The organism is Lysobacter yananisis (assembly GCF_031199375.1).
Lineage (GTDB): Bacteria > Pseudomonadota > Gammaproteobacteria > Xanthomonadales > Xanthomonadaceae > Lysobacter > Lysobacter yananisis.
Genome location: NZ_CP133568.1, coordinates 5,091,691 through 5,147,477, shown reverse-complemented (window position 1 = coordinate 5,147,477; position 55,787 = coordinate 5,091,691). Strand labels below are relative to the sequence as shown.

The 55,787-nt window shown below is 70.3% G+C and carries 51 protein-coding genes, 1 other RNA gene and 4 pseudogenes (2 of these 56 only partly in view); 32 read left to right on the top strand and 24 right to left on the bottom strand.

Features of this window, described 5'->3' with window-relative positions:
* The 4 genes and pseudogenes from RDV84_RS21185 to lexA form a co-directional block, all read right to left on the bottom strand.
* Positions 1-1,195, bottom strand: the 5' portion of a protein-coding gene (locus RDV84_RS21185; protein ID WP_309151496.1) for a Y-family DNA polymerase. 263 nt of this gene lie to the left of the window's left edge; only the first 1,195 of its 1,458 coding nucleotides appear in the window; it begins with the start codon at positions 1,193-1,195; its stop codon lies beyond the left edge, outside the window.
* A 7-nt stretch (positions 1,196-1,202) separates the two neighbouring features.
* A complete protein-coding gene (locus RDV84_RS21180) occupies positions 1,203-1,376 on the bottom strand; it encodes a DUF6053 domain-containing protein (RefSeq protein ID WP_250451038.1) in 174 nt (57 codons plus the stop codon).
* Positions 1,377-1,439: 63 nt separating this feature from the next.
* Positions 1,440-2,105 (bottom strand): annotated as a pseudogene (imuA, locus tag RDV84_RS21175) (translesion DNA synthesis-associated protein ImuA); the annotation flags it as partial.
* A 170-nt stretch (positions 2,106-2,275) separates the two neighbouring features.
* Positions 2,276-2,941 (bottom strand): transcriptional repressor LexA, encoded by a 666-nt coding sequence (gene lexA, locus RDV84_RS21170; RefSeq protein WP_057947363.1) that lies wholly within the window; start codon positions 2,939-2,941, stop codon positions 2,276-2,278.
* A 323-nt stretch (positions 2,942-3,264) separates the two neighbouring features.
* On the opposite strand from lexA, the gene RDV84_RS21165 reads away from it, so the two are divergent.
* The 4 genes from RDV84_RS21165 (at position 3,265) to RDV84_RS21150 (ending at position 6,753) form a co-directional block, all read left to right on the top strand.
* Positions 3,265-3,975, top strand: coding sequence for a GbsR/MarR family transcriptional regulator (locus RDV84_RS21165; RefSeq protein ID WP_309151495.1), 711 nt, complete (start codon positions 3,265-3,267; stop codon positions 3,973-3,975).
* 61 nt (positions 3,976-4,036) lie between these two features.
* Positions 4,037-4,483 carry a thiol-disulfide oxidoreductase DCC family protein gene (locus tag RDV84_RS21160; protein WP_309151494.1) on the top strand — a complete coding sequence of 149 codons (447 nt, stop codon included), beginning with the start codon at positions 4,037-4,039 and terminating at the stop codon, positions 4,481-4,483.
* 10 nt (positions 4,484-4,493) lie between these two features.
* Positions 4,494-6,029: a TIGR01777 family oxidoreductase gene (locus tag RDV84_RS21155; RefSeq protein ID WP_309151493.1), complete on the top strand. Its 1,536-nt coding sequence runs from the start codon at positions 4,494-4,496 to the stop codon at positions 6,027-6,029.
* Positions 6,007-6,753 carry a DUF4166 domain-containing protein gene (locus RDV84_RS21150; protein WP_078998544.1) on the top strand — a complete coding sequence of 249 codons (747 nt, stop codon included), beginning with the start codon at positions 6,007-6,009 and terminating at the stop codon, positions 6,751-6,753. The genes RDV84_RS21155 and RDV84_RS21150 overlap by 23 nt, the downstream gene beginning before the upstream one ends.
* A 265-nt stretch (positions 6,754-7,018) precedes the next feature.
* Here the strand turns inward: RDV84_RS21150 and RDV84_RS21145 are convergent, their stop codons facing one another.
* Together RDV84_RS21145 and RDV84_RS21140 are read right to left on the bottom strand one after the other, a co-directional pair.
* The gene (locus RDV84_RS21145) at positions 7,019-7,498 is read right to left on the bottom strand and encodes an RES family NAD+ phosphorylase (protein WP_057947367.1); all 480 of its coding nucleotides are present in this window, start codon (positions 7,496-7,498) and stop codon (positions 7,019-7,021) included.
* Positions 7,499-7,532: 34 nt separating this feature from the next.
* Entirely contained in the window at positions 7,533-8,174 is a 642-nt protein-coding gene (locus tag RDV84_RS21140; RefSeq protein WP_057947368.1) for an antitoxin Xre/MbcA/ParS toxin-binding domain-containing protein, read from the bottom strand.
* Positions 8,175-8,489: 315 nt separating this feature from the next.
* Here RDV84_RS21140 and RDV84_RS21135 point away from each other — a divergent pair, with 315 nt between their 5' ends.
* From RDV84_RS21135 to RDV84_RS21125, 3 genes are all read left to right on the top strand, one after another.
* Positions 8,490-8,951 (top strand): hypothetical protein, encoded by a 462-nt coding sequence (locus RDV84_RS21135; protein ID WP_309151492.1) that lies wholly within the window; start codon positions 8,490-8,492, stop codon positions 8,949-8,951.
* A 534-nt stretch (positions 8,952-9,485) separates the two neighbouring features.
* The gene (locus tag RDV84_RS21130; RefSeq protein ID WP_309151491.1) at positions 9,486-10,508 is read left to right on the top strand and encodes a hypothetical protein; all 1,023 of its coding nucleotides are present in this window, start codon (positions 9,486-9,488) and stop codon (positions 10,506-10,508) included.
* A gap of 394 nt (positions 10,509-10,902) precedes the next feature.
* A complete protein-coding gene (locus RDV84_RS21125; RefSeq protein ID WP_078998546.1) occupies positions 10,903-11,118 on the top strand; it encodes a hypothetical protein in 216 nt (71 codons plus the stop codon).
* A gap of 96 nt (positions 11,119-11,214) precedes the next feature.
* On the opposite strand, the gene RDV84_RS21120 is transcribed toward RDV84_RS21125, so the two are convergent.
* Complete coding sequence (locus RDV84_RS21120) at positions 11,215-11,490, bottom strand: hypothetical protein (RefSeq protein ID WP_309151490.1); 276 nt, start codon at positions 11,488-11,490, stop codon at positions 11,215-11,217.
* Positions 11,491-12,124: 634 nt separating this feature from the next.
* Here RDV84_RS21120 and RDV84_RS21115 point away from each other — a divergent pair.
* Positions 12,125-12,853: a hypothetical protein gene (locus tag RDV84_RS21115; protein WP_309151489.1), complete on the top strand. Its 729-nt coding sequence runs from the start codon at positions 12,125-12,127 to the stop codon at positions 12,851-12,853.
* A 606-nt stretch (positions 12,854-13,459) separates the two neighbouring features.
* Here RDV84_RS21115 and ssrA read toward each other — a convergent pair.
* Positions 13,460-13,813: a transfer-messenger RNA gene (ssrA, locus tag RDV84_RS21110) on the bottom strand.
* A 76-nt stretch (positions 13,814-13,889) separates the two neighbouring features.
* Here ssrA and RDV84_RS26965 point away from each other — a divergent pair.
* Positions 13,890-13,997, top strand: a pseudogene (locus RDV84_RS26965) (DUF6053 domain-containing protein); the annotation flags it as partial.
* A gap of 54 nt (positions 13,998-14,051) precedes the next feature.
* On the opposite strand, the gene RDV84_RS21105 reads toward RDV84_RS26965, so the two are convergent.
* On the bottom strand, positions 14,052-14,423 hold the full coding sequence (locus RDV84_RS21105; protein WP_031373591.1) for a helix-turn-helix domain-containing protein: 372 nt from the start codon (positions 14,421-14,423) through the stop codon (positions 14,052-14,054).
* Positions 14,424-14,614: 191 nt separating this feature from the next.
* Here RDV84_RS21105 and RDV84_RS21100 point away from each other — a divergent pair, with 191 nt between their 5' ends.
* The 3 genes from RDV84_RS21100 (at position 14,615) to RDV84_RS21090 (ending at position 17,832) form a co-directional block, all read left to right on the top strand.
* Positions 14,615-15,025 (top strand): hypothetical protein, encoded by a 411-nt coding sequence (locus RDV84_RS21100; RefSeq protein ID WP_057947373.1) that lies wholly within the window; start codon positions 14,615-14,617, stop codon positions 15,023-15,025.
* Positions 15,022-15,408, top strand: coding sequence for a hypothetical protein (locus RDV84_RS21095; protein ID WP_309151488.1), 387 nt, complete (start codon positions 15,022-15,024; stop codon positions 15,406-15,408). Before RDV84_RS21100 ends, RDV84_RS21095 begins: the two co-directional genes overlap by 4 nt.
* Positions 15,409-15,591: 183 nt before the next feature.
* Positions 15,592-17,832, top strand: a complete 2,241-nt coding sequence (locus RDV84_RS21090; protein WP_309151487.1) for a CHASE domain-containing protein — start codon at positions 15,592-15,594, stop codon at positions 17,830-17,832.
* Positions 17,833-17,896: 64 nt separating this feature from the next.
* Here the strand turns inward: RDV84_RS21090 and smpB are convergent, their stop codons facing one another.
* Positions 17,897-18,406, bottom strand: coding sequence for an SsrA-binding protein SmpB (gene smpB, locus RDV84_RS21085; protein WP_057947376.1), 510 nt, complete (start codon positions 18,404-18,406; stop codon positions 17,897-17,899).
* 234 nt (positions 18,407-18,640) lie between these two features.
* Between smpB and RDV84_RS21080 the strand changes: the two are divergent.
* From RDV84_RS21080 to RDV84_RS26960, 3 genes and pseudogenes are all read left to right on the top strand, one after another.
* Positions 18,641-19,063, top strand: a pseudogene (locus RDV84_RS21080) (type II toxin-antitoxin system RatA family toxin); the annotation flags it as partial.
* Positions 19,064-19,125: 62 nt separating this feature from the next.
* Entirely contained in the window at positions 19,126-19,395 is a 270-nt protein-coding gene (locus tag RDV84_RS21075) for an RnfH family protein (protein WP_309151486.1), read from the top strand.
* A 24-nt stretch (positions 19,396-19,419) separates the two neighbouring features.
* Positions 19,420-19,470: a DUF6053 domain-containing protein gene (locus RDV84_RS26960; RefSeq protein WP_425606361.1), complete on the top strand. Its 51-nt coding sequence runs from the start codon at positions 19,420-19,422 to the stop codon at positions 19,468-19,470.
* A 166-nt stretch (positions 19,471-19,636) separates the two neighbouring features.
* Here the strand turns inward: RDV84_RS26960 and RDV84_RS21070 are convergent, their stop codons facing one another.
* Complete coding sequence (locus RDV84_RS21070) at positions 19,637-20,032, bottom strand: outer membrane protein assembly factor BamE (RefSeq protein WP_057947379.1); 396 nt, start codon at positions 20,030-20,032, stop codon at positions 19,637-19,639.
* A 211-nt stretch (positions 20,033-20,243) separates the two neighbouring features.
* Here RDV84_RS21070 and fur point away from each other — a divergent pair, with 211 nt between their 5' ends.
* Entirely contained in the window at positions 20,244-20,645 is a 402-nt protein-coding gene (gene fur / locus RDV84_RS21065) for a ferric iron uptake transcriptional regulator (protein WP_057947380.1), read from the top strand.
* Between the two features lie 166 nt (positions 20,646-20,811).
* Here fur and recN read toward each other — a convergent pair whose 3' ends face one another.
* Positions 20,812-22,494, bottom strand: coding sequence for a DNA repair protein RecN (recN, locus tag RDV84_RS21060; protein WP_309151485.1), 1,683 nt, complete (start codon positions 22,492-22,494; stop codon positions 20,812-20,814).
* Here recN and hrcA point away from each other — a divergent pair.
* Positions 22,483-23,721 (top strand): annotated as a pseudogene (gene hrcA / locus RDV84_RS21055) (heat-inducible transcriptional repressor HrcA); the annotation flags it as partial. The gene recN and the pseudogene hrcA sit on opposite strands and share 12 nt — an antisense overlap.
* Here the strand turns inward: hrcA and RDV84_RS26955 are convergent.
* A complete protein-coding gene (locus RDV84_RS26955) occupies positions 23,673-23,948 on the bottom strand; it encodes a DUF6053 domain-containing protein (RefSeq protein WP_425606362.1) in 276 nt (91 codons plus the stop codon). The pseudogene hrcA and the gene RDV84_RS26955 overlap by 49 nt on opposite strands.
* On the opposite strand from RDV84_RS26955, the gene RDV84_RS26950 reads away from it, so the two are divergent.
* The 10 genes from RDV84_RS26950 to carB all read left to right on the top strand — a co-directional run bounded on the left by RDV84_RS26950 (position 23,866) and on the right by carB (position 37,226).
* Positions 23,866-24,162, top strand: coding sequence for a DUF6053 domain-containing protein (locus tag RDV84_RS26950; protein WP_425606209.1), 297 nt, complete (start codon positions 23,866-23,868; stop codon positions 24,160-24,162). The two genes, RDV84_RS26955 and RDV84_RS26950, sit on opposite strands and share 83 nt — an antisense overlap.
* Positions 24,159-24,680 (top strand): nucleotide exchange factor GrpE, encoded by a 522-nt coding sequence (gene grpE / locus RDV84_RS21050; protein ID WP_057947383.1) that lies wholly within the window; start codon positions 24,159-24,161, stop codon positions 24,678-24,680. The genes RDV84_RS26950 and grpE overlap by 4 nt, the downstream gene beginning before the upstream one ends.
* 197 nt (positions 24,681-24,877) lie before the next feature.
* Entirely contained in the window at positions 24,878-26,797 is a 1,920-nt protein-coding gene (gene dnaK, locus RDV84_RS21045) for a molecular chaperone DnaK (protein ID WP_309151482.1), read from the top strand.
* A 169-nt stretch (positions 26,798-26,966) separates the two neighbouring features.
* A complete protein-coding gene (gene dnaJ, locus RDV84_RS21040; protein WP_057947385.1) occupies positions 26,967-28,100 on the top strand; it encodes a molecular chaperone DnaJ in 1,134 nt (377 codons plus the stop codon).
* Positions 28,101-28,335: 235 nt separating this feature from the next.
* Complete coding sequence (locus RDV84_RS21035; RefSeq protein WP_309151481.1) at positions 28,336-28,851, top strand: TonB family protein; 516 nt, start codon at positions 28,336-28,338, stop codon at positions 28,849-28,851.
* A 334-nt stretch (positions 28,852-29,185) separates the two neighbouring features.
* On the top strand, positions 29,186-31,150 hold the full coding sequence (locus RDV84_RS21030; RefSeq protein ID WP_309151480.1) for a DUF3857 domain-containing transglutaminase family protein: 1,965 nt from the start codon (positions 29,186-29,188) through the stop codon (positions 31,148-31,150).
* Between the two features lie 125 nt (positions 31,151-31,275).
* On the top strand, positions 31,276-32,013 hold the full coding sequence (gene dapB / locus RDV84_RS21025; protein WP_057947388.1) for a 4-hydroxy-tetrahydrodipicolinate reductase: 738 nt from the start codon (positions 31,276-31,278) through the stop codon (positions 32,011-32,013).
* A gap of 410 nt (positions 32,014-32,423) precedes the next feature.
* Positions 32,424-33,578, top strand: coding sequence for a glutamine-hydrolyzing carbamoyl-phosphate synthase small subunit (gene carA / locus RDV84_RS21020; protein ID WP_309151479.1), 1,155 nt, complete (start codon positions 32,424-32,426; stop codon positions 33,576-33,578).
* A complete protein-coding gene (locus RDV84_RS21015) occupies positions 33,575-33,979 on the top strand; it encodes a four helix bundle protein (RefSeq protein ID WP_078999454.1) in 405 nt (134 codons plus the stop codon). The genes carA and RDV84_RS21015 overlap by 4 nt, the downstream gene beginning before the upstream one ends.
* 1 nt (position 33,980) lies before the next feature.
* Positions 33,981-37,226, top strand: coding sequence for a carbamoyl-phosphate synthase large subunit (gene carB, locus RDV84_RS21010; protein WP_250442760.1), 3,246 nt, complete (start codon positions 33,981-33,983; stop codon positions 37,224-37,226).
* Here carB and RDV84_RS26945 read toward each other — a convergent pair.
* Positions 37,163-37,420 (bottom strand): DUF6053 domain-containing protein, encoded by a 258-nt coding sequence (locus RDV84_RS26945; RefSeq protein WP_425606210.1) that lies wholly within the window; start codon positions 37,418-37,420, stop codon positions 37,163-37,165. The genes carB and RDV84_RS26945 overlap by 64 nt on opposite strands.
* On the opposite strand from RDV84_RS26945, the gene greA reads away from it, so the two are divergent.
* The 5 genes from greA (at position 37,338) to glmS (ending at position 43,623) form a co-directional block, all read left to right on the top strand.
* The gene (greA, locus tag RDV84_RS21005; protein ID WP_425606211.1) at positions 37,338-38,030 is read left to right on the top strand and encodes a transcription elongation factor GreA; all 693 of its coding nucleotides are present in this window, start codon (positions 37,338-37,340) and stop codon (positions 38,028-38,030) included. The two genes, RDV84_RS26945 and greA, sit on opposite strands and share 83 nt — an antisense overlap.
* 44 nt (positions 38,031-38,074) lie before the next feature.
* On the top strand, positions 38,075-39,031 hold the full coding sequence (locus RDV84_RS21000; protein ID WP_309151478.1) for a phosphoglycerate mutase: 957 nt from the start codon (positions 38,075-38,077) through the stop codon (positions 39,029-39,031).
* Positions 39,032-39,044: 13 nt separating this feature from the next.
* The gene (gene recJ, locus RDV84_RS20995) at positions 39,045-40,799 is read left to right on the top strand and encodes a single-stranded-DNA-specific exonuclease RecJ (RefSeq protein WP_425606363.1); all 1,755 of its coding nucleotides are present in this window, start codon (positions 39,045-39,047) and stop codon (positions 40,797-40,799) included.
* Positions 40,800-40,878: 79 nt separating this feature from the next.
* The gene (locus RDV84_RS20990; RefSeq protein ID WP_250442754.1) at positions 40,879-41,556 is read left to right on the top strand and encodes a hypothetical protein; all 678 of its coding nucleotides are present in this window, start codon (positions 40,879-40,881) and stop codon (positions 41,554-41,556) included.
* Between the two features lie 234 nt (positions 41,557-41,790).
* Positions 41,791-43,623 carry a glutamine--fructose-6-phosphate transaminase (isomerizing) gene (gene glmS, locus RDV84_RS20985; RefSeq protein WP_309151476.1) on the top strand — a complete coding sequence of 611 codons (1,833 nt, stop codon included), beginning with the start codon at positions 41,791-41,793 and terminating at the stop codon, positions 43,621-43,623.
* Between the two features lie 283 nt (positions 43,624-43,906).
* Here the strand turns inward: glmS and RDV84_RS20980 are convergent, their stop codons facing one another.
* The 10 genes in view from RDV84_RS20980 to wecC are tightly spaced (at most 53 nt apart) and all read right to left on the bottom strand, a layout consistent with a single transcriptional unit that may run on beyond the window.
* The gene (locus RDV84_RS20980; RefSeq protein WP_309151475.1) at positions 43,907-44,653 is read right to left on the bottom strand and encodes a YdcF family protein; all 747 of its coding nucleotides are present in this window, start codon (positions 44,651-44,653) and stop codon (positions 43,907-43,909) included.
* Positions 44,654-44,660: 7 nt separating this feature from the next.
* Entirely contained in the window at positions 44,661-45,917 is a 1,257-nt protein-coding gene (locus tag RDV84_RS20975) for a glycosyltransferase family 4 protein (RefSeq protein WP_309151474.1), read from the bottom strand.
* 4 nt (positions 45,918-45,921) lie between these two features.
* Complete coding sequence (locus RDV84_RS20970; RefSeq protein ID WP_309151473.1) at positions 45,922-47,580, bottom strand: heparinase II/III family protein; 1,659 nt, start codon at positions 47,578-47,580, stop codon at positions 45,922-45,924.
* 28 nt (positions 47,581-47,608) lie between these two features.
* Positions 47,609-49,765 carry a bi-domain-containing oxidoreductase gene (locus RDV84_RS20965; RefSeq protein WP_309151472.1) on the bottom strand — a complete coding sequence of 719 codons (2,157 nt, stop codon included), beginning with the start codon at positions 49,763-49,765 and terminating at the stop codon, positions 47,609-47,611.
* Positions 49,766-49,818: 53 nt separating this feature from the next.
* Positions 49,819-50,616: a hypothetical protein gene (locus RDV84_RS20960; RefSeq protein ID WP_309151471.1), complete on the bottom strand. Its 798-nt coding sequence runs from the start codon at positions 50,614-50,616 to the stop codon at positions 49,819-49,821.
* Positions 50,613-51,710 carry a glycosyltransferase family protein gene (locus RDV84_RS20955; protein WP_309151470.1) on the bottom strand — a complete coding sequence of 366 codons (1,098 nt, stop codon included), beginning with the start codon at positions 51,708-51,710 and terminating at the stop codon, positions 50,613-50,615. Before RDV84_RS20955 ends, RDV84_RS20960 begins: the two co-directional genes overlap by 4 nt.
* 53 nt (positions 51,711-51,763) lie before the next feature.
* Positions 51,764-52,957, bottom strand: a complete 1,194-nt coding sequence (locus RDV84_RS20950) for an O-antigen ligase family protein (RefSeq protein WP_309151469.1) — start codon at positions 52,955-52,957, stop codon at positions 51,764-51,766.
* 16 nt (positions 52,958-52,973) lie between these two features.
* Positions 52,974-53,564: an acyltransferase gene (locus RDV84_RS20945; RefSeq protein WP_309151468.1), complete on the bottom strand. Its 591-nt coding sequence runs from the start codon at positions 53,562-53,564 to the stop codon at positions 52,974-52,976.
* A 10-nt stretch (positions 53,565-53,574) separates the two neighbouring features.
* A complete protein-coding gene (locus tag RDV84_RS20940; RefSeq protein ID WP_250442737.1) occupies positions 53,575-54,870 on the bottom strand; it encodes an oligosaccharide flippase family protein in 1,296 nt (431 codons plus the stop codon).
* 40 nt (positions 54,871-54,910) lie between these two features.
* Positions 54,911-55,787 carry the 3' portion of a UDP-N-acetyl-D-mannosamine dehydrogenase gene (gene wecC / locus RDV84_RS20935; protein WP_309151467.1) on the bottom strand. The gene runs 380 nt beyond the window's last position, so 877 of the gene's 1,257 nt are visible here — the last part of the coding sequence; the start codon falls outside the window, past its right edge; the stop codon is at positions 54,911-54,913.

The following is a 55,787-nucleotide window of genomic DNA, read 5'->3' as shown; positions in this document are numbered from 1 at the left end:
CCGGCGCATCGCCCAGCACCGGTTGCCAGGCGCGTTCGGGCCGGTGGTCGGGGTGCGCGGCGAGCCCGTGCACGCGTTCGTCGCCGAGCCGCGCGCGCAGGCGCTCGCGCAACTGCGCCCACGGCAGCGCCTGCTGCGGGCGCGGGTCGAACAGGTCGCGCGCGGCCGGCACGAACGGCGGCAGTTCCTCGGCGAGCAGGCGCAGCGCCACCACCGGCGCCGGCAGCTGCGCGTGCTGCAGGCGGCCGCGGGCGAGTTCGAACAGCATCGCCGCCTCGCGCTCCGGCGCGAGCAGGCCGACCGCGATTTCGCTCGGCGGGTGCTGCAACCGATGGCTGTGGCGCTCGTGTTCGAGCAGCAGCTTGAACCGGGCCACGCCGCCGTCGCGGCCGGACAGGTACGCGGCCAGGTCGGCGGTGAGGCGGCGCAGCGGGAACAGCAGGGCCTGGCTGGATTCGGCTTCGTGGCCGAGTTCGATGCGCGCGTCGAAGGCGTCGGGCGGCTGGTAGAACGTCAGCGGCGGCTCGGCCGCGCCGCGCAGCGCGTCCAGGCGCTGCAGCAGATCCGGGCCGAAACGCCGCGCCAGCGGCGCGCGCGGCAGCGCGAACACCGCGCCGAGCTTGCGCAGGCCCATGCGTTGCAGCGCCTGCACCGTGGCCGGGTCGAGCCCGCTGCGTTCGATCGGCATCTTCGCCAGCGCCGGCAGCAGCAGGTCGTCGTCGAAGAACAAGCCTTCGCCGATGTTGGTCAGCGCGCGCGCGGCGAAAGGATTGGGCGCGGCGGCCATGCGGTGGCGGAAGCCGAGTTCGCGCAGTTCCGCGTCCAGGCGCTGGCGCAGTTGCGGCCAGGCCCCGAACAGGCGGCGGCTGCCGGCGATCTCCAGCACCAGGGCGTGGGCGAAGTCGGTGCTGACCTGCGAGCTGTAGCGATAGGCCCAGGCGGCCAGCAACTGGCGCGCGCGTTCGGCCGCTTGCGGGTCGTATTCGGCGGTGCGCACGCCATCGGCGATGGCGTGCGCGGCGACCAGCGACAGCCCCGGCCGCAATCCCAGCGCGCGCGCGGCGGCATTGACCGAGTGCAGGCGGCGGCGCGCGTGCGGACCTTCGACCAGGGCCAGCGGCTGGTCCGGGTTCGGGTGTTGGCGCAGGACCACGTCCATCGCCAGTTGCGGCAGCAGCAGGCAGGCCCAGCGCATGGCGGCGTCAGCGTTGCGGCGTTGGCAGGGTTCGCGGCGGCTGAGCGGACAGCGTCGGGACTGAAGTCCCTCCCACAGCCGCCGGTGCCGCTCTTGTGGGAGGGACTTCAGTCCCGACGCTGTCCGCTCCGATCGCGGCAATAAACCGGACCGGTCGCAACTGCGGCGGCAAGCGGATCACCTCCGCGCCGCGTTCGAGGTCATGGGCCAAGACCGGCGTCGCCTCGACATCGCGCGCATCGCCGTGGCCGAACGCGATCGGCCGCGTCGGCGCATTGCCGCCGCGGCACTTGAGCACGCGCAGCTGCCGCGGCGCGGCGTCGATGGCGATGCGCAATGCGGCGGGCGAGGGGTTGAGCGCGGCGCGCGCTTCGCGCACGGCGAAGCCCAGGCACTGGCCGCTCTCGGCCGCCACCTGCAGGCGCCGCAGGGCGCGGTCGTCGGCGCGCTGCGGCCAGCACAGCACCGCCGCGCACGCGCCCGAACGCAGGCATTGTTCGGCCGCCCACAGCGCATCGCGTCCGCTCGCGCGCACCACCTGCAGGCGCGACAGCGCCACGCCGGCGTCGCGCCAGGCCGGCGCGTACGGCAGCAGCGGCGGATCGACCAGCACGATCATGCCGGCCTCGTGGCCGGGCGCCTCGCGCGACAGCCGCGCCAGCGCCGGCCACAGCAGTTCCAGCTCGCCGACGCCGGCGTGCGGCAGCAGCAGTTCGCTCAGCGCGGCCTCGGGCCAGCCGCCGGTCGGCAGGGCGGCGTCGAGCGCGGCGTGGCCGGTCGGTTGCGCCGACGGCGCGGCCTGCGCGCCCTGGCCGCGCCACAGCCGGCGCGAACCGATCAGGCCGTCCAGCGAGACGGCGCGCGGCGCGGCCGCTCCGCCTGCGGCGGCTTGCTGCGGCGCTTGCTCCAGCGACGCCGCCGATGAAGCGCGCTCCAGCGCAACGGACTGCGATGGAACGGGCTCCGATGATGCGAACTCTGGAGCGAACTCCAATGAAGCGGAGTCCATGGCAGCGGACCCCATGGCAGCGTGCCCCATGGAAACGGATCGCAGCGAAACGGGCGCGCTCATGGCCGGCCTCAGGCGCTGCGGACCAGGCCGCAGTACAGGCCTTCGATGGCGAAGTCGGCATCGGCCGGCACCCGGATCGGCGCGTAGTCGGGATTGCGCGGCAGCAGGACGATGCCGTCGGCGTCGATGCGCAGGCGCTTGATCGTGATCTCCTCGCCCAGCCGCGCCACCACCACCTGGCCGCTGCGCGCCTCGCGGGTGCGGTGCACCGCGACCAGGTCGCCGTCGAAGATGCCGTCCTCGCGCATCGAATCGCCCTGCACGCGCAGCAGGTAGTCCGGCCGCGGCGAGAACAGCGCGCGGTCGACCAGCACGTGCGCCTGCGCTTCGGCATCGGCGCCGATCGGCGCGCCGGCGGCGACCCGGCCCAGGATCGGCAGCGGTTCGTCGTTGCCGCCCGCCCGCGCCGCGGGCGCATCGAGCCCTTCGCGTTCGGCGCGCCAGGCGAGCGCCTCGCGCAGCCCGGCCGGGCGCAGGCGGATGCCGCGCGCACGGCCCGGCAGCAGTTCGATCAGCCCGTCCTCGTGCAGCGCCTGCAGGTGGTAGCCGGCGGAGCGGTTCTGGCGGAAGCCGAAGCGCGCGCAGATCTCCTGCTGCGACGGCGGCAGGCCGTCGGCGGCGAGGCGCTCGTGCAGGAAGGCGAGCAGGGCACGGCGGAGGTCGGTCAGGCTCATGTACTAATTTTAGTAATAGTCGGGGCACGCGGATAGTGCAGGGCGGGCGTGGCCGACGGATGGGAGGTGGCGGATTTGCGCAGAGTGGATCCGCCCGGTCGCAGCCGCTGCGACGCGATCTCCCTGTAGGAGCGGCGCGAGCCGCGACCGCGAACCCGCACGTTCGCAGCGCAAACCTAGGCCTGAAACGCAGTTTTCGCCGCGAATCCGCCGCCCCGCAGTCGCGGCTCGCGCCGCTCTTACAGGGAGCGAACCGACCAACGGTCGTTGACGGCATCCGGTCTCTTCATTAATTTCTGTCTAAACAGAAATTAGAGAAAGCCATGTCCCTCAGCCCGCTGCAAGAACGCTTCATCCTCCACTGGGGCGAGATGGGCAGCCGCTGGGGCGTCAACCGCACCGTCGCCCAGATCCACGCCCTGTTGTTCCTGTCCGAGCGCGCGATCACCGCCGACGAAATCTGCGAGACCCTCAACCTGGCCCGTTCCAACGTCAGCACCAGCCTGCGCGAGCTGCAGGCCTGGAATCTGGCGCGGGTGAGCCATGTGCTCGGCGATCGCCGCGACCATTTCGAGACCTACAAGGACGTCTGGGACATCTTCCGCGCCGTGGTCCAGGAGCGGCGCCGGCGCGAGATCGAGCCGACCCTGAGCATGCTGCGCACCGCCGTGCTCGACGGCGACAACGCCGCGGTGGCGCCCGACCCGGCCGATCCGCGCGACCGCCTGACCCTGGCGCGCATGCGCGAGGTGTTGGAGTTCATGGAGACCGGCACCAGCTGGATCGACGAGATGAACCGGCTCGACCCCAAGACCCTGATCAAGCTGCTGAAGATGGGCGCGCGCATCCAGCAGTTCGTGCGCGGCCCGGTCAAGCCATTGCCGGAACCGCAGGCGCAGGCCGCGGGCGTGCTGTTCGCCGACGAAGCGGGTGAGGGCGATGCGCCCAAGCGCGATGCTCCCGAGCACGATCCCGGCAAGACCGACGCAGGCGAAGGCAATGCCGCCGCGCCGCCCGGCGCGCGCTCGTCCTGAGCCGCGCCCCTTTTTTGCCTCGAAGTTTCTGTAATTACCGAAATAACCGTAGGAGTCGATCATGAACAAGGATCTCGCCCCACGCCCGCCCTTGCCGCAGGCTGTCGCCCTGTACGACCGCGCCTGCCCGCTGTGCCGCACCGAGATGCACCGGCTCAAGGCCCGCGACCGCCATGGCCGCCTGCGCCTGGTCGACATCGCCGCGGCGGACTTCGACCCCGCGCAGTGGGGCTTCGAACTCGACGCGCTGCGCAACGCCCTGCACGTGCGCGGCCGCGACGGCCAGTGGCGGATCGGCGTGCCCGGCATCGCCGAGGCCTACCGCGCGGTCGGCCTGGGCTGGCTGACCTGGCCGCTGCGCGTGCCCGGCGCCGGCCGCGCCGCCGCGCGCGCCTACCGCTGGATCGCGCCGAACCGCCACCGCGTCTCGCGCTGGCTGGGGTATCGCGAAGCCGGCGCAGAACCCGCGCCGCGCTGCGACGACGGCCATTGCCCCACCCACTTCTGAGGAGCCGGCCATGGACCTGCACACGCTGTTCCTGAGCCTGTTGCTGCTGCAGATCGCGATGGGCGCGCTGGACACGATCGCCCATCACGAGGTGATGGAAAAACTCGCCAACCGCCGCAGCGCCGCGCTGGAGCTGAAGCTGCATTCGGCGCGCGGCTTCGTCTACGGCGCGCTGTTCCTGGTGTTCGCCTGGCTGCGGCCGCAAGGGCTGTGGCTGGCGGCGGTGTGGTTGCTGGTGCTGGTCGAGGTCGGCATCACCCTGTGGGACTTCGTGGTCGAGGACGCGACCCGGCTGCTGCCGAACACCGAGCGCGTGCTGCACACCGTCCTCGCGGTCAACGGCGGTGCGATGTTCGCGGTCTACGCGCTGGCCACGCGCGGCGACTGGGCGCTGCCGAGCGCATTGGCACCGGCCGCGCACGGCACGCTCCTGCAAAGCGCGATGTCGTGGGCGCTGACCGCGGCCGCGCTCGGCATCGCCGCCAGCGCGGTGCGCGACGGCCTGGCCGCGCGCGCCAACGCCGCCGAACCGGCGCCGCGGCCGTTGCTGGCGCAGCACCCGCAGCAGCATTTCCTGGTCAGCGGCGGCACCGGCTTCATCGGCACCGCGCTGGTCGAGGGCCTGCTCGCCGGCGGCCACCGCATCACCGTGCTCAGCCGCGATCCGCGCCGCGCCGCCTTGCGCTTCGGCGGCCGCGCGCGCTGCATCGCCGACACCGCCGAACTGCGCGACGACGAACGCATCGACGTGGTGGTGAACCTGGCCGGCGCGCCGGTGGTGGGCCCGCGCTGGAGGCCGCAGCGCAAGCGCGCGCTGCTGGCCAGCCGGATCGGCACCACCGACGCGCTGCGCGCCTGGTGCGACCGCGCCAGCGTCAAGCCGGCGCTGTGGCTGCAGGCCAGCGCGGTCGGCCTGTACGGCGCGCACGCGCGCAGCGCGCCGGAACAGCGCGAGTTCGCGCCGGTCCCCGGCGACTTCCCCAGCGCACTGTGCGCGGCCTGGGAGCGCGCGGCCGCGCCGGTCGGCGAACGCGGCGTGCGCCTGGCGACGATGCGCCTGGGCCTGGTCCTGCACCGCAGCGGCGGCCTGCTGCCGATGCTGTCGCTGGCCGCCGCGCTCGGCGGCGCCGCGCGCCTGGGCGACGGCCGGCAGTGGTTCGCCTGGGTCCACCTCGACGACGTGCTGCGCTTCGTCGAATACGCGGTCGAACACGCCGGCGTGCGCGGCCCCTACAACCTGGTCGCGCCCGGCGGCTGCACCCAGGCCGAGTTCACCCGCGAACTGGCGCGTTCGCTGCATCGCCCGGCGTGGCTGGCGATGCCGGCCGCGCCGCTGCGGCTGGCGCTCGGCGAGATGGCCACGATGCTGCTCGACGGCCCCGTCGCCGCCCCGCAGCGGCTGACCGACCAGCGCTTCGTCTTCGCCCATCCCGTGCTCGCCAGCGCCCTGCGCGGCGCGCACGCCGGTTTGGCGCGCGATCCCCGTTCTGACTATGTGGGTGTAGGACACCCGGGTGAGGGACATGGAACTGTTGCAACGCATTGACCTGCCGGCGCAGACCGGCGCAAACGCCGCCGCGCCCGCGACGGCGGACCGGCCCGCGACGGGCCGGCGCGAACACAAGCGGCCCGAAACGCAGGCGCCGGCCGCGGCCGGCCTCGAGCCCGCGCACGACCTGGCCGCGCTGCTCAAGGCCGCGCTGGGCCCGCGCTGGGCGCTGCTGCATCCGCATATCCGGGCGCGCTTCGAACTGGCCGAAGGCCAGGCCCAGGCCGAGTACGTCGGCGACATGCACCAGGTGCGCTGCACCCGCCTGGGCGCGCTGTTCGCCCGGCTGATCCGCTACGCGCGGGTGCTGCCGCACCACAACGCCGACGACGTGCCGTTCCGCTTCGACGTCGAACCGCTGCGGCGCGAACTGGGCTGGATCAAGACCCGCACCTACCACTTCGCCCAGGAGATCTTCAGCTTCCGCTCGCGCATGACCCTGGGCGCCGGCGGCGAACTGCTGGAGCACTTCGGCGGCGGCCTGGGCATGCGGGTGCGGCTGGAAGTGCTGCCGAACCGGCTGGTGTTCGTCGACGACGGCTATTTCCTGCACTGGCGCGGCCTGCGCCTGCCGTTGCCGCGGCCGCTGTGGCCGGGCCGGTTCGTGCTGGTGCACCGCGACCTCGACGCCGAGCAGTTCGAAGTCTGCATCGACGTCGCCCACCCCTGGTTCGGCCCGCTGTTCCACCAGGAAGGCCGGTTCCAGCGCTTGCGCGGGTGAGCCGCGAGCGGCCGCGCATCGCGCGGCCGCTGCCTGCATCGCGCGGCCGTTGCCTGTAGGAGCGGCGAAAGCCGCGACCGTGGGGAGCAATATCGCGCCGCGAGCATGATGCGGCGCGGTCGCGGCTCGCGCCGCTCCTACCAAAGCGTCATGCGGTTCGAATCGGCATCGACCGCGCGATCCGCACCGGCTCCCTGTAGGAGCGGCGCAAGCCGCGACCGCGGGGCCGCAAGCTCGCGCCGCTGCTACAGCGGCTGCGGCCGCTTCAAGGCGCGCGGAACACCACGTTGTACTGGAACTTACGCCCGGTCGTGGCGCGCAGCTTCTTGGCGTCGCGATGCTCGGGATTGATCAGCGCGTTGTACTCCTCCGGCACGATCACCGACGGCACCAGCAGGATCGCGGAGGCGCCGGACTGCAGCCAGCGCGAGCCGATGCCGACGCTGGCCATGCCGGCCGGCACCGCGTCCCAGCCGCCGGGCAGGTCGGCGGCGGTCATCTGGATGCGCGCCTTCCATACCGCCGGCGGCACCTCGATCGACACCACGTGCCGGTTCAACGGCAGCCCGTGGGCGTCGACGTAGGCGGCCGTCTCCAGCGCCGCCAGCGCCAGCGAGGTCGCGCTGTAGAGCACACGCTGGCCTTCGTCGTTCCAACGCCCGGGAAACTTGGCCGCGCCCGCGCCGCTGAGGTCGTCGGCGCGGTAGGCGCGGGTCTCGCCGGCGATGCGCCATAGTTTCGTCATCGTTTCGGCCTCGTCCTGGCGGCGCCGCGGCGCGTCACTGGTACGCGCCGCTGGCCAGCGCGCCGAGCAGGCGCGCGACCACGCTGAGCCCGGTCGGGGTGTCGAGCAGGTCGGCCGGCCGCTGTCCGCCCAGCGCCGCCTGCGGCTGCTCGATCCAGTGGCCGAGCCAGCGCGCCGCGTCGAAGTCGGGCGCGGCCGGATCGGTGCTGTCGTCGACGATGTCGCGGGCGATGCCGAGCAGGTGGATCAGCCCCAGCGCGGCCTGGCCGCTGGCGCCGGTGATGCGCGCCTGCTGCGCGGCCTTGGCCTCGGCGGTGGCCTTGGCGATGCCGAGGATGTCGAACATGCGCACCGCCGGCAGGTCCATGTCGCTGGCCATGTGCTTGACCATGCGCGCCGGCACGCCTTCGCGCTCGGCCTCGACCCGCTGCAGCGGGGTCGCCGTGCGCAGGTAGGCGACATAGCCGTTGAGCGTGGCCGGGGCGCCGTAGGCCTCAGCGGCGAGCGGCTCCTTGACCGACAACGAGCGCTTGGAGGTCGGCAGCGGATAGGCGGCGGCGTCGCGCACGCTGCGCGCGGCCTCGCGGCGGCCGCGCGACGGGGCGGCCTTGGCCGGCTTGGCGCTGGCTTCGGCGGCGCCCTTGGCCGGGGTGGGCGGCTTGGCGGGTTTGCTCACGGCTGGGTTTCCGTCTTGATCTGGACGGATCATAGCTCAAAACAATACGGGTGTCTCAAGCCGTCTCCGCGCGCCCAGCCTGGCGGCCGCGGGTCGCGGGTGCTGCGACCCGGGAACGCGATAGTGTCCTGGCGGGCCGGGTCAGAGCCTGCAGCCGACACGAAACGGCACGCCCACGATTGATATGCTGCGCCCCCGGCGATGGGGCGCGCGGCCGGCCGGGCGCCCCGTCCGCGTATTCGTATCGGTCCACGTCCCCGTCCGGCATGCTGTACAGCGGTATCGCGCCCTCACCGTTTCGTTTTCGGAGTCGTCATGAATTGCAAGTCGCGGATCCTCGGTTCCAGCCTGGGGTTGTTGCTCCTCATCGCCCCGCACGCCGACGCCCAGAAGCGGCGCGCGCAACAACAACCGCCGAAGGACAACGCGACTTACACGGCCGCCCTGGCCCGTTCCGCCGAGACCTGCCCGGAGCATTCCGAGCAGCGCACCCGTCCGGGCGTGGTCGCCGTGCCGGCGGCCGCGCTGAAGGTGCTGGAGTCGCGCGGCTACGCGCTGTGCCCCGACACCCGCCTGGACACCACCACGCCGGTGGTGTGGTACGGCAAACAGGGCGTGTTCGCCTGGAACCCGGCCAGCGCCGGCGCGCCGAAGATCCTCGCCGCCCAGGCGGCGGCCTATGCACGCAGCGAAGAGTTCCCGAGCGCGACGGTGGTGTGGAAGTCCAACGGCAAGCTCGCCGAAGGCGCGCTGGTGCCGTCGTTCCGCAAGCGCTGAACCCGGGCGCCGCGCCGGTCCCGCGACGCGCGCGGCCGGCGTTCGCGAACGCATCCGGCGGCGTGCGCCGCGGCTTCGTGAACGCGAGCTACACCGATCTCGCCGCAACGGCGCGAGCAACGGAAATTTAATTCTCCTGCGGCCGCGCTACTCGCTATCGTCGGCCGACCCGATCCGCGCGCAACCAGACGCCGGCATCGCCGGCGCGGCGTTCGCGAACGCGGGCCTTGCATGCGCGATCTTCGCCGATGCGATCCGCGCCGGCGCAGCCTTCGCGAACGCAGCCTTCGCAAGCGCAGTCCTGGCAAACGCAGCTCTCGCGAGCGCGAAGCAGGCACGCCGGCCAGCCGTCGCCAAGCGCGTCGGCGCGCATCGGGTTCGCGTGCGCGCACCACGTGCGATCCGCGAGCCGCGCCCGTAACCGCTTCTCCGCAATCGCTCCTGCGCAATCGCCGCGCATCGCCGGCGCCCGCTTCGTTGCGGGCGCACGCGCCTTGCCTCGTGCGTGCCGGCACCGGTATCCGAACAAGACGCATGCACGCCGACGAGTCCCCGCCCGAATTGCCGCTGCGCCTCGCCGCCGCCTTGGTCGCGCTGGCCTCGACGGGATTCATGGTGTGGTTGCTGATGCGCATACCGTCGCCGCTGCCGCCGGCGCAGGAACTCGACGTGGTGCTGATCGAGCGGATCGCGCCCGCGCCCCGCACCGTGCCCGAATCCGCATCGGTCCCCGAATTCGAATCCGAATCCCAATCCGAACCAATGCCGCAGCGGGCGTCGCCACGCAGCGACGCCTCGGCGACCGATCGCGCGCCCGCCACGCCCGCAAGGCCGGCGGCCGCGAACCCATCGCCCGCGCACGGCAAGGCCGCGCCTGCCGCGCGGCTGTACACCGCCGAGGGTCGTCCCGCGCTCGCCGCCGATCCCGACTTCGATCCGATCAAGCGCAAGGCCTACGCGCCGGGCAGCGACGAAGATCCCAACGCGGCCAAGGTCCGAAACGCGTTCGAACGCAAGAATCCGCTGCCGTCGCAAGGCGGCGGCTTCGACGGCTGGGCCAGTGACGGCACCCTCGGCGAAGCCTTGGTCGAAAGCGCGCAAAAGCGCCTGCAGAAAATCGTCGACAAACTGCCCGGCCGCAAACAGGTGCAGGAAGTCGTCGCGCGGCCGCCGCCGCCGGTGCGGTTCAACCCGGCCCTGCACGAGCGCCCATCAGACTTGGGCAGCGAGGCCACCGGCGATGCCTACAAAGCCGCGCCGATCGCGTTCGAGCGCGCCCCGGGCCTGGGCGGCCAGGCCAGCGCGCGCATCCGCGCCGCCATCGGCGAACTGGAACAGCGCCGCCGCGGCTGCGACCTCGAACGCCTGCGCACGCTGCTGGCGCCGGCGCTGAGCGGGCTGGACGAACTGCAACGCATCGAACGCGCTTACGCCTCCGGCGCCGACACGGTGAGCGCCGAACAACTGCTGCCGCGCTCGGCCGACCTGGCCTACGACCGCGCGCGCCGGGCGATCTGGTACGCCGACCAGCGCAGCGCGGACTGCGCCAAGCCGTAGCGCGCCGGCAGTGCTCGCGCAAAGCGCCCGAGTCGCTCTCGTGGGAGGGGCTTCAGCCCCGACGCTCTGCGCTCCGTTCGCCGGCCTCTTCGAGGCGTTCGCCGCGATCCGGCGAAAAGCGCACCGCAGCGCTCGCGCAAACCGCCTGAGTCGCACGATTTGCTTCTCGTGGGAGGGGCTTCAGCCCCGACGCTCTCCGCTCAATTCGCCGGCATCTTCAAAGCGTTCGCTGCGGCCCGGGCGAAAAACGTCGGGGCTGAAGCCTCTCGCAAGTCCACCGCGAACCAGCCACAGCCACGCCCAACCGGCACCGCGAACACCGCCGCGACCGACCGCTTACCCATCCCCGCGCGCTGCCGTATGCTGCGCGCTCCCACCTTGGAGCGAAACACACGTGGATCTGGAAACGATCGGTGAAGTGGTGCAAATCGACGACGTGCAGGAAGTGAACCAGCGCCTGCAGGACGGCTGGGTCGTCCTCGCCGTGGCCCCCGGCACCAAGGCCGGCGGCGAGCCCTGGCTGCGCTACTCGATGGGCCTGCCGTACGAGGACGAGGAAGACGAGGACGAAGAGGAAGGCGACGAAGAAGAGGAAGACGAGGACGAATAAGTCCCGCCTCCGCGCCGGTCCCGCGCCGCGCGCAGCCGCGCGCGAGCGCGCTCGCGACGCACGACGAAGGCCGGCCCATGCCGGCCTTTCGTTTGCTCAGGCCCGCTCGCTGCGCGCGCGCAGCAGCGCCGAGAAACCCAGGTACGCCCACAACGCCAGCACCGCGGCGAGCCACGCCAGGCCCCAGCCGAAGCACTTCTTGGCGAAGTCGAGGAACGGAAACGAATTGCCGATCAAGGTGCCGTCCATGCGCGGCAGCACCTCGGCGCGCCAGAAATCCAGATAGGTCGATACGCCCAGCCAGATCGGGAACAGCCAGCCGGCGGAGAACACCGCGACCAGCGCGCTCGACAGTCTGCGTTTCCAGTTCATCCCAGCCCTCCATGGGCGATGGCGGATACTAAAAAGACCGGTCGCCCGCTTCGGCTGGCCTTCGCCGCGACCGAATGATTCGAGCCTGTCTGGCGCAAGCGGGCAGCGCCGGTCGGTCGATGCAAGCGACTGGGAATCAGGTTAGCCGATCCGCATCGATCTCAGATACCCGAAGATATTCTCCGGCCCGGGCCGCTCGATTCGGCTTCGCCATGCGCGCGCCGATCCGCTCCTCGACCCCGGATTCGAGCCAGCCACCGCCGGGGATTCGCCGACGCCCTCGGCGGAATTCCGGCGGATGTCGCCGGCGCGAAGCGCAGCCGAGCGCCGCCGCCAGCGCAGCGGCATCTCTACGTCGACGGCGCAGCGCCGCCCGCCATGGCGGTGTCCGCGCTCTCACTGTGCGCCGCGCCGGTGGAACGCTTAGACGCGTTGCGCGAGAGAACCCGGCCAGCGCAAGTCCAGCGCCCGTGCGTATGCACGGACGAATTTCGACGGCGGCTCCAGTACACGATGGACCGCCCGCCAGCCGAATCGGCCTGTGATGTCAATCGCTGTCGGCGGCTTGCTTCGATGCCAACGTCTCGGCGCCATGAATCGCTCATGGCTTAACGACGTGTCCCGGGAGAACGAGATGGAGTCGAACACGAAAGGAAGCCTGTCGCCGAAGCCAAGGTTCTGGGCGCACGCGCTGTCGCGCGCCGCACGAATCTCTCGATCGTTGTACGCCGCGTCGGTTTTTGCCGCGTGTGCGTTGACCGCGGCGCCGGCGCTTGCGCAAAACCCGATGGAAGAGTCCGCCGCGCGCAGCATCGGCTACATGGATTGCGTGATCCGGACAGAGGCGGCGACGATCGATACCGCGGTCGTGGCCTTGGTCGAAAAGTGCCATTACAAGCTGGACCAGCCGGTCGCCGATGTGATCGCGGAATTGTCCGCGGTGCTTCCGCTCGACGACACCGCGCCGCTCGCCGAGCAACTCGCCCCGATCAAAGACCGGTTCACCGACGCGCAGTTCGAATACTTCGTCGAGATGGACGCGATTTTGGATGCGGCCGTATCCACCGATGAACTCGGCGCGAGCCTGGCCAAGCTGGAAGAGCGCGCGCTCAAGTCGCTGGGGCGATCGAAGGAAGACCTGAAGGTCCTGGAGGGAATCAGCTTCGCCAGATACTCCGTCGAATTGCTGTCGGGCTACAAGGAAACCGAGGCGGTTTTCCAGGACAAGGGATGCTGCAGATTTCTTCGCGGCGTGGTCCGTGTCGCGCGCGCCGTCATCGCGGGGGTGGAGTCCGGAGGCACGGTGGGCGGGATCGTGGCCGGGGTCAAGGCGATCGCCAGGGAGATCATTCGTCCGGGCTGAGCGCGTTGCGGAGTCTTCGATCGCTCGATAACGAGCGCGGCGCGCGGTCGTGGTCGATCGCGACGGCGCGGGGTGACAGGGGCCGGCCGAACTGGGCCGGCCCTTTCGCAGGTGCGGGTTCGCGATCGGATGATTTGGCGGCGCTACGCATCCGTGTCTAAGCGGCGTCCGCCGATGCCGCGACGTGCGAGAAAACCCGCGCTGTCGCGCCGGTCTGACGCTTTCGCTGTCTTTGTTGCCCAGGCTCGTCGATGGGGCGGCGCATCAAGCGTCAGGCGAGTACGTGCCCGCGCTGGGGCCGACGGGTGGGGCGATTCTGGCCGGCACGCTCGGTGCCGACGGCGCTGCGTGGAAGGGCTTGGATCGACCGGCACGATCCCAAGGTCGCCGAGGGCGGCCAGCGCATGGAGCGATCGGCGAGTCGGCTGGGTTGGTCGAGAAGCGGTGGCGCGTAGCGCGCCGAGAGAGTGCGTTCATGGTCGCGCCATGGCCATGCGCTGGGGCGGGGCCGGGCGGGACCGGGCCGCACGACAGGCACAAAAAAGGCCGGAAACCCTCGATATCGAGATGTTTCCGGCCTGTTCCGGACCCTTGCGGATCGACTGATGGTGGAGGTGGGCGGAATCGAACCGCCGTCCGAAGGCACTCCATCCCCGGCACTACATGCTTAGCGCTCCGTTGAGTCTCGTCCCGGGACAGCACGGCGCGCAAAGCGCATCCAAGGACCAGCCTGCTATAGGTTGACCGGGAGCTGGCAGGCGGCGGCTCCCGGCGATTCCGTGATAGTGACCCTACGCTGCGAGCACGGACACAAGCAGTTTCGGGGCTTACGCCTTAAGCGGCGAGAGCGTAGTTGTCGTCGTTGGCAACTAGAGTTTTGCAGCTGGATTTACGAGGAAAGCTACCCCCTCGGCATGCGCCAAGCGATTTCGCGACCCCCGTCGAAGCCAGTGCACCCCCGGGGAAACTGCGTTACAGCGCTGACCCGTTCAGTATAGGGGCTGCGCGCCGGTTCTCAAGTCCGGCGGCGAAAGCGGTGGGGTGGCGGTCAGGCGCGGCGGTTGGGGCAGGGCCTTCAGGCCCGGCGCTTTTCCATCAGCTCGCCGCGAGCCGAGCGGAAAGCATCGGGCCTGAAGGCCTTCCCACGGAAGCGAAGAAGGCCTTGCGGCAGAGCGCGCGCGACGAAACGGCGCGTGGCTCAGTTGCCGTCGAGCAACTCGATCAGCGCGCGGCGCTTCTTGCGCGAGAGCTTGCGCATCAGGCCCATCAGCCGCAGTTCGTCGGGATCGCTGTACTTGGCGGCATTCTCGCGCACCGACAGCGATTTGCCTTCGATGGTGCCGCGGCCGGTGGCCAGCCATTCGAAGCTGACGTGCTGCTGCACCGCGATCTGCAGCATGCGCTCCAGTTCGGGCAGGGCGAGGCCGACCAGCCATTTGCGCGCGGTCTCGCGGCTGACGTCGTAGTAGGCGGAGAGGGCGCCGGTGCGGGCCCGGCCCTTGGCGAATCCGGAGAAGTCCAGGGCCTGGTGCAAACGGTTGGCGAATTCTTGATGGGGCGCGTTGGTCATAGGTCTCGCCGGAGCATCCTGCAGGGCTAAACGTGGGCGCCGGGTCCGGGTCCGGCGCAGGGCCGGGGGCGGAGAAAGAGCGCAACTCATTGTTGCGTATTCTCGCGTAAAAAGATCACTCTTTTTGCTTGTTGAAAAGAGCAATTTCGAATGGTAATTTGATCGTGCATGGATGCACGCAAGGAACGACCATGGAAGGGCTGAACCGCAGCAACGGCAATACCTGGGCGCATGGCCGCCGCTACCGCGTCCGCGAAGGCCGCGAGGCCTCGCAGCAGAGTCCGCAAAACGGAAGCCGCGTCACGAACGCGGCCGAATCGCAGGTTGAAAGTGCGGAGGAAAACTCCGCCGGAAGTGGTAACGGGCGCGACCGGCGGCGCGCGCTGCCGAGCGCGCCGCCGAATCCTATCGAACGTTATATCGCCTGCTTCGACACGGTGCGAGCGGCTGCGGATGCGGCCGGGGTGTCCACGGCCATGCTGCGGCGGATGCGTTCGCGCGGGCATGTCTCGACCCGGCAGCGGGCCTTGCTGATGGCGCGCGCCTGCGGATTCCGGCTGGCGCCGGCGGAGCTGCTGGCATTGCCGCAGGCGGGGCCGTGAGCGCGGCGGGCGCGGTGCTGGCGGGGGCGGTGCTGGCCGGCGTGGGGCTGGCGGCCGCAGCGCCGCCGGCGCTGGCGTGGCTGTGGTCGGCGTTGGCGGTCGGGGCCGTGTTCGCGGCGGCGGCGCTGGCCGGTTGGCGCTGGGGCGCGCGGCGGGCGTCGCGGGCGCGGCTGGCGGCGCGCGCCGACCGCAACGGGCGCGAGCTGCTGCGTCTCGCCGATGAGATCGAGGCCTATCTGGCGCAGCGGCAGTGCGAGGGCGCGCCGGTGCTGGCGCAGCGGCATTGGCCGCGGCTGTGCCGGCGCCTGGCGCTGGAGCACCTGGACTGCATCAATCGGCTGATGCTGGAAGGGCTCATGCTCGACGGCGTTGCGCCGGATTAGCCGGTCCCGTCACGCCCCGCGGCCCGCGTCCGCGGCGACGGCACGCGCTGCGACGGCGCCTGCGCTGGTGACGGCGATGGAGAACGAAGGACGGAGCCAGGGCAGGGCGGCTGCCTGTGCATCGTCGGTGGCGTGGAGCCACCGCGATGGGCCTGTCCGGGTGCGGCTTGTATGCTTAGGCCGATGACGACGACCGATCCGGCCGCCCGCGCCGCTCCGCCGAACGAACCGGACCCCGCGCCGGATTTTGCCGATGTCTCCGGGCTGCTGCCGCGTCGCGGCTACGTGCTCGCGTTCATCGTGTTCATCGTCGCCCTGGTGCTGGTGTTCACCGCCTGGCGGGTCGCGCGCGACCGCGAGCAGCGCTCGGCCCAGGTCGAGTTCATCGGCCGCACCGCCCAGGTCACCGAATTGCTGCAACAGCGCCTGGTCAACTTCGAACTGGTCGCGCGCGGCGGCGTGTCCTTGTTCGCCTCGGTGCAGCGGCCGACCGCGGCGCAGTGGAAGGCCTATGTCGAGGGCATGAACCTGCAGCGCCGGTTTCCCTCGACCCTGGGCCTGGGCTTCACCGGCTACGTGCCGCAGCGCCTGCTGGTGCAGTTGCAGAACGAATGGCGCGATGCCGGCTACGGCCTGTTGACGGTGCGCCCGTTCGGCCAGCGCGAGGTGTACGGGCCGATCCTCTACCTGGAGCCGAGAACCGCGGCCAACGTCGAGGTGATCGGCTACGACATGTTCTCCGAGCCGGTGCGGCACGCGGCGATGGAGGCGGCGCTGGAGTCCGGGCAGGCGCGCCTGTCGGGCAAGATCGATCTGTTGCAGGACAAGCACGACGGCATCCGCAGCACCGGCCTGCTGCTGGTGCTGCCGGTCTACCTCGGCGGCGGCCGGCCGTTGAGCCCGAGCCTGCGCCGGGCCGAGATGCAGGGCTGGGTGTACGTGCCGTTCCGGCTGCAGACGTTCGTCGATACCTCGCTCGCCGAGGGCCACAAGGACCTGCGTTTCCGCATCTTCGACGAGAGCGGCGGCGGCAATGCCCTGCTGTTCGAGACTCCCGGGGCCAAGCCGCGGCAGCCGGCGGCGTTCCTGCACAAGACCACGTTCGAGGTCTACGGCCGCACCTGGCGGATCGAGTACGAATCGGCGCCGATCGAGCAGGCGGTGCCGCGCATGGAAGGCCTGCGCAACATGTTCGCGCTCGGCATCTTCACCGCGCTGCTGTTGTACGGCATCGCCCTGGTGCTGGCCCACACCGAGTCGCGCGCGCGCCAGATCGCGATGCGCATGACCGAGGACTTCCGCCGCAGCGAGGCGCGCTTCCGCAGCGCGATGCAGTATTCGGCGATCGGCAAGGCCCTGCTCGACAGCGAGGGCCGCATCGTCGACGCCAACCCGGCGCTGGCGGCGATCGTCGGGCTGTCGCGCGCGCAACTGCTGGACCAGCGTTTCGACGGTTTGCTCGAAGACGAGGAGACCGACGCGCACGCCGCGGACGAGGAGCGCAACGAAGAGGACGGCGTGCATCGCGCCACCCGCCGCCTGCGCCGCCAGCACGGGGTGGCGCGGCAGGTGCAGCTGACCTATTCGCCGGTGCCGGGCAAGGTCGGCCAGGACATCACCGGCCTGGTCCAGGTCGAGGACGTCACCGAGCGGCTGCGCGCGGAAGCGCGGGTGCACGCGCTCAACCGCACCCTGGAGGCGCGCGTGGCGCTGCGCACGCGCGAGCTGAGCCAGGCCAACCAGGAGCTGGAGGCGTTCGCCTACAGCGTCTCGCACGACCTGCGCGCGCCGCTGCGGGCGATCGACGGGTTCAGCCGCATCCTCGGCGAGAAGTACGCCGACCGCCTCGACGAATCCGGCCGCGGCTACCTGGCGCGGGTGCGCAAGGCCGCGTCGCGCATGGGCGACCTGATCGACGCATTGCTGAAGATGTCGCGCCTGACCCGCAGCGAGCTCAAGCACGAGAACGTCGACCTGAGCCGCATCGCCGGCGAGGTGGTCGAGGAGTTGCGCGTCGGCGAGCCGCAGCGCGCGGTCGAGGTGCGGATCGCGCCGGGGCTGCAGGTGGTCGGCGACGCTTCGCTGCTGCGCAACCTGCTCGGCAATCTGCTCGGCAACGCCTGGAAGTTCACCCGCGACCGCGATCCGGCGACGATCGAGTTCGGCCTCGCCGACACGCCCGGCGGCGGGCGCGAGTTCTTCGTGCGCGACAACGGCACCGGTTTCCCGCAGGCCTATGTCGACAAGCTGTTCCGGCCGTTCCAGCGCCTGCACAGCGTGGAGGATTTCGCCGGGCACGGGATCGGGCTGGCCTCGGTCAAGCGCATCGTCGAGCGCCACGGCGGGACGATCCGCGCCGAGGGCAGCGAGGGCGAGGGCGCGGCGTTCTATTTCACCTTGCCGGGCGGTGGGCACGGCGGGTGAGGCGGGGGGCGTCGGTAGTTGAGTTTTCGCGGTCGCGAACGGGGCTGCTTTTACCCGACGCGCCTCACGCGTCGCGGTTGTGCCGCCGCATGACCCGCTGCTTCTCGCGCTCCCAGTCGCGTTCCTTGCTGGCTTCGCGCTTGTCGTGGCTCTGCTTGCCCTTGGCCAGCGACAGTCCGGCCTTGACCCGGTTGCCCTTCCAGTACAGCGCGGTCGGGATCACGGTGTAGCCGTCGCGCTGGACGCGGCCGATCAGGTTGTCGATCTCCTTGCGGTGCAGCAGCAGCTTGCGGCTGCGGCGTTCCTCGGCGACGACGTGGGTGGAGGCGGAGATGAGCGGGACGATCTGCGCGCCGATCAGGTAGATCTCGCCGCGCAACACCACCGCGTAGGCGTCGGTGATGTTGGCGCGTCCGGCGCGGATGGACTTGAGCTCCCAGCCCTGCAGCTCCAGGCCGGCTTCGAAGTTCTCTTCCAGGTGGTATTCGTGGCGGGCGCGCTTGTTCTGCGCGATGGTGCCGCCGGCGCCGCCCTTTGCTTTATCCTTGGCGGTCTTGTTGTTTGTCTTGGCCATACCCGATTGTCTCCGATCCGGAGGCGGTTTGAGTAGCCGGCCGGCGGGGTGGGAGCGGCGCGGGGTCGATTTGCCGGCCCGCGATGGCCGAGAATCGACCGGCGTGGCCGCCGCGCGTTGCCGATGCGGGCGGTCCGGCCGAGTTCCATCGAATCAGGCCGGATCAGGCTGAATTAAGCCGAATCCGGCCGAGCCCGGTTGAAACCCGCGCTGCGATCCCAATAAGCGAGAACGATGCCTACCATCCGCCGCTCCGCCTTGGTCGAACATTCCGCCGCGCGCATGTTCGCGCTGGTCAACGACGTCGCTGCCTATCCGCGCCGCTTCGACTGGTGCGAGGCGGCGCAGATCCTGGAGGCCGACGCGACCCACATGGTCGCGCGGCTGGACCTGGGCCTGGGCGCGCTGCGGACCTGGTTCACCACCCACAACGCCTTGTCGCCGCCGCACCACATCGAACTCAAGCTGGTCGACGGGCCGTTCCGCAAGCTCGGCGGGCGCTGGGAGTTCCATGCGCTCGACGAGTCGGCGTGCAAGGTCACCCTGACCCTGGAGTTCGAGCCGGCGGTGAAGCTGCTGGGGCCGGCGATGGCGCTGGGGTTCCAGAGCCTGGCCGACCGCATGGTCGACGATTTCGTCCGCGTCGCCGATCGCGGCGCCGAGCCGGCGCCGCCGGCCGAAGTCGCCGCGCCGGCGCCGGACGCAGGCAACGCGCCTGCATGAAAGTCGAGGTGGTCCGCGCCTGGCCGCGACGCTTCCAGCTGATGAGCCTGGAACTGGCCGAGGGCGCGACCCTGGGCCAGGCGGTGGCGGCGGCCGGGTTCGACGGCGATGCTGAGGCGGTGGGCTATGCGGTGTTCGGCGTGCGCGCCGGCGCCGACACGGTGCTGCGCGAGGGCGACCGGGTGGAGTTGCTGCGGCCGCTGCAGGTCGATCCCAAGGACGCGCGCCGGCGGCGCGCGGAAGAGCGGCCGCTCAAGAAGAAGTGAGGCCGGCGCGCGGTCGCGGCTGTTGTGGGAGGGCCTTCAGGCCCGATGCCGTCCGCTCGGATCGCTGCGACCTGAAACAAAAGCGTCGGGCCTGAAGGCCCTCCCACAGCAGCCCGAGGGCATCGGGTCCGAAGGCCTGGCCGCAGCGGCTTGCGGAGCGTCGGGCCCGAACGTCCTGGCGCGGCCCGGAAACGCAACAGCCGCCTTGCGGCGGCTGTCGTCGGCGGAGCGGACGCGCGCCTCAGCGGCGCTTCTTCTTGTCCTTTTCCTTGGCCAGGTTGCGGCCGAACTGCTTGACCGAGGCCGCGGCGATTTCCTTGTCCTGCTCGGGGAAGTAGTCGCCTTCCCACTTGGTCAGCGCGTCGTTCTCGAACCACAGGGTCAGGTTCTTGCGCGCGGTATGGCCGAGGCGGTCGACGCGCTGGGTCGAGGTGTAGTCCCAGCGGTTCTGGTGGAACGGGTCCTCGATCGACGGCGTGCCGATCAGCACCTGCACCTGCTGCTTGCTCATGCCGGCCTGGAGTTGGTCGACCGCGGTCTTCTCGAGCAGGTTGCCCTGATAGATGGGCTGCTTGTAGATGATGCCGCAGCCGGAAGTGACCAGGGCGAGCGAGAGAACGAGCAGGAGCTTACGCATCGGATAGGGTGTCTGCGGCAGTCGAAGGCAACGGGCCCGATGATACACTGAAGCCCGACCCCACCAAGGGCGGATCGCGGCGCGGGGCGGCCCCTCGCGTTCATCCGCCATTCCGGCCCGCCCGCCCAGTGCGCCCTTCGCGGCGACGGCCAGCCGGTCTCCATCCGGACCGGCCCGCGCCGGTCCAAAGTCATCGAAGGGACGTACCCCCATGGAATCTCAGGACCTGCGCAACGCCGGACTCAAGGTCACCCATCCGCGCATGCGGATCCTCGAGTTGCTGGAGAGCGCCAAGCCGCGGCACATGACCGCGGAAGACATCTACCGGATGTTGCTGGAGAAGGGCGAGGACATCGGCCTGGCCACGGTCTACCGGGTGCTGACCCAGTTCGAATCGGCCGGGCTGGTGCTCAAGCACAACTTCGAGGCCGGCCAGTCGGTCTACGAGCTCGACCGCGGCCATCACCACGACCACATGGTCGACATCGACAGCGGCAAGATCATCGAGTTCGAAAGCTCGGAGATCGAGGAGCTGCAACGCAAGATCGCGGCCGAGCACGGTTACCTGATCGAGGAACATTCGCTGGTGCTGTACGTGCGCAAGAAGCGGTGATTGGCGGGACCGGGGACCCGGGACCGGGGACCCGAAAGCGAAAGGCCCGTCGGATGCGACGGGCCTTTCGCTTTTTGCGATGCAGGTTTTCAGTTGAGCACGTGGCGTCAGTTCGAACCCGATCATGCTTTCCCCGGTCCCCGGTCCCCGGTCCCCGGTCCCCGCCTCACCCCACATCGGCCAGCAAGCGCCGCGCTGCCGCGCGCACTTCTTTCGTCAGCTCCACGCCGCCGAGCATGCGCGCCAGTTCTTCCTCGCGCTGCTTGGACGCCAGCACCTGCACCGCGCTCTGGGTGACGCCTTCGCTGGCGGCCTTGGCGACGCGGTAGTGGGCGTGGCCCTGGGCCGCGACCTGGGCCAGGTGGGTCACGCACAGCACCTGGCGGCTGCCGCCCAAGGCACGCAGCTTTTGACCGACTATTTCCGCCACGGCGCCGCCGATGCCGGTGTCGACTTCGTCGAACACCATGGTCGGCACCGCGTCCAGGCCGAACGCGGCGACTTCGATCGCCAGCGAGATGCGCGAGAGCTCGCCGCCGGAGGCGACCTTGCGCAGCGGCCGCGGCGGTTGGCCGGGGTTGGCGGCGACCATGAACTCGACGCGTTCGGCGCCGTTCGGGTCGGGCCGGTCGTCTTCCTGCGGCTCGATCTCGACGGCGAAGCGGCCGCCGCCCATGCCCAGTTCGCCGATCAGTTCGGTGGTGCGCGCCGACAGCGAGGCGGCGGCGTCGCGGCGGGCGCGGCCGAGCGCGTCGGCGGCTTGGCGCCAGCGCTTGCGCGCGGCGCCGATCTCGGCGTCGAGCGCGTCCAGGCGTTCGCCGGCGCCGCGCAGTTGTTCCAGTTCGGCGCCGACGCCGTCGCGGGTGGCGGCCAGTTGTTCGGGCGCGACCCGGTGCTTGCGCGCCAGTTCGTGCAGGCGGCCGAGCCGGGCTTCGATGCGTTCGAATTCGGCCGGGTCGAGGTCGAGATCGTCGCGCACGCGGTCGAGCAGGCTCAACGCCTCGTCGACCTGGATCGCGGCGTTGTCGAGCATGGCGTCGACTTCGGCCAGGCGCGGTTCGTGCTCGGCGACCCGCTGCAGGTCGCCGCGCACTTGCTGCAGGGTGCGGGTCAGCGAGGGACCTTCGTCGCCGCCGATGCGCGCGAACGCGCCTTCGCAGGCGGCGATCAGGCCGGCGGCGTGGGCGTGGCGGCGATGGTCGGCATTGAGCTTGGCGATGGCCTCGGGTTCCAGCGCCTCGCGTTCGAGTTCGGCGTGCTGGTGTTCGAGCCAGCCGATGCGGTCGGAGACGTCGCCCTGGGCGACCAGCCCGTCGCGTTCGCGCAGCAGCGCGCTCCAGGCGCGCGCGGCCTGGGCGACCGGCTCGCGCGCGGCCTCATGGCGGCCGTAGGCGTCGAGCAGGTCGAGCTGGCTGGCGCGGGTGAGCAGGGCCTGGTGTTCGTGCTGGCCGTGGATCTCGACCAGGCGCGAGGCCAGCTCGCCGAGTTGGCTCAGGGTGACCGGGCGACCGTTGACCCAGGCGCGCGAACCGCCGTCGGCGCGGATCACCCGGCGGATCTGGCAGATCGGGGCGTCGCCGTCGCCGGTTTCGTCGAGTTCGTTCTCGGCCAGCCAGGCGGTGGCGAGCGGGGCGTCGTCGAGGGTGAAGTCGGCGACCAGCTCGGCGCGGTCGGCGCCGTGGCGGACCACGCCGCTGTCGGCGCGCAGGCCGCTGAGCAGGCCGAGCGCGTCGACCAACAGCGACTTGCCGGCGCCGGTTTCGCCGGAGATGACGGTGAGGCCCGGGCCGAAGCTGAGCTCGGCGGCAGTGACGACGGCGAATTGCTTGAGCGATAGATGGGCGAGCATGCGGCGGCGATTGTGCCTGGGAGGGGGCGTGGCTGGGAATGGGCGCGCGGCGGGCGCGAGGGTAGGGAGAGGGTGTATCAGCGCGTGAGACGCGGGCGGGCGTCGGTCGGGGGCGTCAGTATGGCCGCAGTCGATGACGCGGGGTCGGGGTGGGCGGCCACGGCAGCCACCGCGGCCGCCACCACCAACGCCCACGATCCCATTCCCGCTCGCAACCCGACCCGCCCGCTTGCACCCGGCCGCCGCCGCGCATATATCGCCTGCATGAACCGCCGAGCCAACGACCCCGCCCTCGACCCGCGCGCGCGCCAGCTGTTGCGCGCGCTGATCGGCCGCTACATCCACAGCGGCGAGCCGGTCGGGTCGCAGACCCTGGCCCGGCATGCCGGCCTGGACGTCAGCGCGGCGACGATCCGCAACATCCTGTCCGACCTGGAAGAGGCCGGCCTGCTCAGCGCGCCGCACACCTCGGCCGGGCGCATCCCCACCGCCCAGGGCTACCGGCTGTTCGTCGATTCGTTGCTGCAGGTGCGGCCGCTGCCCGAGGGCGAGGTGGCGCGGCTGCGCAGCGAACTGCCGCCCGGTTCGGGCACCCAGGCCCTGCTCGGCAGCGCGTCGGAGCTGCTGTCGGCGATGACCCACTTCGTCGGCGTGGTCAGCGTGCCTAAGCGCGAGCAGTTCGCGTTCCGCCGGATCGAGTTCGTGCCGCTGGACGCGCAGCGGGTGCTGGCGATCCTGGTGTTCGCCGACCAAGAGGTGCAGAACCGCATCATCCAGACCCGCCGCCCGTTCGAGGCCGGCGAGCTGGAGCGGGTCGGCAACTACCTCAACACCCACTTCGCCGGCCGGCCGGTGGCCGAGATCCGCGCCAGCCTGCTGCTGGAGCTGCGCAACGCCCAGTCGGAGATGCAGGCGCTGCTGGCGCAGTCGATGGAGCTGGCCGAGCAGGCGCTGGCGCCGGACAGCGACGACATGGTCCTGGCCGGGCAGACCCGGCTGATGGGCGTGCAGGAACTGGCCGACCTGGACCGGCTGCGCGAGCTGTTCGAGGCCTTCGCCCGCAAGCGCGAGATCCTGCAACTGCTCGAACGCACCGTGCGCGCGCCGGGCATGCGCATCTTCATCGGCGAGGAAACCGGGCTGGCGCCGCTGGAAGGGGTGTCGTTGGTGACCGCGCCCTACGGCGCCGGCGGACGGGTGCTGGGCGTGCTCGGGGTGATCGGGCCGACCCGGATGGCGTACGAACGGGTGATCCCGGTAGTGCAGGCCGCGGCCGACGCGCTCGGCGACGCGTTCCAGGCGGGCGAGGGGGCGGTGGGCGAGGGCGAGTAGGCCCGGCGTCGCGGCGAATCCTTCAGGCCCGAAGCTTTTGTGGGAGGGCCTTCAGGCCCGAGGCTTTTCGGTCGGATCGCGGCGATCGGGCACAAGAGCGTCGGGCCTGAAGGCCCTCCCACAGAAGCGGCCCTCCCACAAAAGCTAGGGCTGGCCCGCCGCTCCAGGCCGATTGTTCCAAAATGCGACGCGAACCGCGCAACTGGGCGCCGATCCCGCACGATCGCCGCAGTTCAACGCCGTTGTCGCGCCGCCATTCGGCCGCCGCCTCTTGAATGCCCGTCCCCGGCCCCCATAGCTGGCCCAGTCGCGGACTGCCGCAAGGAACCAGCATGAACCCAAACGATCCCAACCCCGATGTGAACCGTGAGGCCCAGGACCCGGTGGCCGCCGCCGGCGCGGCGATGTCCGAGGTCGAGGCCCTGCGTTCGGAAATGAACAAGCTGCGCGAGGACTCGCTGCGCGAGCGCGCCGAGCTGGAGAACCAGCGCAAGCGCGTGGTCCGCGATATCGAGATGGCGCGCAAGTTCGCCAACGAGCGCCTGCTCGGCGACTTGCTGCCGGTGATCGACAGCCTGGAGGCCGGCCTGGCCGCCGCCGGCGGCGACGCCAGCGCGCTGCGCCAGGGCATGGAACTGACCCTGCGCCAGCTGCTCAAGGTCGGCGCCGACAACGGCCTGGTCGCGGTCGATCCGGTCGGCCAGCCCTTCAATCCCGAACACCACCAGGCCATGAGCATGGTGCCGGCGCCGGGCGTGGCGCCGAACCACGTGGTCCAGGTCTACCAGAAGGGCTGGCTGCTCAACGAGCGCCTGCTGCGCCCGGCCCTGGTCGTGGTCGCCCAGGACGCCTGAGCCGCCTCCCGCGGGCGTCGCGGCGGGGGCCGCGCGCAAGGCGTCCGCAACGGGAAGCGAATCGGGGTTTTTCAGTACATCGGGGCAGGGCACGGGCGCTTGAACTGCCCGGCACCGGGCCCCAAATAACGAACATCGGCGGCCTGCGGCATTCCGCGCCGCCCCCAACATTCCAGCATTAGAGAGGGAGCAACAGCATGGGCAAGATCATCGGCATCGACCTGGGCACGACCAATTCCTGCGTCGCGATCATGGAAGGCGGCAAGGCCAAGGTCATCGAGAACTCGGAAGGCGACCGCACCACGCCGTCCATCGTCGCCTTCACCAAGGACAGCGAAGTCCTGGTCGGCGCCTCGGCCAAGCGCCAGGCGGTGACCAACCCGAAGAACACCTTCTACGCGGTCAAGCGCCTGATCGGCCGCAAGATGACCGACGCCGAAGTGCAGAAGGACCTGGGCCTGGTGCCCTACGCGATCGTCCCGCACGACAACGGCGACGCCTGGGTCGCGACCGCCGACGGCAAGAAGATGGCGCCGCAGCAGATCTCGGCAGAAGTGCTCGGCAAGATGAAGAAGACCGCCGAAGCCTACCTGGGCGAGCCGGTCACCGAAGCGGTGATCACCGTGCCGGCCTACTTCAACGACAGCCAGCGCCAGGCGACCAAGGACGCCGGCAAGATCGCGGGCCTGGAGGTCAAGCGCATCATCAACGAGCCGACCGCGGCCGCGCTGGCCTACGGCATGGACAAGAAGGGCGGCGACCGCAAGGTCGCGGTCTACGACCTCGGCGGCGGCACCTTCGACGTGTCGATCATCGAGATCGCGTCGGTCGACGGCGAAATGCAGGTCGAAGTGCTGTCGACCAACGGCGACACCTTCCTCGGCGGCGAAGACTTCGACAAGCGCGTCATCGACTACTTGGTCGACGAGTTCAACAAGGACCAGGGCATCGACCTGCGCAAGGACCCGCTGGCGCTGCAGCGCCTGAAGGACGCGGCCGAGCGCGCCAAGATCGAGCTGTCGTCCTCGCAGCAGACCGAGGTCAACCTGCCGTACGTGACCGCCGACGCCTCGGGTCCGAAGCACCTCAACATCAAGCTGACCCGGGCCAAGCTGGAGTCGCTGGTCGAGGACCTGATCAAGAAGACCATCGAGCCGTGCCGCATCGCGCTCAACGACGCCGGCCTGCGCGCCAGCGACATCAGCGAGGTGATCCTGGTCGGCGGCCAGACCCGCATGCCGAAGGTCGGCCAGGCCGTGGCCGAGTTCTTCGGCAAGGAACCGCGCAAGGACGTCAACCCGGACGAAGCCGTCGCCGTCGGCGCGGCGATCCAGGGCGGCGTGCTGGCCGGCGAGGTCAAGGACGTGCTGCTGCTCGACGTGACCCCGCTGAGCCTGGGCATCGAAACCCTCGGCGGCGTGTTCACCAAGATCATCGAGAAGAACACCACCGTCCCGACCAAGGCCTCGCAGACCTTCTCCACCGCCGAGGACAACCAGTCCGCGGTCACCGTGCACGTGCTGCAGGGCGAGCGCGAGCAGGCCCGCTACAACAAGTCGCTGGCCCGCTTCGACCTGTCCGGCATCGAGCCGGCGCCGCGCGGCATGCCGCAGGTCGAGGTGTCGTTCGACATCGACGCCAACGGCATCCTGCACGTCAGCGCCAAGGACAAGAAGACCAACAAGGAACAGAAGGTCGAGATCAAGGCCGGTTCCGGCCTGTCCGAGGAAGAGATCGCCAAGATGGTCGCCGACGCGGAAGCCAACCGCGAGGAAGACCAGAAGTTCCACGAGCTGGTGCAGGCGCGCAACCACGCCGACGCGCTGATCCACAGCACCCGCAGCGCGATCAAGGAGCACGGCGAGAAGATCCCGGGTGAGGCCATCGGCCGCGCCGAGGCCGCGATCGCCGAGCTGGAGACCGCGATGAAGGGCGACGACAAGGGCCAGATCGAGGCCAAGTCGCGCGCGCTGGAAGAGGCCGCGCAGTCGGTGCTGGCCGCCGCCAGCGCCGGTCAGCCGGGCGAGGAAGCCCCGGCCGGCGACGCCGGCGCCTCGGCCAAGTCCGACGACGTGGTCGATGCGGAGTTCACCGAAGTGAAGGACGACAAGAAGTAAGGCCGGGAGTGAGGATGGGGAATCGGGAACCGCCGGTAGCGACTTCGTCGCGGCCTGCCGCGGGACCGGTTCCCCGTTCTCGCATTCGCGGCGGGCCGATCCGGCTCGCGCGCGTTCGATCCGACGATTCCCAACTCCCGATTCCGATTCCGAATTCCGATCCCCGCCGATGAGCAAACGCGACTACTACGAAGTGCTGGGCGTGCAACGCAACGCCAGCGACGACGACCTGAAGAAGGCCTATCGCCGCTGCGCGATGAAGTTCCACCCGGACCGCAATCCCGGCGACCAGGCCGCCGAGGCCTCGTTCAAGGAATGCAAGGAGGCCTACGAGGTCCTGTCCGACGCGTCCAAGCGCCGCGTGTACGACCAGCACGGCCACGCCGCGTTCGAACACGGCATGGGCGGCGGCGGTGCCGGCCCGGGCTTCGCCGACATGGGCGACATCTTCGGCGACATCTTCGGCAACATTTTCGGCGGTGGGGGCGGCGGCGGCGCGCGCGGTCCGCGCCGTGGCGCCGACATCGGTTACGTGATGGAGCTGTCGCTGGAAGAGGCGGTCGGCGGGGTCGAGAAGCAGATCGAGATCCCGACCCTGGACGAGTGCGAAACCTGCAAGGGCTCGGGCTCGGCCGACGGCAAGATCGAGACCTGCACCACCTGCAACGGCCGCGGCCAGGTGCGTTTCCAGCGCGGCATCTTCTCGATGCAGCAGGCCTGCCCGCACTGCAACGGGCGCGGCCAGACCATCGCCAACCCCTGCGGCGACTGCCACGGCCAGGGCCGGGTCGAGCGGACCAAGACCCTGCAGGTCAAGATTCCCGCCGGCGTCGACAACGGCGACCGCATCCGCCTCACCGGCGAAGGCGAAGCCGGCCCGACCGGTTCGCCGCCGGGCGACCTGTACGTGGAAGTGCGCGTGCGCGAGCACGAGATCTTCCAGCGCGACGGCGACGATCTGCATTGCGAAGTGCCGATCCGCATTTCCCAGGCCGCGCTCGGCGACATCGTGCGGGTGCCCACGCTCGGCGGCGAAGTCGAGCTGCGCATTCCCGCCGAGACCCAGAGCGGCAAGCTGTTCCGCTTGCGCGACAAGGGCGTCAAGTCGGTGCGCAGCCGCAAGCCCGGCGATCTGTACTGCCGGGTCGCGGTGGAGACCCCGGTCAACCTCACCGTCGAGCAGCGCGAGTTGCTGGAGAAGTTCGAGGCGACCTTCGTCGGCGAAGGCGCGCGCAAGCATTCGCCGCGTTCCTCGACCTTCATCGACGGGGTCAAGGGGTTCTGGGACCGGATGACCTCCTGACCCCAAAGCGATAAAGCGTTGTACCCGCATCAGCGAAGGCCTCGACCGATCGGTCGGGGCCTTTGCGTATGCGGCCGGCGCGGCACGACGCCGGCATCGCCCGCCCTTTGGGCCGGCCGCCTGCAGCGACGTGCCGCGGCCGATGCGCGCATGCGCGCCCGAACGGGCGCTGGTCGCCGGTATGGAAAGCCGCTAAGGTCTTTTTGCCGATCTTCGGCGACCAAAGGACAGGGACATGAGACAGGGAGCGCTCGCGCTATTCGCAAAGGCATCGTCGTTGTCGTTGCTTTGCCTGTGTTTTACCGCCACGGCCGCGCAAGAAGAACAGTCCGCGGACGAGGACGGCGCGCCGCCGCCGCCGGTTCCGGTGGTGGTTATCGAGGAGCCGAAGCCGGGAGCCGAGATGCCGGCTCCGCCGCCCACCTTCACGCCCGCGACGCCGCGGCAGGCCGAACAGGCGCCGCAGTTTCCCGGAGGCGAAGCGGCGCTCAGGGCCTATCTCGGCAACAACCTGCAATATCCCGCGAAGGCGGTGCAAGACGAAGTGCAGGGCGCGGTGGTCGTCGATTTCGACGTCGATGTCGACGGGACGATCCAGAACATCCTGATCGTGCGTGACATCGGCGGCGGTTGCGGCGCCGAAGCGGAACGGCTCGTCCGGAAGATGCCGCGCTGGCAGCCGGGGCGGCAGGGCGGCGAGGCGGTGAAAGCGACCTACAGGCTCAATATCCACTTTGTATTGACCCACTGACGCAAAGACAGCAAAGCGGGTAAGTAACGGTCGGCGGTCGAAGTGGCTTGGGCGACTTGGTTGGTCGGGGCAGTCCCCGGCGGCGACCGCGGACGTGCCTGGCCGACGCGGGGCCGGTCGGTCCCTGCGGCCGACGGAGCCAGAATCGCGGCTGGGCCCACCTGGGCCATCGTCGCATCGCCTCGGCGCGTATGGATGCCGCGAACAAGAAAGCGAGCTTCGGCTCGCTTTTTATTTGCGCGCGCGCACGTTCGCCGCGACGATGTGATAGAAAACCGCCTGCGGCGCCGCAGCGGCGCCGACCATCGTCGATCAAGGATCAGGGGAAGAAAGGATGCGCATCGTCATGCCGCGGCGTTCGGCCGCATTGTCTGTGGCGCTGGCCGCGGCGCTCGCCGCGAACGGCGCCGCGTTCGCACAGGCCGACAGCCAGGCCAAGCCGGGCGGACCGGCCGCCGCCGCGCCGGCGCAAGCCGCCGCCGCCAAGCCAGCCGGTCGCGCCGAGGAACAACCGGCGCGCCTGGAGCGCATGCATTACACCTACACCGTGCAGCCCAACGGCGCCTACGTCGAACAGCGCGAGTCGGCGCTGAAGGTGCTGCGCGAGGACGCGGTCGAGCGCGCCAAGTACGACTCCATCGATTACAGCGCCAGCCTGCAGACGCTGGAGGTGGTCGAGGCCTACACGCTCAAGGCCGACGGCCGCCGCATCGCGGTGCCCAAGTCGAACTACCAGGTGCAGACCAACGACGGCCGCGGCGACGGCGGGCCGGCGTTCTCCGATATCGCCACCACCCAGTTGGTGTTCGCCGACGTCGCCGTCGGCGACACCGTGGTGCTGAACTACCGCCTGGTCGGCAAGCAGCCGATGTTCGAAGGCCAGTTTTCCGACACCGGCAGCTTCAGCGACTACGCCTATCTCGGCGAGATGAAGCTCAAGTACGACTTGCCGGCCTCGATGAAGATCCGCAAGGAGTCCTACGGCGCGCTCAAGACCGTGCGCGACGAGGTCGTCGGCGACCGCCGCATCCTCGAATGGAGCTACAGCAACCGCGAGCCCAAGGTGTTCGAGCCGCAGGCCGCCGCGCCGTTCGACCTGACCCGCACCAACGGCGCGTCGGTGTCGACCTTCGCCAGCTACGGCGACATCGCCCGCGTCTACGGCGAGCGCGCGCTGCCCAAGGCGGTGCCGACCGCGCGCGTGCGCAAGCTCGCAGACGAGATCGCCGCCGGCAAGACCGGCCAGCGCGAGATCGCCCAGGCGCTGTACGAATGGGTGTCGCTGAACATCAACTACGCCGGCAACTGCATCGGCCTGGGCGCGGTGGTGCCGCGCGACCAGGACTTCGTGCTCGACAACCGCATCGGCGACTGCAAGGACCACGCGACCCTGCTGCAGGCGCTGCTCGCGGCCAAGGGCATCGAGGCGACCCAGGCGCTGATCAATTCCGGCACGACCTACAAGCTGGCGCCGGTGCCGGTGGCCTCGGCGGTCAACCACGTCCTCAACTACCTGCCGGGCATGGACCTGTACCTGGACGCCACCGCCAAGGGCATCGCCTTCGGCGAGCTGCCGTGGGCGGTGTCCGGCAAGCCGGTGCTGCGGGTGGATCGCCCGGAGCTGGAGGCGCGCACGCCGGCGCCGGTCAAGCTGGCCAACCGCCAGCGCATGGACACCCAACTGGTCATCGCCGAGGACGGCAGCGTCAAGGGCACGATGAAGGTCGAGCTCGACGGCCGTCCGGCGATGGAGTTCCGCGCCGGCCTGCGCGAGCTCACCGACAAGGACGCCGCCGAGCTGGTCAAGAAGGTGTTCGAGCGCAACGGCGTGCAGGCTACCGGCAGTTTCCGCCAGGACGATCCCAAGCCGCTGCGCAGCCAGCACCGTTACCAGGTCGAGATCGACGCCAAGCAGGCGGTGCAGATGCCCGGCGCGTTCCCGCTCGGCCCGATGTTCATGACCCCGCAGCCGGTCGCCGCCCTGGTCGGCAGCGGCCAGGTCCCGGAGCTCAAGGATGAAGGCGACGGCCTGTGCGGCGGCGGCCGCTCGGAAGAGACCTACCGGATCGAGTTTCCGAAGACGGTGAAAGTGCTGGCCAAGCCGCAGGACCTGAAGCTGGAGTCCAACGGTTCGCGCTACGAGGCGAGCTATCGCCTGGAAGGCAATGTGCTGCACGCGCACCGGGTGATCGAGGACGCCACCGTCGGGCCGGTGTGCACCGGCGAGTACAACCGCGGCTATTCGGAGTTCGCGCGCAAGGTGGTGCCGAACCTGAAGGCGCAGGTGATCTACCAGTAAGCGTCCGCCGCGGCGGACCGCGCGGGGCCGGCCCAGCGCCGGCCCCGTTCGTTGTCGGCGGTCCGATCTGTTTTTTGCGCGCGGCCGGCTTGTTTTGCGCCGGCCGCAGCGGCTAGCCTGCGCGCATGAACGACACCGCCAAGACCCCGATCCGACTCCTCATCCACGGCGCCAGCGGGCGCATGGGCCAGGCCTTGCTGCGGCTCGCGCGCGAGCGCGACGACCTGGTCGTGGTCGCCGCGTATTCGCGCTCGCAGCCGAGCCAACGGGTCATCGACGGTGTGCCGCACTTCGCCGCGGCCGAACTCGGCGGCGCGCCGGAGTTCGACGTTGCGGTCGATTTCAGCCTGCCCGACGGCTTCGACCCGGTGCTGGCGCTGTGCGCGGCGCGCGGCAAGGCGCTGGTGTCGGGCACCACCGGCCTGTCCTCGGCGCAGAACGCGGCGATCAACGATGCCGCGGCCGGCATCGGCGTGGTCTGGGCCGCCAACTACAGCCTCGGCGTGGCGGTGCTGACCGAACTGGTGCGCCGCGCCGCCGCGGCGCTGCCGGGCTGGGACTGCGACGTGGTCGAGGCCCACCACACCCGCAAGCTCGACGCGCCCTCGGGCACGGCGCTGCACCTGGGCGCGGCGGTGGCGATCGGCCGCGGCAGCGAGCCGCACTACGCCAGCCTGCGCGCCGGCGACATCGTCGGCGAGCACACCGTGCAGTTCGCCGCGCCGGGCGAGCGGCTGGAGCTGATCCACCGCGCCAGCAACCGCGACATCTTCGCCCGCGGCGCGCTGGAGGCGGCGGTGCGGGTGGCGCAGCAGGCGCCGGGGCGGTATGGGCTGGCGGAGTTGATGTTCCCGAATCTGTGAAGGCGGCGGCCGGGTAGGGCGGTGGCGCCGGGCGGCGAGGGGTCGCGGCTCGCGCCGCTCCTACAGTCGCAAACGAAACCGGCCGAAGCCCCTGCAGGAGCGGCGCGAGCCGCGACTGCGAACCCGCCCGCCACCGCGTCCGCCCGATTCAGGCGCCGCCCCACGCGCTGCGTTCAGCCAAACCGACCCCGGCGGCCCCGATTCCGTTCAGCCAACCGCGCCGCCGACCCCGCCGGATCGTCATCTCCCCGCCACATTAATACTGGCGCCCGGGGCCCATCGCAGATAGAATTCCGGCTCGCCTGAATCCCAACGCCGGACCGGTCCAGCACCGCGTCCGCGCTTTGCTGCAACTGCGTTTTGCCGTAGCCGCAACGGGATCAGTTCCTCCGGCAGCCAAGGCGACCCCCGTGACCCAACCCGCAATCCTCGCTCTCGAAGACGGCACCGTGTTCGAGGGCGTTTCCGTAGGCGCGCCCGGCCTCAGCGTCGGCGAAGTCGTATTCAACACCGCCATCACCGGCTACCAGGAAATCCTCACCGACCCGTCGTACGCGCGCCAGTTGGTGACGCTGACCTATCCGCACGTCGGCAACACCGGCGTGACCGACCAGGACGACGAAGCCCGCCAGGTCTGGGCGTCCGGCCTGATCGTGCGCGACGTGCCGCGCCGCCCCAGCAACTGGCGCAGCCAGATCGCGCTGCCGCAGTGGCTGGCCGACCGCGGCGTGGTCGCCATCGCCGACATCGACACGCGCAAGCTGACCCGCCTGCTGCGCGATACCGGCGCGCAGAACGGCGCGCTGATGGCCGGCGAGATCGATGTGGACAAGGCGCTGGAAGCCGCACGCAAGTTCCCCGGCCTCAAGGGCATGGACCTGGCCAAGGAAGTCTGCACGCGCGAGCGCTACGAATGGACCGAAGGCCAGCTCGATCTCGACCGCAACGCGTTCGTGAACGCGCCGCCGCGCTTCCACGTCGTCGCCTACGACTTCGGCGTCAAGCTCAACATCCTGCGCATGCTCGCCGAACGCGGCTGCCGCATCACCGTGGTGCCGGCGCAGACCTCGGCCGCGGACGTGCTGGCGCTCAAGCCCGATGGCGTGTTCCTGTCGAACGGCCCGGGCGATCCGGAGCCGTGCGACTACGCGATCGCCGCGATCAAGGAATTCGTCGCCAAGAAGATCCCGACCTTCGGCATCTGCCTCGGCCACCAGCTGCTCGGCCTGGCTTCGGGCGCGAAGACGCTGAAGATGAAGTTCGGCCACCACGGCGCCAACCATCCGGTCCAGGATCTCGACAGCGGCCGGGTCATGATCACCTCGCAGAACCACGGTTTCGCGGTCGATGAAGCGAGCCTGCCGGCGAACGTGCGCGTGACCCACCGCTCGCTGTTCGACGGCAGCAACCAGGGCATCGCGCTGACCGACTCGCCGGCCTTCAGCTTCCAGGGCCACCCGGAAGCCAGCCCCGGCCCGCACGACGTGTCGCCGCTGTTCGACCGCTTCGTCGAATCGATGCGGGACCGGGGACCAGGGACCGGGGACCGGGAGAGGGCGGTTTGAGTCCGAGCCATTTTCGGGAATTGGACGTCTGGCGCTTGTCGATGGATCTTGCCAAGGCGGTTTATTCCCTGACGGTTGGCTTTCCGAAGGAAGAGCGGTATGGCTTGAGCTCGCAGTTGCAAAGGGCGGCCGTTTCGATTCCTTCGAACATCGCCGAAGGCAATGCGCGCGCCTCGACTCGCGATTACGCCCGTTTCATCGCCATGGCATGCGGTTCCGTTGCCGAGTTACAGACACAGCTCACCTTGGCGGTGGAACTTTCACTAGCCGATCCTGTTGCCGCGGAGTCCACAATGGAAACTGCGGAGCGAGTAAGCAAGATGCTGCACAAGCTGCATCGTTCACTCATTCAACGACTGGAGACCGGGTCCCCGGTCCCAGGTCCCCAGTCCCGGAGCTGACATGCCCAAGCGTACCGACATCAAAACCGTCCTGATCATCGGCGCCGGCCCGATCGTGATCGGCCAGGCCTGCGAGTTCGACTACTCCGGCGCGCAGGCGTGCAAGGCGCTGCGCGACGAGGGCTATCGCGTGGTCCTGGTCAACTCCAACCCCGCCACGATCATGACCGACCCGAACATGGCCGACGCCGTGTACATCGAGCCGATCAACTGGCAGACGGTCGAGAAGATCATCGCCAAGGAAAAGCCCGACGCGCTGCTGCCGACCATGGGCGGCCAGACCGCGCTGAACTGCGCGCTCGACCTGGCCGACAACGGCGTGCTGGAGAAGTACAACGTCGAATTGATCGGCGCCAAGCGCGACGCCATCCGCATGGCCGAGGACCGCGAGCTGTTCCGCGTGGCGATGAGCGAGATCGGCCTGGAATGCCCGCGCGCCGCGGTCGCGCGCACGCTGGAAGAGGCGATCGAGATCCAGGCGCGGGTCGGCTACCCGACCATCATCCGCCCCAGCTTCACCCTCGGCGGCAGCGGCGGCGGCATCGCCTACAACCGCGAAGAGCTGATCGAGATCGTCACCCGCGGCCTGGAACTGTCGCCGACCACCGAAGTGCTGGTCGAAGAGTCGGTGCTGGGCTGGAAGGAGTTCGAGATGGAAGTGGTCCGCGACACCGCGGACAACTGCATCATCGTCTGCTCGATCGAGAACTTCGACGCGATGGGCGTGCACACCGGCGACTCGATCACCGTCGCCCCGGCGCAGACCCTGACCGACAAGGAATACCAGCGCCTGCGCGACGCCTCGATCGCGGTGCTGCGCAAGATCGGCGTCGACACCGGCGGCTCCAACGTGCAGTTCGGCATCAACGCGCAGAACGGCCGCGTGGTGGTGATCGAGATGAATCCGCGCGTGTCGCGCTCCTCGGCGCTGGCGTCGAAGGCGACCGGCTTCCCGATCGCCAAGATCGCCGCCAAGCTGGCGGTCGGCTACACCCTGGACGAACTGCGCAACGAGATCACCGGCGGCGCGACCCCGGCTTCGTTCGAGCCGTCGATCGACTACGTGGTCACCAAGATCCCGCGCTTCGCGTTCGAGAAGTTCCCGCAGGCCGACGCGCGCCTGACCACGCAGATGAAGTCGGTCGGCGAGGTCATGGCGATGGGCCGCACCTTCCAGGAATCGCTGCACAAGGCGCTGCGCGGGCTGGAGACCGGCAAGGTCGGCCTCGACCCGACCGGCCTGGACCTGTCGAGCGACAGCGATCTGGCCGTGCTCAAGCGCGAGCTCAAGGAACCGGGCCCGGAGCGCATGTTCTACATCGGCGACGCGTTCCGCGCCGGTCTCAGCGTCGAGGACGTGCACGCGCTGTCGTTCGTCGATCCGTGGTTCCTCGACCAGATCGAGGAACTGATCGCGACCGAGCGCGAGGTCGCCGACGCCGGCCTGGGCGCGCTCGACAAGGCCCGCATGCGCGCGCTCAAGCGCATGGGCTTCTCCGACGCGCGCCTGGCCCAGCTGACCGGCACCGACGAGACCGCGGTGCGCACCCTGCGCCGCGCGTTCGGCGTGCGCCCGGTGTACAAGCGGGTGGACTCCTGCGCCGCCGAATTCGCCACCACCACCGCCTACATGTACTCGACCTACGAGGACGAGTGCGAGGCCAACCCGACCGGCCGCGACAAGATCATCGTGCTCGGCGGCGGCCCCAACCGCATCGGCCAGGGCATCGAGTTCGACTATTGCTGCGTGCACGCCGCGCTCGCCCTGCGCGAGGACGGCTATGAAACCATCATGGTCAATTGCAACCCGGAGACCGTGTCGACCGATTACGACACCTCCGACCGCCTGTACTTCGAGCCGCTGACGCTGGAAGACGTGCTCGAAATCGCCGATCTGGAAAAGCCCAAGGGCGTGATCGTGCAGTACGGCGGCCAGACCCCGCTGAAGCTGGCGCGCGCGCTGGAAGCCAACGGCGTGCCGATCGTCGGCACCACCCCGGACAGCATCGACCTGGCCGAGGACCGCGAGCGCTTCCAGAAGCTGGTGCAGGAGCTGGGCCTGGCCCAGCCGCTCAACCGCACCGCGCGCAATCCCGACGAGGCGCTGGCCCTGGCCTCGCAGATCGGCTATCCGCTGGTGGTGCGCCCGAGCTACGTGCTCGGCGGCCGGGCGATGGAGATCGTCTACTCCGACGCCGACCTGAGCCGCTACATCCGCGACGCGGTCAAGGTCTCCAACGATTCGCCGGTGCTGCTGGACCGCTTCCTCGACAACGCCGTGGAAGTCGACGTCGACGTGATCGCCGACCGCGAAGGCCGGGTGCTGATCGGCGGCGTCATGGAGCACATCGAGGAGGCCGGCGTGCACTCGGGCGACTCCTCGTGCTCGCTGCCGCCGTACTCGCTGTCGCCGGCGACCCAGGAACGGCTGCGCGAGCAGGTGGTGGCGCTGGCCAAGGCGCTCAAGGTGGTCGGGCTGATGAACACCCAGTTCGCGATCCAGACCGACGCCGACGGCAACGAAACCATCTACCTGATCGAGGTCAACCCGCGCGCCTCGCGCACCGTGCCGTTCGTGTCCAAGGCCACCGGCATGGCGCTGGCCAAGATCGCCGCGCGCTGCATGGTCGGCCAGACCCTGACCTCGCAGGACGCGGTCGACGAGATCGTGCCGGACTACTACTCGGTCAAGGAAGCGATCTTCCCGTTCGCCAAGTTCCAGGGCGTCGATCCGATCCTCGGGCCGGAGATGCGCTCCACCGGCGAGGTGATGGGCGTGGGCCAGAACTTCGGCGCGGCGATGGCGCGCGCGCAGGAGGCCGGCGGCATCAAGGCGCCGCCGGTGGGCAAGGTGTTCATCTCCGTGCGCGATCCGGACAAGCAGCGGGTGCTGCCGGTGGCGCAGGAACTGGCGCGCCGCGGCTACGGCCTGGTCGCCACCAGCGGCACCCAGGCGTTCTTCGCCGAGCACGGCGTGGCCTGCGAGTCGATCAACAAGGTCACCGAAGGCCGCCCGCACATCGTCGACCTGATCAAGAACGGCGAGATCGTCTACATCATCAACACCACCGAAGGCCGCCAGGCGATCTCGGATTCGTTCTCGATCCGGCGCGAGGCGCTGCAGCAGCGGGTGACCTATTCGACCACCGTGTCGGGCGCGCGCGCGCTGGTCAACTCGCTCGACTACCGCGGCCAGGGGCCGGTGTGGTCGCTGCAGGAACTGCACGCGCAGATCGGCGGACGCTGATCCCAGCGGATCGGCCGGCAATCCGAACGGATCGGCCGGCACGGATCGATCCGTTCGGATCGATCGGCGCGAGCCGGTCGATCCCGCCCGGCGCCGCCCGGGCCCGCTTTTGTGGGAGGGCCTTCAGGCCCGATGCTTTCGTCGCAGATCGGCGCGATCCGGCCGGAAAGCATCGGGCCTGAAGGCCCTCCCACGGGCGTTTACCTTCGGATTTCAAGGGCTGTCTTCCGCCGGGCTTCCCCGGCACAATGCCCCTGGACCCATCTTCGAAACAACCGCGCCGGGCCCAAGGATCCGCCCGGCGTCGCACCGCAGAGGAACCAAGGAATGAGAGCACCCATTACCGCCAAGGGCGCGCTGCGCCTGCGCGCCGAACTGGAAGAACTCAAGTCGGTCAAGCGCCCGGCCGTGATCAACGCGATCGCCGAAGCGCGCGCCCACGGCGACCTGAAGGAAAACGCGGAGTACCACGCCGCGCGCGAGCAGCAGGGCTTCATCGAAGGCCGCATCAAGCAGCTCGAGGCCGAGCTGTCGCACGCCCAGATCATCGACACCAGCACCCTCAACGCCGGTTCCAAGGTGGTGTTCGGCGCCAACGTCGAACTGGCCGACACCGAGACCGACGAAGAAAAGCGCTACCAGATCGTCGGCGACCTGGAAGCCGACATCAAGCTGGGCCTGATCGCGATTTCCTCGCCGGTGGCGCGCGCGCTGATCGGCAAGAACGAGGGCGACACCGTCGTCATCGAGGCCCCGGGCGGCACCCGCGAGTACGAGATCGTCGGCGTCAGCTACGAAGGCTGAGCCGCGCCGATCCACACACACAGCCGCACGCCCATCCGCACGCCATGAACCGCGTCGACCTGTTGCTGCCCGCGCGCGAACGCTTCGGCGGCCAACGCCTGGGCGAAGCGCTGGGTCTGCGCTTCGGCCGCGCCGACCGCACGGTCGAGGCGGCCGATCCGGCCGCGCGCGCGTTCGACCTCCTGCCGCGCGGCTGGCCGGTGGCCGCGGCCACCCGCCAGCGCGACGCCGGCGATGCCGCCCAGGGCGCCTGGCTGCGCGCCGATCCGGTCTATGTGCGTCCCGACATCAACGGCGCGCGCCTGCTCGCCTACGGCCGTGCGCTGTCGTTGAGCGAACGCGACAGCGCCGCGCTGCTGCCGGCGCTCAAGCCGTTGTTCGGCGATGCCGGTTTTCCCATCGACGCGCCCGCGCCGGATCGCTGGTATGTGGCGCTGCCGCGCGAAACCCGGCTGCCGCGCTTCGTCTCGCCCGAGCAAGCGCTGGGCGAAGATATGTTCCAGCACCTGCCCGAAGGCGAGGGCGCCGAAGGCCGTCGCTGGCGCGCGCTGCTGAGCGAGGCGCAGGTGGTGCTGCACAATCATCCGCACAACCTGGCCCGCGCCGAAGCCGGGCTGGCTCCGGTCAATTCGCTGTGGTTCTGGGGCGCGGGCGCGCTGCCGGACCGCGTGCGCTGCGACTACGCCGGCGTGTACAGCGACGACGAGGCGCTGACCGCGTTCGGCGCCCAGGCCGGCATCGCCAGCGGTCCCTTGCCGCGCGCCTGGAGCGAGCCGGCGGGCGAGGGCGCCGCTGTCGAGGGCGCGCGCCTGTTCGACCTGCGCGCGCAGCGCGACCTCGCCCTGATCCAGCGCGACTGGCTGCAACCGCTGGCGCAGGCGCTCGACCGCGGCGCGCTCGCGCGCGTGGCGGCGCTGTGCGCCGACGGCGAGCGTTTCGAACTGGCGCGCTCGCAGCGCTGGCGGTTCTGGCGCAAGCCGCTGCGCTCGTTGCTGGATTGAACGCGCGCATGCCATCGCCGTCGCCGGAGCCGCGGCGTTGAAGCCCGCCGCGCGCCTGCGCCGGCGCGAGCCGGCGGCCGACGCACACGGGCCGCAGTGGCCCGATTCGATTCCGCCGTTGCTGCAGCGGATCTATGCCGCGCGTGGCGCGACCTGCGTCGAACAGGCCCAGCCCAAGCTCGCCCAACTGCTGCCGCCGGACGGCATGCTCGGCCTGGACAAGGCGACCGAACTGCTGGCCGAGGCGATCGCCGCCGACCGCCACATCCTGGTGGTCGGCGACTTCGATTGCGACGGCGCCACCGCCTGCGCGGTCGGCGTGCGCGGGCTGCGCATGCTCGGCGCGAAGCGGGTGTCGCACGCGGTGCCCAACCGCATCGTCCACGGCTACGGCCTGTCGCCGGCGTTGGTCGACGAACTGGCGCGGCTGCAACCGGATCTGTTGGTGACCGTCGACCACGGCATCGCCTGCCACGCCGGCATCGAAGCGGCGCGCGCGCGCGGCTGGCAGGTGTTGGTGACCGACCACCATTTGCCCGGCGAGCGCCTGCCGCAGGCCGACGCCATCGTCGATCCGAACCAGCCCGGCGACGCGTTCCCGAGCAAGATGCTGGCCGGCGTCGGAGTGATGTTCTACGTGCTGCTCGCGCTGCGCCGGCGGCTGCGCGAAGCCGGCGCGTTCGGCGCCGGCGGCAACGGCCCGGACCTGAGCCAATTGCTCGACCTGGTCGCGGTCGGCACCGTCGCCGACCTGGTTCCGCTGGACCCGAACAACCGCGCCCTGGTCGCCGCCGGCTTGCGCCGCTTGCGCGCGGGCCACGGCTGCGCCGGCCTGCGCGCGCTGATCGAAGTATCGCAGCGCGATCACCGCCGCCTCACCGCCGCCGACATCGGCTACGCGCTGGCGCCGCGGCTCAACGCCGCCGGCCGCCTGGAGGACATGGCGCTGGGTATCGAATGCCTGCTGACCGAGAACCCGGCGCAGGCGCGCGAGATCGCCGCCACGCTCAACGAGATCAATGCCGAGCGCCGCGCGGTGCAGCAACAGATGACCGACGAGGCCGAGCGCGCGTTCGCGCGCGTGGCTTTCGATCCGGCCGCCGCGCCGCTGGCGCCGTGCCTGTTCGATCCGGACTGGCATCCCGGCGTGGTCGGCCTGGTCGCCTCGAAGATGAAGGAACGCCTGCACCGGCCGGTGATCGCGTTCGCGCCGGCGGAACCGGGCAGCGCGCAGCTGCGCGGCTCGGCGCGTTCGATTCCCGGCTTCCACATCCGCGACGCGCTCGCCGACGTCGCCGCGCGCCATCCCGAGTTGATCGAACGCTTCGGCGGCCACGCCATGGCCGCCGGCCTGTCGCTGCACCGCGACGCGTTCGAACCGTTCCGCGATGCCTTCGACGCGGTCGCGCGCGCGGCGCTGACGCCGGAGCTGCTGCAGGCCGACGTGCTCAGCGACGGCGCGCTGGCCCCGGCCGAGTTCGACCGCCGCCACGCCGAATCGCTGCGCGACGGCGGGCCGTGGGGACAGGGCTTCGCCGAACCGCAGTTCGACGGCGAATTCGAAGTGCTGTCGTGGCGCGTGATCGGCGAGCGCCACCTCAAGTTGGAACTGGGTTGCGAAGGGCGCCGGCTCAACGCCATCGAGTTCGGCGGTTGGGACGGCAACAAGCCGCCGCCGTGGGTGCGCATCGCCTATCGCCTGGAGCCGGACGACTACCGCGGCGGCGAGGCTGTACAGCTCATCGTCGTCCACCGCGAGGCGCTTTGACCGCCGCCGTGCCGATGTCGGCCGTCGGCGCGAATCCGCGCGCCGCTATTCCACGCTGGGCAATCGAGGTCCGCCATCGATGAAACCGACCACCGTCGTTGTTGCGTTGCTGTTTCTGCTCGCCGCTGCGGCCGCTGCCGGGGCCGACGAGCGCGTCTACGTCGGCAAGATCGTCGAAGTTTCGCCGGGGCGCATCGCGATCGGCAGGAAAAACGCCGTCGTCTACATCGGCTTCTACGGCGAGGCGAAGGCGCTGGAACGTTTGGCCGATGTGCGCGTGGGAGACGAGGTGCGCGCCGTGTTCGGCACGGGTACGCCTCCGGGCGCGACCGAGACCATCAACAAGCTCGTCGACATCCGGCGATGCGCCGGCAACGACCGGCAATGCGCCGCGGACGGCAGGGCCGAAGACGCCAGGGACGCGATGGAGGAGCGGGCCCGTGCCGCCGGCTCGCGCCAGGACTCGCAGTGCTCGCGGGCGCTGGACGAGGCCTTTCTGAAGGACCCGCGTTACGTTGCTCCGGTCGAGGTCGATGGCGCCCTGGCCGAGGCGATGCGGCTCGAGTTGAATTCGTTCGTCGGACCGCGACGCGACTGCGCCCACGGGATCCTGGCGGGCCATCAGGCGGCGGTGTTCGATACCTGTGTGGCTCAGGGTTGCGGTGAACGCATCGGCGGCGGATGCGGCCACCTCGCGGGCTATGCGGTGACGGACGCCGCGATCAGGCACGCGGTGCTCGAGTGCAGGGCGAAATGACGGCGCATACCGGCATTCGGCCGTCTCTCGGGCCTGCGCCCGCTTCGTCGGTGGTGTAACGCGTCGGTCACGCCGACGTGTTCGATCTCCCGGTGCAGCCGGGCGCCGCATTGGGCTTGTTGAACCGTTCGCTAACGATCTGTGCCGGCGGTAGCGCCGTCGCGACGCAGTTCGCGACGGCCGGGGGAAGGCCCGGCTAGACTGGCCGGCACTCTTCCCCCGGAGTTTTTCAGCATGTGCGGAATCGTTGGCGCGATCGCCGATCGCGATGTGGTACCGGTCCTGATCGACGGCCTGAAGCGGCTGGAATACCGCGGTTACGACTCGGCGGGCATCGCCGTGTTCGACGGCGCGCAACTGCGCCGGGTGCGCCGGACCGGGCGCGTGTCGGAGATGGAGAACGCGGCCCAGGCCGAGGGCTTCAGCGCGCAGGTCGGCATCGGCCATACGCGCTGGGCGACCCACGGCGGCGTCACCGAGGCCAATGCGCATCCGCACATCAGCTTCGGCGAACTGGCGGTGGTGCACAACGGCATCATCGAGAACCACGACGAGCAGCGCGAGCGTTTGCGCGCGGCCGGCTATGCGTTCGAGTCGCAGACCGACACCGAGGTGATCGCGCATCTGGTGCATTTCCATCTGCGGCAAGGGCTCGATCTGCTCGCCGCGGTGCAATCGGCGGCGCGCGAGCTGGTCGGCGCGTACGCGATCGCGGTGGTGAGCTTGAACGAGCCGGGCCGCTTGATCGCCGCGCGCATGGGCTGCCCGCTGCTGGTCGGCCTCGGCGAGGGCGAGAACTTCGTCGCCAGCGACGTCTCGGCGATCGTGCAGGCCACGCGCCGGGTGATCTTCCTGGAAGAGGGCGACACCGCCGAGATCACCCGCGCCGCGGTGCGGGTGTTCGATGCGGGCGGCGCGGCGATCGAGCGCGACGTGCATCTGTCGGACGTGTCGCTGGCTTCGCTGGAGCTGGGGCCATACCGGCACTTCATGCAGAAGGAGATCCACGAGCAGCCGCGCGCGATCGCCGACACGATCGAGGCGGTGATCGACAACAACGGGTTCAGCGCGTCGCTGTTCGGGGCCAAGGCCGAAGAGGTGTTCGCCGGCGTCGAAGGCGTGCAGATCCTGGCCTGCGGCACCAGCTACTACGCCGGCCTGACCGCGCGCTACTGGATCGAGGCCATCGCCGGCCTGCCGTGCCAGGTCGAGATCGCCAGCGAATACCGCTACCGCGCGGCGGTGGCGAACCCGAAGCAGTTGATCGTGACCATTTCGCAGTCCGGCGAAACGCTCGACACGATGGAGGCGTTGAAATACGCCAAGTCGCTCGGGCATGAGAAGACGCTGTCGATCTGCAACGTGCCCGAGAGCGCGATCCCGCGCGCGAGCAAGCTGGTGTACTACACCCGCGCCGGCGCCGAGATCGGCGTGGCCTCGACGAAGGCGTTCACCACGCAGCTGGTGGCGCTGTTCACCCTGACCGCGACCCTGGCCAAGCTGCGCGGCGCGCTCAGCGAGGAACGCGAAGCCGAATACCTCGACGCGCTGCGGCACCTGCCGGGCAGCGTGCAGCACGCGCTGAACCTGGAGCCGCAGGTGGCCGGCTGGGCCGAGCGCTTCGCGCCCAAGCACCATGCGCTGTTCCTGGGGCGCGGGGTGCATTACCCGATCGCGCTGGAAGGCGCGCTCAAGCTCAAGGAAATCTCCTACATCCACGCCGAGGCGTACCCGGCGGGCGAGCTCAAGCACGGCCCGCTGGCGCTGGTGGACGCGGCGATGCCGGTGGTGGTGATCGCGCCGAACGACAAGCTGCTGGAGAAGGTGAAGTCGAACATCCAGGAAGTGCGCGCGCGCGGCGGCGAGATGTTCGTATTCGCCGACCTGGACAGCCACTTCGGCGAATCCGAGCAGGTGCACGTGATCCGCACGCCGCGCCACGTGGGCGTGCTGTCGCCGGTGGTGCATGCGATCCCGGTGCAGCTGCTGGCGTATCACGCGGCGCTGGCGCGGGGGACGGACGTGGACAAGCCGCGGAATCTGGCTAAGGCGGTTACGGTGGAGTAAGTGGTGGGCGGCGCCGTGGGCTTGGGCTCGCGGCGCTGGTTGCGTCAGCGGCGGTAACGGCGACAACAACGGCAACAGCAACAATAACAGCAAGATCAAAATGGGTTCCGGCTTTCGCCGGAATGACGGGGGAAAGTGGCGCCGGCTTACGGCTTACGGCTCACTGCTCATGGCTCACGGCTGATGATGGCCGTGTTTCCCCACCCCGTCATTCCGGCGAAAGCCGGAATCCATTTTGATTTTTGGCTCCCGCCCGCCGCCGAAAACGCCCCGGCGTGCAACCTCACCCGAACGTCGCCACCACCAACCCGGCGTACTCGCGCAAGGCCTGCGCACTCTCATCCAAGGTCCGCATCGACGGCGTCCACGCCTCCGGCGGCGCTGCCGCGACCGGCGGCTCCGGCGCCAGCGGCAGCGCCGGCAGCCCGGCGCGCTGGAACCATTGCAGGGCGCGCGGCATGTGCAGGGCCGAGGTGACCAGGATCGCGCGCTTCCAGCCGCGTTCGGCGGCGATGCGCGCGCTGCGTTCGGCGTTGGCACGGGTGTCGCCGCTGGCGTCTTCCAGCACCAGCGCCGCGCGCGGCACGCCGAGCTCGACCAGCGCATCGGCCATGATCGCCGCTTCGCTGACCCCGCGCGTGCTGGCGCTGGCACCGCCGCTGACCAGGATCGCCGGCGCGCGTCCGGCCTGCCAGGCGCGCGCGGCCGCGGCGACGCGGTTGCCGGCCAGTTCCGGCGCGTCGGCGTCGCCGCGCGCGAAAGCGCTGACCCGGCCGATGCCGCCGCCGAGCACCACGATCACGTCGGCCTGCGGCAGGCCTTCGGCGCTCTGGCCCAGATAGCCGCGCTGCAGCGAATCGCGCAGCGCGCCGGCCGCGGCCGGCAGCGACCACAGCAGCGACCACGCCACGGCCAACACGCCGAGCGCGAGCGCGCTGCGCCGCCAATGCAGCAGCCACACCAGCGCCGCCAGCGCCAGGCCGACGGCGCTGGCGTGCAGGGGCTGGGTCAACCACGCGGCGGCGGACATGCGTCGTTTACTCCGGCGTGCGCAGCAGGCCGCGCGCGCCGTCGTCGTCGACCAGCCGCGCCAGCGCGTCGCTCATCAGCCGCGCCTGGCGGTCGCGCGAGTACGCCGGCGCCGCGGCCAGGCTGGCCTCGCGCAGCCGGCGCATGCGCTCGGGATCGCCGGCCAGCGCGGCGATCTCGTCGGCCATCGCCGCCGCGTTCTCCGGCGCCACGCACACGCCGCAACCGGTGCTTTCGACGATCCGCACCGCCTCGCCGCGCGGCAGCGACATCAGCGCCGGGATGCCCATGCCCATGCCTTCGAACAGCTTGGACGGGATCACCGAGGCGAACACCGGCGTGTCGCGCAGCGGGATCAGCGACAGGTCGCACAGGCCCCAGAGCCTGGGCATCATTTCCTTGGGCTGGCGCGGGATCATGCGCACGTTGGGCAGGGCGCGTTCGGCTGCCATCCGCTCCACGTGCGCGCGCTGCGCGCCACTGCCGGCGAAGAAGAACACGATGCGCGGGTCGTCGCGCAGCCGTTCGGCGGCTTCGATCACCTTCTCCAGGCCATGGGCCATGCCGTGGGTGCCGAGGTAGCCGACCACGAAGCGGCCGTCGAGGTCGTACTGCTTCGCCATCGCTTGATCGCGCGCGGCGGGGCGGTAGCGCTGCAGGTCGACGCCGTTGAGCACGACGTGGATCTTGTCGGCCCGCACGCCGCGATGGACCAGTTCTTCGCGGAACGACTGGGTCACCGGCACGATCGCGTCGGCGCTGCGGTAGAGGAACATCTCGAGCTTTTCCAGCGCCCGGATCGCGGCGCTGCGCTGCATCGCCCCGACCGCGGTGATCGAAGCCGGCCACAGGTCGCGCAGCTCGAACACGAACGGCCGGCGCTTGAGCCGCGCCAGCGCCCAGCCGCCGAGCGCGCAGAAGAACTGCGGCGAGGTCGCCACGACCACGTCGTGGCGGCGTTCGAACAGCCCGGCCACGGTGCCGGCGGCCATGAAACTCAGATAGTCCAGGGTGCGCTTGAGGATGCCCTCGTTCGCGGTGATGTAGGTCTTGACCCGCACCACCCGGATGCCGTCGAGCGTCTCCACGCTGCGCCAGGCGTTGCGGTAGCCGGGGAACAGCTTGCCTTCGGGGAAGTTGGGCGCGCAGGTGATCACCGTGACCTCGTGGCCGGCGCGTACCCATCGCACCGCGTGCTCGTAGGTGCGGGTGGCCGGGGCGTTGCCCTCGGGCGGGAAGTTGTCGGTCAGGAACAGGATGCGCATGGCGTCAGCGTCCCCATTCCAGCACCAGGGTCGCGGTGCCCACGCGCGGGTCGATCAGGGTCTCGATCACCGTGCAGGCTTCGCGCAAGCCGAAGCCGGGGTGATAGCGGCCCGGCACCAGCGCATCGCCGCCGGCTTCGCTGCGCCAGCGCAGTTGCGCGGGGGCGTCGCCGTCGCCGGCGGCGCGGATGTCGTGGCCGTCGACTTCGCACTGCGGATGTACGCGCAAGCGCGCGATCGCCTCGCCGAAGCGGCCGTCGATGCGGTCCTCGATGCGCAGCCCGCGCGGGGTCAGCACCCAGCGCCGGCGATGCAGCGGCCGGCCCTTGAGCCGGCGATAGCCGTCGTGCGCGGCGCTGAGCCACAGCGATTCGCCCTCGCGCCCGTGCGCGACCGCGCGCGGCCGCGCGCGCCGGGCGACGCGGAAGCTGGCCCAGACTTCCGAGGAATCCTGGCCGTCGATCTCGACCGTATTGTGGGCGGCGGTGCCGCGTTGCCACAGTCGCTCGGGATCGATGTCGTAGCGCGAGATGCCGGCGTTGACCAGCACCCGCCGGCCGTGCAGCGACAGTTCGAAGCTCAGGGTGTCGGCGTGGGCGTGGCCGGGCAGGTAGTCCGGGCCGATTTCGCCGACATCGCAGATCAACACCGCTTCGCCCGATTGCAGTCGTGCGTAACCCGATTGCGGCAGCAGCTGCAACGCCTCGCGCGAGGCCGGCGGCGGCTCGATGCCGAGCGCGCGCGCGTAATCCTGCAGCGCCGCGAGCGGCGGCGCGATGCCGAGCGCGGCGTCGTTGAAGAAGGCGATGCCGCCGTCGGGGTGGGTCATCACCGCCAGCCACGCTAGCATCGCCTGCGCCTTGTCGCGCCACAGCTGCACGTCGCGTTCGGGGAACGCGTCGGGGTAGACCAGGGCCAGCTGGACCAGGTCGAGCAGGTCCTCCAGCAGGATCGCGTGGTACATCGGGCTGCGTTCGAAATGGCCGCCGTCGGCGAGGATCTGCTCGTCGATCTGCGCGCGCAGGCCGAACAGGCCCAGTTCGCGCCAACGCACCGCCTCGGAGCCTTCGAAGAACGCGCCGGCGAACAGCAGCGCCTTGTAGTTCGCCCACAGGTGGTTGCCGAGCAGGTGCCGCTCCAGCCGCCCGCGCAGGAACCGCACCTGGGTGGCGAGGCTGTCGAGCGCGGTGCGCGCGCGCGCGGCGTCGCCGAACAACTGGCCGCCGCAGCGCCACTTGATCCAGTTGACGATGCGCAGCGACAGGCAATACGGCTCCCAGCCGTTGCCGGCCGGCGGCGGGTTGTCGGCGATCCAGCGCGCGATCAGGTCGCGGTGCCAGTGTTCGCGCGAGGCCGCGGCGTCGGCGTTGAGATCGTCGAAGTAATGCAGGTTGTACAGCCACAGCTTCGGCAGCCGGGTGCTGTTCCAGTCGTTGGCGCCGGCCTCGTGCTCCTCGTTGAGGAAGCGGAAGCGGGTCGGCCCGAGCATCGAAGGCTCGCGCGCGCAGGCGATCCAGCCGCGTTCGAACGCGGCCATCTGCGGCGCCGGCGCGTGGGCGACGCGCGGGCGGTGCAGGCGGTGCCAGGCGCGGCCGTAGATCTGCACCGGGCGCAGGTGGCGCACGGTATGCCACAGCCGCGGCAGGCGCGTGGCCAGGCTCATGCGGCGCTCTCCGGGCCCGGGCGCGCGCTCATACCGACGCGTCCAGTTCAAGGGTGACGCGCGCGACTTCGAAGATCTCCTCGGCCGGGATCGGCGGCGGCGCTTCGCCGCGCGCGGCGCGCATGAACGCCTGCGCGCACGCGGCCTGGCCCTTGTCCTGGCTCCACAGGTTCATCTTGTTGAAACCCGGCCAGCCGTAGCCGCGCAGCTTGCGGAAGTTGTCCAGCGCCAGCACCCGGCCGGCGGCGAACACTTCCAGCCGTTCCTTGGGGAAGCTCTTGTGGCCGTTGGCGAGGTAATGCACGGTGCCGAACGAGCCGTCGGCGAAGCTCAGGGTGAAGCTGATCCGGTCGCTGCGGATGCCGACGCCGGCGACGTTGCCGACCGCGGTGAGCTGGTGACCGACGATCGGCGCGCCGGCGAGGAAGCGCAGCAGGTCGACGAAGTGGCAGGCCTCGCCGATCAGGCGGCCGCCGCCGGCCTGCGGGTCCTGGGTCCAGTGGTCGGCCGGGATCGCGCCGGCGTTGACGGTCATGACGAAGCTCTTGGGTTCGCGCACGCCGGCCAGCAGCTGGTGGATCTTCTGCACCTGCGGGGCGAAGCGGCGGTTGAAGCCGACCATCAACACCGGCGGCGCGCCGTACACGGTCTGCTCGGCGTGCGCCTTCTCGATGGTCTGCAGCTCTTCCATGGTCAGGCACAGCGGCTTTTCCACGAACACGTGCTTGCCGCGGCGCAGCGCCTTGAAGGTCAGTTCGGCGTGGCTGGCGTGCTGGGTGGCGATCACCACCGAGCCCACCGCCGGATCGCGCAGCACCGCGCTGGTGTCGGTGCTGGCGTGGGAGAAGCCGAACTTCTTGCCGAAGTGCACGCTGCCCACGCCGTTGGCGGTCACCACCGTGTGCAGGCGCGCGCCGGCCTTGGCGAAGGCCGGGATCAGCACGCGCCCGGCGTAGTTGCCGGCGCCGATGAAGGCGACCGCGTTGCGGTCGGCGTCGGCGGCGGGCGCCTCGCGCACCGTGGTCGCGACCGGCAGCGGGATGTGGCGGCGTATCAGGTGATCGGCCATCTCCTCGCCGCGGCCGTAGTCGAGCACGATGCCGAGCGAGGGCACGCCGCCGCCGAGCACGCCGTAGGCGGTCTCGGCCTCGGCGATGGGATAGCGATGCGAGACCAGCGGCTGCAACTGCAGCGCGCCGCTGGCCATCATGTCCAGCACCGCTTCGAAGTTGCGTTGCTCGGTCCAGCGCACGAAGCCGACCGGATAATCGTTGCCGCGTTCCTCGTAGGACGGATCGTAGCGGCCCGGGCCGTACGAGCACGAGACCTGGAACGACAGCTCTTTTTCGTAGAAGTCCGCGCGCGACAACTCCAGTCCGGTGACCCCGACCAGGACGATGCGGCCGCGCTTGCGGCACATGTGCGCGGCCTGCGAGACCGGCTCGTTGCTCTTGCTGGATGCGGTGATGATCACCGCATCGACGCCGCGCCCGCGCGAGAACGCTTGCGCCGCGGCGACCGGGTCCTCGCCCTTGGACAGGTCGACGGTCTGCGCGCCGTAGCTGCGCGCCAGCGCCAGCTTGGCCGGGTCGAAGTCGATGCCGAGCACGCGGCAGCCGTGCGCGCGCAGCAACTGCACGGTGATCAGGCCGATCAGGCCCAGGCCGGTGACCACCACCGCTTCGCCGAGCGTGGGCTGGACCAGGCGGATGCCCTGCAGGCCGATCGCCGCGAGCACGGTGAAGGCGGCGGCTTCGTCGCCGACCTCGGCCGGGATCTTGGCGCACAGGTTGACCGGCACCGCGACCACTTCGGCGTGCTTGCCGTTGCTGGCGACGCGGTCGCCGAGCTCGAAGCCGGTCACGCCGGGGCCGACGCCGATCACCGTGCCGACGTTGCAATAGCCCAGCGCCAGCGGCTGGTCGAGCTTGCTGCGCACCGCGTCGAGGGTGGTGGTCAGGCCGTCGGTGCGGATCTTCTCCAGCACCATGCGCACCTTGTCCGGCTGCTGGCGCGCCTTCTGCAGCAGGTTGGCCTTGCCGAACTCGACCAGCATGCGCTCGGTACCGGCCGAGACCAGGGTGACGTGGCTGCGGATCAGCAGGTGCCCGCGGCGCAGCGCGGGGGCGGGGACGTCGGCGACTTCGGTGCTGCCGTCGCGCAGGTTTTGCAGGACTTGGTGCATGGGAGTTCCGGGATTTCGATATGGGGGAAGGTGCGCTTGGCGGCGGCGCGCGCTCAGGGGCGGGGGGCGGCGCGTCGGCTGGGCTGGGAGGGGCTGGAAGCGGGCTTGGCCGACTGGATGAAACTGCGGGTGACCGGCACCCAGTCGCGTTCGCCGCCGCTGACGCGCTTGCTCCAGATGACCGCGCCGTCGGCGGCGCGATGCAACTGGTCGAGCTGGAACTTCCAGTAGTCGGAGGCGACGAACTCGCCGTCGCGCGGGGTCTTGTCGTGGTACTGCGGCCACACGAACGGCAGCACCGGCTTGGACGCGTCGAGCTTGCGCGCGGCGGCGACCATGTTGTCCAGGCGCCGGCGCCAGCGGTCGCGGTCGTCGTCGACGGTGTATAGCGAGGGGAAGAACAGATCCACCGACTCGGCCAACTGCTTGCCGCGCGCCGGATCGTTCTTGTCGATCGAACCGGGGAAGCCGTAGTAGCCGATCTGGCGTCCCGGCGCGGCCTCGCGCGCCCAGCGCGCCAGGGTCTGCAGCTTGTCGAGATTGGTCGCCGACAACTGCGGGTCCTTGGCCAGGTTGATGTGCTCGAAGTCCAGCACCAGCGGCCCGGGGTTGCCGAGGCTGGCGCGCACCGCGTCCTTGTAGCGTTTTTCGTCCGGCATGACGCCCTTGGCCAGTTCGGGCAGCTGCGGTTCGCCGAGCAGGTTGGAGCGGGCGATGTCGAGGCGGCGGTCGTCGCCGTCGGTGTACTTGGTGTTGTTGTAGAGCTTGAAGTCGCGCGCCTGCGCCTGCGCCTGCAGGGGCAGGGCGATGGCGAGCGACAACAGCGTCGCGCAAAGGATTCGCAGGTTCATGGCGCAAGCTCCGCACATTCGGCGATCACCCGCGCCATCGCCGTGTCCCACGCTTCGTAACGTAACTGGCGCAGGCCGGCGCGGCGCGCCTCCAGCAACGAACGGTCGGCGTCGATGCGCAGCAGCTCGCGCGCGAGCTGGGCGCCGTCGCCGTAATCGGCGAGGAAGCAGGCATGGCGCTGTTCGAACGGCGCCGAGGTGAACAGGCCGGGGTTGGTGAAGAACGGGATCTCCAGCGCGGCGCAGTCGAACCATTTGTTCGGTTCGGCCAGGCGGTTGATCTCCAGCGCCGGGTCGTAGAAGGCCAGCACCACGTCGGAATCCAGCAGCATCGCCAGCGCCTCTTCGTTGCTGACGATGCCGCGGTAGCGCTCGCCCAGGCCGTCGGCGAGGCGCTGCGCGTCGGGCCCGAGCAGGCGGCCGGCGGCGACGAAGTCGATCTTGCCGGCGCAGGCGTCGATGGCCTCGCGCATCATCTTCGCGCCGCGCTCGGGCGAGATCAGGCCGCTGACCAGCACCCGCAGGCGGCCGTCGCGCGGCGGCAGCGCCGCGGCGAGCTGGCGCGCGCGGGCGATGGTGTCGGTGTGCGGGGTGTTGCGCACCACCCGCACGTTGTCGCTGTCGTTGCCTTGCGTGCGCGAGTCGCCCGGCACCACGTGCAAGGCGGCGCGGCGGCCGACGAAGCGTTCCAGCCCTTCGATGACGCGCTTGACCGGCGCCGGCCAGGCGTAGCTCTTGGACAGCTTGTCGCGGTCGAGGAACACGTAGCGGCAGCGGCGCACGGTCGAGACCAGGGCGCAGGGCAGGGCCGCGTCCAGGCGCGAGCAGAAGTAGACGCCGGCGCGCGGCTGCGCGAACACGCGCACGCTCAGCCACAGCACCCACAGCGCGTAGCCCAGCGCGTTGACCGCGCCGCCGCCCCAGGAACCGAAGCTCAGCAACACCCGCACCTTGGGCAGGTCGCGGGCTTGCTTGTCGCGGCTCCAGATCCAGAACTCGTACGGCACCTGCGCGCTGTCGAGCACCTTCGACAGCTTCGCCAGGTACGGGTTCTTCAGGTAGGGATTGCCTTGGCCGAGGATGATGGCTTGCATGTTCGGGATTCGTTTTCGAGATTCGGTTTTCGGAATTCGGAATGGGGGGCGGGTCAGCGGACGGCGGGCTGGAACCGCGGCGGGCGCTGGGCGATGGAGCCGCGCAGCACCAACGCGGTGGACAGGGCGTAGAACACGCACAGGTAGAGTTCTTTCGGGCTGGTGATGTCGCCGCTGAACATGGCGTTGGCCAGCGAATAGACCGACAGCGCGCACAGGAAGGTGGCGACGAGGTCGCGGCCCTGGCTGCGCTTGGCGCTGCGGTACAGGCGCACGATCGCGTAGACGATCAGGGCGAAGAAGAACGCGGCGAACACCAGGCCCGGTTCGATCAGGGTCTCGATCAGCAGGTTGTGCGGATAGGGCTGCAGCGCGCCGCTGGCCTCGAACGCGCCGAAGCCCTTGCCGAACAGGGTGTCGCGCAGCATCGCGAACGACACGTCGTAAAGGTTCATGCGCAGCACGTCGCTGCCGCTGTAGTTGCTGACCACCAGGCTGGCCAGGCGGTCCTTGATCCCGTCGGGCGCCATCGCCATGGCGGCTACGCCGAGCAGCATCACCGCCAGCCCGGCCGCCCAGACCTTGCGCGACAGCAGCAACGCGCCACGGTTGGTCAGCACCAGCAGCACGCCCAGGCCGAGCAGCAGCGACAGGATCGGCCCGCGCGAGCCGGCCAGCACCAGCGCCGCCACGCATGGAAGGATCAGCGCGATGCGCAGGCCGCGCAGGCGGGTTTCGGTCAGCAGCCGATACGCCAGGAACATGATCGCGGTGCCGGCCGCGCGCGCGATCCAGATCGGATTGCCGTCGCCCTGCATCAGCCGCTGCGCGCCGGTGTCGGCGCCCTTGTTCATCGCCAGCGCGGCGATGCTGAGCATGAAGCACAGCGCCACGTAGATCTTGACGAACTGCTCGGCCGCCGCGCCACGCAGCACGAAGCAGGCGCAGTAGGCGCAGAACACCAGGATCAGATAGAACTTGAGTTCCTTCGGCCGGTGGCCGATGTGGGTGTCCAGATAGGCGATCTGGGCGAACGCGATCAGGCACGCGATCACCGGCAGCAAGCAAGCGAAGCGGTTGAGCCCGCTGTAGGACAGCGACAGCCCGCCCAGCGCGATGGTCGCGGCGATCGCCGCGTACTGGACCAGATCGGTGTCCACGGCGAAGAACACCGAGGCCCAGCCCGAAAGCAGGAACAGGCCCAGGCAGGCCGGCGCCAACAGCAGCTTGGGCGCGGGAATGCGCATCGCCTCGCGTCCGTCCTCAGCCCGCGCGCGCGCCGGCGAGCGCGGCTGCGTGGGCGAGCGCGGCCTGCTTCAGCGCGGCCTGTTCGGCCGGGCCCACGCCCGCGCCCCGGGTCGCGCGCTCGACGTACTCGGCGACCGAACCGACCACCTGGCCCGGATTGCCGACCACGATGCTCAGCGGCGGGATCGCGCCGCGCACGACCGCGCCGGCGCCGACGATGCAGCCCGCGCCGATGTCGGCGCCGGGCATGATGATCGAGCCGGTGCCGATGAAGGCGTGGCGGCCGATCGAGATCGGCTTGATCCGCCCCTGCGGCCGGTCGAACGTCAGCCCCAACTCCTTGGCCACGGTGTGGATCGCCCAGTCGTGGGTGAGGATGCGCACGTTGCTGGAGATCGTGCAGCCCTTGCCGAGCCGGATCAGCGAATAGTCGGTGCCGTCGAACCAGATCTTGGCCGACAGGTAGTTCGGGCGCTCCTCGATCTGCGCGCCTTCCGAGCGCAGGAACCACGCGTACAGGCGCGTCACCAGGCCGGGCTTGATGAACCAGCCCAGGCGGATGAGGCTCAGCACGACGGCCTTCTTGAGCAGGCGGAAAACTTTCATGGGCATGCTCCTATGGACTCTTGCCGGCCGCCGCGGGCCAGCGCAGTTCGCGGCGGTTGCAGGCGGCGAAAACGATGAGTTGCACGGTCGAGGCGACCGCGTAGGCGATGGCCACGCCGGTGGCGCCGTGGCCGAGCTCGAGCGCCAGCGCCGCGGCGCCGATCAGGCTGACGGCGAAAGCGGCGTTGCCGAGCAGCATCACCGCCGGACGCGCGTCGGCGGTGGCCTTGCGCATCAGGATGGTGGTCGGCGCCGTCGCGACCGCCGACAGCAGCAGCCATTGCAGCGGCACCACCGCCTCGGCGTAGGCCGGGGCGAAGCGCGCCACCGCCAGCGGCGCGGCCAGGCCGAGCACGCCGGCGAGGCCGGCGGTGACCGCGACCAGCAGGGCGATGGACTGGCGCAGGGTGCTCGCGGCTTCCTCGCGCGCGCCGCGCACGATCGCCGCCGAAAGCATCGGCAGCGCCGCGTTGGCGACCACGCCCATGCCGAACAGCAGGATCGAGCGCGCCTGGTTGCCGAGGGCGAAATGGCCGAGTTCGGCTTCGCCGCGCGCGCTGTGCGCGAGCATCGCCATCGACAGCCAGATCGCCGGCATGGTCAGCAGGCCCGACAGCGACGAGGGCAGGCCGAGCCGCCACACCACCGCCCAATCCTCGCGCGTGGTCGCCGACCAGGCCAGCGGTTCGCGGTGCTCGCGCCGGTAGCGGCGCAGCACCCGTTCCTGGCCGAGCACGATCAGCCATTGCGCGGCGATCGCGCCGTACATGGCCCAGCCGATGTCGCGCCGGGTCGCCGCGCCCCACATGATCGCGAACACCACCGGCGCGGTCAGCAGGTTGGCCGCGGCCTGTTGCTTGACCTTGTGCAGGGCCAGCGCGACGCCGTTCTGGATCGCGCCGACGAAGCCGGTCAGCACCAACAGCGAGGAACTCGCGTAGACCACGGCCAGATCCGCCGAACCGCCGAGCTTGACCGCGAGCGGATACGCGCACGCCAGCAACAGCGCGGCGAACACCAGCGAGGCCAGCAACGCCGAACCGTAGGACACGGTCAGCGCCGCCGACACCCGGCCGCCGTCGCCGCGCGCGACCGCCTCGGCCACGATCTTGGTCGCCATCTGGCCCAGGCTCAGCGCGCAGAAGGTGGTGAACAACAGCGCGGTGGTCTGGATCAGGGTGAACTGGCCGAACGCGGCCGGGCCGAGGTAATGCGCGGCCGCCAGCACGCCGGCGAACAGCGCGCCGCGCGAGGCCATCGCGCTGACCGCCGACAGGCTGGCCGTGCCGATCAGTCGCCGCATCATGGCCGCAGATTCGCGCGCGCGTTCATGGGCCGGGCTGCGCTCAGGTCCAGATGCCCTTGGTGTCGACGATCTTCATGTGCGCGGGCATGGCGTGCTCCTTGAAGGGCTTGTGGTCGACCAGCAGCACCGCGATGTCGGCTTCGCGGCTGGCGGTGGACAGGTCCGACAGCACCACGTTGGGCGAGCTGAGCTTGCTCGGCAGCGCCTGGATATGCGGCTCCACCGCCAGCACCGGGCCGGGGTGGCGCTGCGCCAGTTCGACCGCGATCCCCAGCGCCGGGCTTTCGCGCAGGTCGTCGATGTCGGGCTTGAACGCCAGTCCGAACACCGCGATCTTCAGGTCCTTGTCCTGCTTGCCGGCGGCCTTGGCCTCTTTGATCGCGGCATCGATCTTGTCCATCACCCAGCCCGGCTTGCCGTTGTTGACCTCGCGCGCGGTGCGGATCAGGCGCGCCTGCTCCGGCGCGCTGTCGACGATGAACCACGGGTCGACCGCGATGCAGTGGCCGCCCACGCCCGGGCCGGGCTGCAGGATGTTGACGCGCGGATGGCGGTTGGCCAGGCCGACCAGTTCCCATACGTTGATGCCGAGCGTGTCGCAGATCATCGACAGCTCGTTGGCGAAGGCGATGTTGACGTCGCGGAAGGCGTTCTCGGTGAGCTTGCACATCTCGGCGGTGCGCGCGTTGGTGACGATGCACTGGCCGCGCACGAAGCTCTTGTACAGTTCGGCCGCGCGTTGCGAGCAGCGCGGCGTCATGCCGCCGATGACGCGGTCGTTCTCGATCAGTTCGCGCATCACCTGGCCCGGCAGCACCCGCTCGGGGCAGTGGGCGACGTTGACGTCGGCGGCTTCGCCGGCTTGTTGCGGAAAGCTCAGGTCCGGGCGCGCGTCGGCCAGCCACTGCGCCAGCTGC

Coding starts and splice junctions, on each gene's coding strand:
- RDV84_RS21155 (WP_309151493.1), top strand. CDS start 4,494: ATGGACCTGCACACGCTGTTCCTGAGCCTGTTGCTGCTGCAGATCGCG.
- smpB (WP_057947376.1), bottom strand. CDS start 18,406: ATGGCCAAGACAAACAACAAGACCGCCAAGGATAAAGCAAAGGGCGGC.
- RDV84_RS20940 (WP_250442737.1), bottom strand. CDS start 54,870: ATGATGCGGCGACTGATCGGCACGGCCAGCCTGTCGGCGGTCAGCGCG.
- RDV84_RS20945 (WP_309151468.1), bottom strand. CDS start 53,564: ATGAAAGTTTTCCGCCTGCTCAAGAAGGCCGTCGTGCTGAGCCTCATC.
- RDV84_RS21070 (WP_057947379.1), bottom strand. CDS start 20,032: ATGCGTAAGCTCCTGCTCGTTCTCTCGCTCGCCCTGGTCACTTCCGGC.
- RDV84_RS21130 (WP_309151491.1), top strand. CDS start 9,486: ATGCACGCCGACGAGTCCCCGCCCGAATTGCCGCTGCGCCTCGCCGCC.
- grpE (WP_057947383.1), top strand. CDS start 24,159: ATGAACCCAAACGATCCCAACCCCGATGTGAACCGTGAGGCCCAGGAC.
- RDV84_RS21035 (WP_309151481.1), top strand. CDS start 28,336: ATGAGACAGGGAGCGCTCGCGCTATTCGCAAAGGCATCGTCGTTGTCG.
- RDV84_RS21165 (WP_309151495.1), top strand. CDS start 3,265: ATGTCCCTCAGCCCGCTGCAAGAACGCTTCATCCTCCACTGGGGCGAG.
- RDV84_RS21090 (WP_309151487.1), top strand. CDS start 15,592: ATGACGACGACCGATCCGGCCGCCCGCGCCGCTCCGCCGAACGAACCG.
- RDV84_RS20975 (WP_309151474.1), bottom strand. CDS start 45,917: ATGCGCATCCTGTTCCTGACCGACAACTTCCCGCCCGAGGGCAACGCC.
- RDV84_RS21160 (WP_309151494.1), top strand. CDS start 4,037: ATGAACAAGGATCTCGCCCCACGCCCGCCCTTGCCGCAGGCTGTCGCC.
- RDV84_RS21115 (WP_309151489.1), top strand. CDS start 12,125: ATGGAGTCGAACACGAAAGGAAGCCTGTCGCCGAAGCCAAGGTTCTGG.
- RDV84_RS20960 (WP_309151471.1), bottom strand. CDS start 50,616: ATGAACCTGCGAATCCTTTGCGCGACGCTGTTGTCGCTCGCCATCGCC.
- glmS (WP_309151476.1), top strand. CDS start 41,791: ATGTGCGGAATCGTTGGCGCGATCGCCGATCGCGATGTGGTACCGGTC.
- dnaJ (WP_057947385.1), top strand. CDS start 26,967: ATGAGCAAACGCGACTACTACGAAGTGCTGGGCGTGCAACGCAACGCC.
- RDV84_RS20955 (WP_309151470.1), bottom strand. CDS start 51,710: ATGCAAGCCATCATCCTCGGCCAAGGCAATCCCTACCTGAAGAACCCG.
- RDV84_RS20950 (WP_309151469.1), bottom strand. CDS start 52,957: ATGCGCATTCCCGCGCCCAAGCTGCTGTTGGCGCCGGCCTGCCTGGGC.
- RDV84_RS21075 (WP_309151486.1), top strand. CDS start 19,126: ATGAAAGTCGAGGTGGTCCGCGCCTGGCCGCGACGCTTCCAGCTGATG.
- RDV84_RS21100 (WP_057947373.1), top strand. CDS start 14,615: ATGGAAGGGCTGAACCGCAGCAACGGCAATACCTGGGCGCATGGCCGC.
- RDV84_RS20990 (WP_250442754.1), top strand. CDS start 40,879: ATGAAACCGACCACCGTCGTTGTTGCGTTGCTGTTTCTGCTCGCCGCT.
- lexA (WP_057947363.1), bottom strand. CDS start 2,941: ATGAGCCTGACCGACCTCCGCCGTGCCCTGCTCGCCTTCCTGCACGAG.
- RDV84_RS21145 (WP_057947367.1), bottom strand. CDS start 7,498: ATGACGAAACTATGGCGCATCGCCGGCGAGACCCGCGCCTACCGCGCC.
- RDV84_RS21000 (WP_309151478.1), top strand. CDS start 38,075: ATGAACCGCGTCGACCTGTTGCTGCCCGCGCGCGAACGCTTCGGCGGC.
- RDV84_RS21030 (WP_309151480.1), top strand. CDS start 29,186: ATGCGCATCGTCATGCCGCGGCGTTCGGCCGCATTGTCTGTGGCGCTG.
- RDV84_RS20965 (WP_309151472.1), bottom strand. CDS start 49,765: ATGCACCAAGTCCTGCAAAACCTGCGCGACGGCAGCACCGAAGTCGCC.
- dapB (WP_057947388.1), top strand. CDS start 31,276: ATGAACGACACCGCCAAGACCCCGATCCGACTCCTCATCCACGGCGCC.
- fur (WP_057947380.1), top strand. CDS start 20,244: ATGGAATCTCAGGACCTGCGCAACGCCGGACTCAAGGTCACCCATCCG.
- carB (WP_250442760.1), top strand. CDS start 33,981: ATGCCCAAGCGTACCGACATCAAAACCGTCCTGATCATCGGCGCCGGC.
- recN (WP_309151485.1), bottom strand. CDS start 22,494: ATGCTCGCCCATCTATCGCTCAAGCAATTCGCCGTCGTCACTGCCGCC.
- RDV84_RS21135 (WP_309151492.1), top strand. CDS start 8,490: ATGAATTGCAAGTCGCGGATCCTCGGTTCCAGCCTGGGGTTGTTGCTC.
- RDV84_RS21120 (WP_309151490.1), bottom strand. CDS start 11,490: ATGAACTGGAAACGCAGACTGTCGAGCGCGCTGGTCGCGGTGTTCTCC.
- RDV84_RS21150 (WP_078998544.1), top strand. CDS start 6,007: ATGGAACTGTTGCAACGCATTGACCTGCCGGCGCAGACCGGCGCAAAC.
- RDV84_RS20970 (WP_309151473.1), bottom strand. CDS start 47,580: ATGAGCCTGGCCACGCGCCTGCCGCGGCTGTGGCATACCGTGCGCCAC.
- dnaK (WP_309151482.1), top strand. CDS start 24,878: ATGGGCAAGATCATCGGCATCGACCTGGGCACGACCAATTCCTGCGTC.
- RDV84_RS20980 (WP_309151475.1), bottom strand. CDS start 44,653: ATGTCCGCCGCCGCGTGGTTGACCCAGCCCCTGCACGCCAGCGCCGTC.
- RDV84_RS21105 (WP_031373591.1), bottom strand. CDS start 14,423: ATGACCAACGCGCCCCATCAAGAATTCGCCAACCGTTTGCACCAGGCC.